The 57,671-nt window shown below is 47.3% G+C and carries 45 protein-coding genes, 2 tRNA genes and 1 pseudogene (1 of these 48 running past the window's edge); 34 read left to right on the top strand and 14 right to left on the bottom strand.

What is annotated here, in order from left to right:
• On the bottom strand, positions 1-16 hold the beginning of the coding sequence (locus tag R3289_RS13365) for a Na/Pi symporter (RefSeq protein WP_318926154.1). Its footprint begins 1,127 nt before the window's first position; 16 of the gene's 1,143 nt are visible here — the first part of the coding sequence; its start codon is at positions 14-16; its stop codon lies beyond the left edge, outside the window.
• Between the two features lie 480 nt (positions 17-496).
• On the opposite strand from R3289_RS13365, the gene nhaA reads away from it, so the two are divergent.
• The 4 genes from nhaA to R3289_RS13345 all read left to right on the top strand — a co-directional run bounded on the left by nhaA (position 497) and on the right by R3289_RS13345 (position 3,340).
• On the top strand, positions 497-1,657 hold the full coding sequence (gene nhaA, locus R3289_RS13360) for a Na+/H+ antiporter NhaA (protein ID WP_318926153.1): 1,161 nt from the start codon (positions 497-499) through the stop codon (positions 1,655-1,657).
• 22 nt (positions 1,658-1,679) lie between these two features.
• Complete coding sequence (locus R3289_RS13355; protein ID WP_318926151.1) at positions 1,680-1,946, top strand: hypothetical protein; 267 nt, start codon at positions 1,680-1,682, stop codon at positions 1,944-1,946.
• Between the two features lie 101 nt (positions 1,947-2,047).
• Positions 2,048-2,935, top strand: a complete 888-nt coding sequence (gene nhaR / locus R3289_RS13350; RefSeq protein WP_318926149.1) for a transcriptional activator NhaR — start codon at positions 2,048-2,050, stop codon at positions 2,933-2,935.
• Positions 2,936-3,040: 105 nt separating this feature from the next.
• Positions 3,041-3,340: a metalloregulator ArsR/SmtB family transcription factor gene (locus tag R3289_RS13345; protein ID WP_318926148.1), complete on the top strand. Its 300-nt coding sequence runs from the start codon at positions 3,041-3,043 to the stop codon at positions 3,338-3,340.
• A 104-nt stretch (positions 3,341-3,444) separates the two neighbouring features.
• Here the strand turns inward: R3289_RS13345 and rpsT are convergent, their stop codons facing one another.
• Positions 3,445-3,705 carry a 30S ribosomal protein S20 gene (rpsT, locus tag R3289_RS13340; RefSeq protein WP_318926146.1) on the bottom strand — a complete coding sequence of 87 codons (261 nt, stop codon included), beginning with the start codon at positions 3,703-3,705 and terminating at the stop codon, positions 3,445-3,447.
• Positions 3,706-3,914: 209 nt separating this feature from the next.
• Between rpsT and murJ the strand changes: the two genes are divergently transcribed.
• The 10 genes and pseudogenes from murJ to R3289_RS13290 all read left to right on the top strand — a co-directional run.
• Complete coding sequence (gene murJ / locus R3289_RS13335) at positions 3,915-5,474, top strand: murein biosynthesis integral membrane protein MurJ (RefSeq protein ID WP_413466704.1); 1,560 nt, start codon at positions 3,915-3,917, stop codon at positions 5,472-5,474.
• Positions 5,475-5,666: 192 nt separating this feature from the next.
• Positions 5,667-6,638, top strand: coding sequence for a bifunctional riboflavin kinase/FAD synthetase (ribF, locus tag R3289_RS13330; protein ID WP_318926144.1), 972 nt, complete (start codon positions 5,667-5,669; stop codon positions 6,636-6,638).
• Entirely contained in the window at positions 6,635-9,484 is a 2,850-nt protein-coding gene (ileS, locus tag R3289_RS13325) for an isoleucine--tRNA ligase (protein WP_318926143.1), read from the top strand. The genes ribF and ileS overlap by 4 nt, the downstream gene beginning before the upstream one ends.
• Positions 9,484-10,002, top strand: a complete 519-nt coding sequence (gene lspA / locus R3289_RS13320; protein WP_318926141.1) for a signal peptidase II — start codon at positions 9,484-9,486, stop codon at positions 10,000-10,002. The genes ileS and lspA overlap by 1 nt, the downstream gene beginning before the upstream one ends.
• Positions 10,003-10,193: 191 nt before the next feature.
• The gene (fkpB, locus tag R3289_RS13315) at positions 10,194-10,628 is read left to right on the top strand and encodes an FKBP-type peptidyl-prolyl cis-trans isomerase (protein WP_318926140.1); all 435 of its coding nucleotides are present in this window, start codon (positions 10,194-10,196) and stop codon (positions 10,626-10,628) included.
• Between the two features lie 12 nt (positions 10,629-10,640).
• Positions 10,641-11,582, top strand: a complete 942-nt coding sequence (gene ispH, locus R3289_RS13310) for a 4-hydroxy-3-methylbut-2-enyl diphosphate reductase (RefSeq protein WP_318926139.1) — start codon at positions 10,641-10,643, stop codon at positions 11,580-11,582.
• A 114-nt stretch (positions 11,583-11,696) separates the two neighbouring features.
• Positions 11,697-12,506 (top strand): 4-hydroxy-tetrahydrodipicolinate reductase, encoded by an 810-nt coding sequence (gene dapB / locus R3289_RS13305; RefSeq protein WP_318926138.1) that lies wholly within the window; start codon positions 11,697-11,699, stop codon positions 12,504-12,506.
• A gap of 528 nt (positions 12,507-13,034) precedes the next feature.
• Positions 13,035-14,174, top strand: coding sequence for a glutamine-hydrolyzing carbamoyl-phosphate synthase small subunit (carA, locus tag R3289_RS13300; RefSeq protein ID WP_318926136.1), 1,140 nt, complete (start codon positions 13,035-13,037; stop codon positions 14,172-14,174).
• Positions 14,175-14,190: 16 nt separating this feature from the next.
• On the top strand, positions 14,191-17,415 hold the full coding sequence (carB, locus tag R3289_RS13295; protein ID WP_318926134.1) for a carbamoyl-phosphate synthase large subunit: 3,225 nt from the start codon (positions 14,191-14,193) through the stop codon (positions 17,413-17,415).
• Between the two features lie 614 nt (positions 17,416-18,029).
• Positions 18,030-18,487 (top strand): annotated as a pseudogene (locus R3289_RS13290) (magnesium transporter); the annotation flags it as partial.
• Between the two features lie 111 nt (positions 18,488-18,598).
• Here R3289_RS13290 and dacB read toward each other — a convergent pair.
• Together dacB and R3289_RS13280 are read right to left on the bottom strand one after the other, a co-directional pair.
• On the bottom strand, positions 18,599-20,038 hold the full coding sequence (gene dacB, locus R3289_RS13285; RefSeq protein WP_318926133.1) for a serine-type D-Ala-D-Ala carboxypeptidase: 1,440 nt from the start codon (positions 20,036-20,038) through the stop codon (positions 18,599-18,601).
• A gap of 90 nt (positions 20,039-20,128) precedes the next feature.
• Complete coding sequence (locus tag R3289_RS13280; RefSeq protein ID WP_318926131.1) at positions 20,129-21,133, bottom strand: porin; 1,005 nt, start codon at positions 21,131-21,133, stop codon at positions 20,129-20,131.
• A 484-nt stretch (positions 21,134-21,617) separates the two neighbouring features.
• On the opposite strand from R3289_RS13280, the gene greA reads away from it, so the two are divergent.
• Positions 21,618-22,091: a transcription elongation factor GreA gene (greA, locus tag R3289_RS13275; protein WP_318926130.1), complete on the top strand. Its 474-nt coding sequence runs from the start codon at positions 21,618-21,620 to the stop codon at positions 22,089-22,091.
• 132 nt (positions 22,092-22,223) lie between these two features.
• On the opposite strand, the gene yhbY is transcribed toward greA, so the two are convergent.
• Positions 22,224-22,520 carry a ribosome assembly RNA-binding protein YhbY gene (gene yhbY, locus R3289_RS13270; RefSeq protein ID WP_318926128.1) on the bottom strand — a complete coding sequence of 99 codons (297 nt, stop codon included), beginning with the start codon at positions 22,518-22,520 and terminating at the stop codon, positions 22,224-22,226.
• A gap of 140 nt (positions 22,521-22,660) precedes the next feature.
• Between yhbY and rlmE the strand changes: the two genes are divergently transcribed.
• From rlmE to nlpI, 15 genes are all read left to right on the top strand, one after another.
• Positions 22,661-23,290, top strand: coding sequence for a 23S rRNA (uridine(2552)-2'-O)-methyltransferase RlmE (gene rlmE / locus R3289_RS13265; protein WP_318926126.1), 630 nt, complete (start codon positions 22,661-22,663; stop codon positions 23,288-23,290).
• Positions 23,291-23,330: 40 nt separating this feature from the next.
• Complete coding sequence (gene ftsH, locus R3289_RS13260) at positions 23,331-25,280, top strand: ATP-dependent zinc metalloprotease FtsH (protein ID WP_318926125.1); 1,950 nt, start codon at positions 23,331-23,333, stop codon at positions 25,278-25,280.
• Between the two features lie 74 nt (positions 25,281-25,354).
• Positions 25,355-26,191: a dihydropteroate synthase gene (gene folP / locus R3289_RS13255; protein ID WP_318926123.1), complete on the top strand. Its 837-nt coding sequence runs from the start codon at positions 25,355-25,357 to the stop codon at positions 26,189-26,191.
• A gap of 78 nt (positions 26,192-26,269) precedes the next feature.
• Positions 26,270-27,607: a phosphoglucosamine mutase gene (glmM, locus tag R3289_RS13250; protein ID WP_413466703.1), complete on the top strand. Its 1,338-nt coding sequence runs from the start codon at positions 26,270-26,272 to the stop codon at positions 27,605-27,607.
• A 204-nt stretch (positions 27,608-27,811) separates the two neighbouring features.
• A complete protein-coding gene (secG, locus tag R3289_RS13245) occupies positions 27,812-28,144 on the top strand; it encodes a preprotein translocase subunit SecG (RefSeq protein WP_318926122.1) in 333 nt (110 codons plus the stop codon).
• A gap of 11 nt (positions 28,145-28,155) precedes the next feature.
• A tRNA-Leu gene (locus R3289_RS13240) sits at positions 28,156-28,240 on the top strand.
• 57 nt (positions 28,241-28,297) lie between these two features.
• Positions 28,298-28,374, top strand: a tRNA-Met gene (locus R3289_RS13235).
• A gap of 176 nt (positions 28,375-28,550) precedes the next feature.
• Positions 28,551-29,006 (top strand): ribosome maturation factor RimP, encoded by a 456-nt coding sequence (rimP, locus tag R3289_RS13230; protein WP_107284030.1) that lies wholly within the window; start codon positions 28,551-28,553, stop codon positions 29,004-29,006.
• Between the two features lie 22 nt (positions 29,007-29,028).
• A complete protein-coding gene (gene nusA, locus R3289_RS13225) occupies positions 29,029-30,516 on the top strand; it encodes a transcription termination factor NusA (RefSeq protein WP_318926120.1) in 1,488 nt (495 codons plus the stop codon).
• Positions 30,517-30,541: 25 nt separating this feature from the next.
• Positions 30,542-33,280 carry a translation initiation factor IF-2 gene (gene infB / locus R3289_RS13220; protein ID WP_318926118.1) on the top strand — a complete coding sequence of 913 codons (2,739 nt, stop codon included), beginning with the start codon at positions 30,542-30,544 and terminating at the stop codon, positions 33,278-33,280.
• A gap of 123 nt (positions 33,281-33,403) precedes the next feature.
• Positions 33,404-33,808, top strand: coding sequence for a 30S ribosome-binding factor RbfA (gene rbfA, locus R3289_RS13215; protein ID WP_107284027.1), 405 nt, complete (start codon positions 33,404-33,406; stop codon positions 33,806-33,808).
• Positions 33,808-34,752, top strand: coding sequence for a tRNA pseudouridine(55) synthase TruB (truB, locus tag R3289_RS13210; protein ID WP_318926116.1), 945 nt, complete (start codon positions 33,808-33,810; stop codon positions 34,750-34,752). The genes rbfA and truB overlap by 1 nt, the downstream gene beginning before the upstream one ends.
• A 246-nt stretch (positions 34,753-34,998) precedes the next feature.
• A complete protein-coding gene (gene rpsO, locus R3289_RS13205; protein ID WP_107284024.1) occupies positions 34,999-35,268 on the top strand; it encodes a 30S ribosomal protein S15 in 270 nt (89 codons plus the stop codon).
• Between the two features lie 404 nt (positions 35,269-35,672).
• Positions 35,673-37,796, top strand: a complete 2,124-nt coding sequence (gene pnp, locus R3289_RS13200) for a polyribonucleotide nucleotidyltransferase (protein WP_413466702.1) — start codon at positions 35,673-35,675, stop codon at positions 37,794-37,796.
• An 81-nt stretch (positions 37,797-37,877) separates the two neighbouring features.
• Positions 37,878-38,792: a lipoprotein NlpI gene (gene nlpI / locus R3289_RS13195; RefSeq protein ID WP_413466701.1), complete on the top strand. Its 915-nt coding sequence runs from the start codon at positions 37,878-37,880 to the stop codon at positions 38,790-38,792.
• A gap of 75 nt (positions 38,793-38,867) precedes the next feature.
• On the opposite strand, the gene R3289_RS13190 is transcribed toward nlpI, so the two are convergent.
• From R3289_RS13190 to R3289_RS13180, 3 genes are all read right to left on the bottom strand, one after another.
• Positions 38,868-39,752, bottom strand: coding sequence for a U32 family peptidase (locus R3289_RS13190; protein ID WP_318926113.1), 885 nt, complete (start codon positions 39,750-39,752; stop codon positions 38,868-38,870).
• Positions 39,753-39,764: 12 nt separating this feature from the next.
• Positions 39,765-40,772, bottom strand: coding sequence for a ubiquinone anaerobic biosynthesis protein UbiU (gene ubiU / locus R3289_RS13185; protein ID WP_318926111.1), 1,008 nt, complete (start codon positions 40,770-40,772; stop codon positions 39,765-39,767).
• 124 nt (positions 40,773-40,896) lie between these two features.
• On the bottom strand, positions 40,897-42,936 hold the full coding sequence (locus tag R3289_RS13180) for an EAL domain-containing protein (RefSeq protein WP_318926255.1): 2,040 nt from the start codon (positions 42,934-42,936) through the stop codon (positions 40,897-40,899).
• Positions 42,937-43,276: 340 nt separating this feature from the next.
• On the opposite strand from R3289_RS13180, the gene ubiT reads away from it, so the two are divergent.
• The 4 genes from ubiT to rimI are packed head-to-tail and all read left to right on the top strand — an operon-like array spanning position 43,277 to position 45,180.
• Complete coding sequence (gene ubiT / locus R3289_RS13175) at positions 43,277-43,798, top strand: ubiquinone anaerobic biosynthesis accessory factor UbiT (protein ID WP_318926110.1); 522 nt, start codon at positions 43,277-43,279, stop codon at positions 43,796-43,798.
• Positions 43,788-44,291, top strand: a complete 504-nt coding sequence (locus R3289_RS13170) for an N-acetyltransferase (RefSeq protein WP_318926109.1) — start codon at positions 43,788-43,790, stop codon at positions 44,289-44,291. The genes ubiT and R3289_RS13170 overlap by 11 nt, the downstream gene beginning before the upstream one ends.
• Positions 44,292-44,342: 51 nt before the next feature.
• Positions 44,343-44,744, top strand: coding sequence for a DNA polymerase III subunit psi (locus R3289_RS13165; protein WP_318926108.1), 402 nt, complete (start codon positions 44,343-44,345; stop codon positions 44,742-44,744).
• Complete coding sequence (gene rimI, locus R3289_RS13160) at positions 44,734-45,180, top strand: ribosomal protein S18-alanine N-acetyltransferase (protein WP_318926107.1); 447 nt, start codon at positions 44,734-44,736, stop codon at positions 45,178-45,180. Before R3289_RS13165 ends, rimI begins: the two co-directional genes overlap by 11 nt.
• Before the next feature lie 98 nt (positions 45,181-45,278).
• Here the strand turns inward: rimI and R3289_RS13155 are convergent, their stop codons facing one another.
• The 6 genes from R3289_RS13155 to R3289_RS13130 form a co-directional block, all read right to left on the bottom strand.
• The gene (locus R3289_RS13155) at positions 45,279-47,219 is read right to left on the bottom strand and encodes an EAL domain-containing protein (protein ID WP_318926106.1); all 1,941 of its coding nucleotides are present in this window, start codon (positions 47,217-47,219) and stop codon (positions 45,279-45,281) included.
• 179 nt (positions 47,220-47,398) lie between these two features.
• Positions 47,399-48,025, bottom strand: coding sequence for an OmpA family protein (locus R3289_RS13150; RefSeq protein ID WP_318926105.1), 627 nt, complete (start codon positions 48,023-48,025; stop codon positions 47,399-47,401).
• Complete coding sequence (locus R3289_RS13145; protein ID WP_413466700.1) at positions 48,022-49,425, bottom strand: TolC family outer membrane protein; 1,404 nt, start codon at positions 49,423-49,425, stop codon at positions 48,022-48,024. The genes R3289_RS13150 and R3289_RS13145 overlap by 4 nt, the downstream gene beginning before the upstream one ends.
• A gap of 26 nt (positions 49,426-49,451) precedes the next feature.
• Positions 49,452-50,834 (bottom strand): HlyD family type I secretion periplasmic adaptor subunit, encoded by a 1,383-nt coding sequence (locus R3289_RS13140; RefSeq protein ID WP_318926102.1) that lies wholly within the window; start codon positions 50,832-50,834, stop codon positions 49,452-49,454.
• Positions 50,827-53,010 (bottom strand): type I secretion system permease/ATPase, encoded by a 2,184-nt coding sequence (locus tag R3289_RS13135; protein WP_318926101.1) that lies wholly within the window; start codon positions 53,008-53,010, stop codon positions 50,827-50,829. Before R3289_RS13135 ends, R3289_RS13140 begins: the two co-directional genes overlap by 8 nt.
• An 80-nt stretch (positions 53,011-53,090) precedes the next feature.
• The coding region (locus tag R3289_RS13130; RefSeq protein ID WP_318926100.1) for a tandem-95 repeat protein at positions 53,091-57,671 on the bottom strand (4,581 nt) is incomplete at its 5' end.

Here is a 57,671-nt window from a genome sequence, read left to right as displayed (position 1 = left end):
TGGCTTGGGTAGTCATAATCATTTCTCCATGACAATAGTATGTCGTTTGGGTGTCATTTTATTGAAATCTGAGGCGATGGTAGATGGCGAATATTTCAGAAATATGACACTGACTGTCATAAAAGGGGGGTGTGGTTGTTTTATAATTTGAGGAGGAGTGGTTTAGTACCGGCTTGAATTATATTTTTTAAGGGTAATTGATTGTTTTAAAAACCTCTTTTTTGTGATTTTTTGAATGGATTCCTCAACAATGCACTCTTCGGCTTGCAATAAAAAAGAGTAAAAAATTTCAGTGATTATAAAAATTCCAGTGAAACAACCGGTAATTATTTTGCTCTATAAATTTATTGTGCGGATATTACTTTGTTAAATTCGCAATTACTCGGTTTTACCGAGGTGTTTACACTAAACAAACGATTATCGGTCATACCTGCGTGCGATTAGACTAGTTTCATTAGTATTTAGTCATGTTTGTTATGTTAAGGAGTGGCGGTTAATGACCGATACTATTCGTAAGTTTCTTAAATTAGAGTCAGCAGGCGGCATTATTTTGATTATTGCTGCCATGCTTGCAATGCTGATTGCTAACTCTCCGTTACAAGATCTTTATAGCAGTACACTGCATTCTTATATCGCGGGCCTGTCCGTTGAGCATTGGATTAATGACGGTTTGATGGCGATCTTCTTCATGCTGATTGGGCTGGAAGTAAAACGTGAGCTGATTGAAGGGGCATTGAACACCAAAGAGAAAGCGATCTTCCCTGCTATTGCAGCCGTGGGCGGGATGCTTGCTCCGGCGTTAGTGTATGTTGCATTTAACTTTGCCGACCCGGTTGCGATACAGGGCTGGGCGATACCCGCAGCGACTGATATTGCATTTGCGCTTGGGGTTATGGCGCTGCTAGGTAACCGCGTGCCGGTTAGCCTGAAAGTCTTTTTACTGGCTCTGGCAATTATCGATGACTTAGGCGTTATCGTGATCATTGCACTGTTTTATAGCTCTGATCTGTCAACCATAGCGCTAGCGGTTGCTTTTGCTGCAACCACAACCTTGTTTGTAATGAATGCGAAGAACGTTACGAAAGTCTCTTTGTACCTCATTGTAGGCGCCGTATTGTGGTTCAGCGTAATGCAGTCTGGCGTACATGCCACATTAGCGGGTGTGGTACTGGGCTTTGCCATTCCATTAAATGGTAAGGAGGGGCACTCGGACAAGAATTCGCCGCTCAAGCACCTGGAACACGTGTTGCACCCTTATGTCGCTTACTTCATTCTGCCGTTATTTGCTTTTGCCAATGCAGGGATCTCGTTACAAGGCGTCTCACTGGAAAGCATGACATCGATGTTGCCGGTTGGTATCGCGATGGGCTTATTTATCGGTAAGCCGTTAGGTATTTTCACCGCAAGCTATATTGCAGTGAAAACCGGCTTAGCAAAACTACCGGATGGTATTGGTTTAAATCATATCTTTGCAGTATCAGTGCTGTGCGGTATCGGTTTTACAATGTCTATCTTTATCTCGTCGTTAGCTTTTGTCGGCGCACCCGCTGATTTTAATACCTATTCACGTTTGGGAATTTTGTTGGGATCTACGGTGGCAGCTGTCGTGGGTTACTTCTTACTGAGTCGCGTTCTGCCAAAAGCAGAAACGAATTAACCAGGAACGAACGGAGGCATAAATGAAGCGTTACCTTCTAAGTATTGTAATTCTGGCATCGTCATCGGCCTACGGAGGCTCCGATTATGACGCCTGCATCGACAATAGTAAGACAGAACTTTGCCAAGCTTACTTAACGGGTTTAAGCCACGGAAAGGCTGCGGTTGACAGCACAGCAATGGTTGAACAGGATGATTCATATCGCTCTCGTGCTTTAGAGCAGCGGGTAGGCGAGCGTTACCGTAAGACGGTGCAGATGGAGAAAAAGTCGGTTCAAATGGAAAATTAATCCGCACTGGATCTTGTTCTGAATGTGAAAAATATTGAAGGCCCCGGATGCTCAGCGTAAGCTGCGTTCTGGGGTTTTTTTATTTATAAGAATGAGACTGAATGTCCCACCTGAATTATAACCACCTTTACTACTTCTGGATGGTCTGCAAGCAAGGCTCAGTGACCAAAGCTGCAGATGCTCTGTTCTTGGCTCCTCAAACTGTCACGGGCCAGATCCGCACCCTGGAAGAGCGACTTAAAGGTAAGCTGACCAAGCGAGTTGGCCGCAATATCGAGCCGACAGAGCTCGGACAGCTGGTATTTAAGTATGCCGATAAGATGTTCGATTTGAGTTATGAGATGCTCGATATTGTTAACTATACCCAGCGCGAGAATCAACTGTTGGAAGTTGGGGTGGCCGATGCACTTTCCAAACGGCTGGTGAGTAAAGTCTTGCTGGAGGGGATCCCTGACGATGCGCGTATTCAGTTACGTTGCTATGAGTCGACCCACGAGATGCTGCTAGAGCAGCTGTCACAGCACAAGCTGGATATGATCCTTTCTGATTGCCCGGTAGATTCAGCACAAAGCCCCGGCTTGTATAGTAAAAAGCTGGGAGAGTCGAGCATGAGCTTTTTTTGTTCAGTGTCCGCGAAGCCACTGAATTTTCCGGCCTGCATCGAAGATTATAAATTACTGGTTCCTGGCAGGCGTACTGCAATGGGACGAAAGTTGCATCAATGGTTTGATCAGCAAGGGATCACGCCAAATATTCTTGGTGAGTTTGATGACGCCGCCTTAATGAAAGCATTCGGCTCTTACCATCACTCGATGTTTGTGGCGCCCTCTATTTATGCGGAAGAGATTGAAGAGTCTAATACCATTTGTGAGCTGAAACGCGTTGAAGATATTAAAGAAGAATATTATGTCATTTTTGCAGAGCGGATGATTATGCATCCGGCAGTGAAAAAAATCTGCGAGGCTGACTTCCAGTACCTGTTTAAATAATGTTGCAAAAAAGTTACCCGAAATATATTTTATTCTTTCATCGCTAGTAAACCCTATTAAAAACAAGTATATTAGCATTGACTTAAATTAATTGGCAGAGAGAATATGGATCTGCAACAGATGGAGCAAAATGCGCCCGAAGCTGTAGTGTTACTAAAAGCGATGGCCAATGAGCGACGTTTATTCATTCTTTGCTATTTGCTGGAAGGGGAAATGTCGGTGGGGATGATGAGTGAGAAACTAGGCTTAAGCCAGTCTGCATTATCTCAGCATTTGGCGTGGTTAAGGCGAGATGGGTTAGTGGAAACCCGGAAGGAAGCACAAACGGTCTTTTATCGCCTCAAGAGTGATGAAGTCAGGGCGATGATCCAGCTGCTTCATAATATGTACTGTGGTAAAGACTAGGGCCGTCAGGCGGCTCAGGATTTGTTGAAAAGTTATCGATATATTTCAGAGATAAAAAAACCGGCTAATGCCGGTTTTTTTTTGCTTAATCGTAACTCTTAAAATTAAAGAGCTTTGATTTTAGCAGCTAGACGAGCTTTATTACGTGCAGCTTTGTTTTTGTGGATTAGGCCTTTAGTAGCCATACGATCCAAAACAGGTTGCATGTCAGCGAATGCTTTAGTTGCATTCTCTTTTTCGCCAGCTTCAATAGCAGTAATAACTTTTTTGAAGAAAGTGCGCATCATAGAACGGCGGCTAGCGTTGTGCTGGCGGCGTTTTTCTGAAGTGATAGCACGTTTCTTAGCAGATTTGATATTTGCCAAGGGTGTAACTCCCAAATCTTGGTACGGTGACAATTTAAGGCCGAGGACTATGCCTGCTTAACCGAATATTGTCAAATGATTTGTGCAAATATCCGCCTAACCAATCTAGTTGGCACTTGCGGATTAACACAGTTAATATGGCGACAGATTTTACCAGCATTTGGGTCGGGAAGACACCTTTCTAGACCATCTTTATGAGGTTTTTTTTTGTGAGTAAGCGTCTTTTACGCTCTGGACTGATAGTTAGCACCATGACATTGGTCTCTCGAGTGCTCGGTTTAGTACGAGATGTCGTCGTGGCGAATCTAATGGGGGCAGGGGCTACGGCCGATGTTTTCATTTTTGCCAACAAGATCCCGAACTTTTTACGCCGATTGTTTGCCGAAGGTGCTTTCTCTCAAGCGTTTGTTCCTGTTTTGACAGAATATCATGCTGCAGAAGACCGAGACAAGATCCGCCAGTTGATTGCACGTGCGTCCGGTACCCTCGGAGTGATCGTTACGGTAGTGACTCTGCTGGGTATTTTGGGCTCGGGGATTGTGACGGCTATGTTTGGCGCAGGATGGTTTATCGACTGGTTAAATGGTGGTCCTGCGGCACCAAAATTTGAACTGGCGAGCTTGTTGCTGAAAATCACCTTTCCTTATCTGTGGTTCATCACTTTTGTTGCTCTGTCGGGGGCGATCCTAAACACTCTGGGGAAATTTGCGGTTTCTTCTTTTACGCCAGTGTTCTTGAATGTGGCTATCATTGGCTGTGCCTGGTTTGTTTCCCCGAACCTGGCGCAACCCGAAATTGGTCTGGCCATCGGGGTGTTTTTAGGCGGTTTTATCCAATTTTTGTTTCAGCTCCCTTTTCTCGCCAAGGCCGGGATGCTGGTAAAACCCCAATGGGGCTGGAATGATCCTGGCGTGGTGAAAATCCGTACCTTGATGATACCCGCGCTGTTTGGGGTATCAGTCAGTCAAATCAACCTGCTGTTTGATACCTTTATTGCTAGCTTTCTGGCTACGGGGTCGATTAGCTGGCTGTACTATTCTGATCGGTTGCTGGAATTTCCTCTTGGCCTGTTTGGTATTGCGATTGCCACGGTGATCCTACCGGCCTTGTCACGCAAACATGTCGAACAAACCAGCGAGCACTTTGCCCATACGATGGATTGGGGCGTACGTATGGTGTTGTTGCTCGGTATTCCGGCGATGCTGGGCCTGATGGTATTAGCGAAACCGATGCTGATGGTATTATTTATGCGTGGCGAGTTTATGCCGACGGATGTCGAACAAGCGTCGTTGTCATTGTTGGCTTATGCTTCTGGTCTGCTGAATTTTATGCTGATCAAGGTGCTGGCTCCGGGATATTACGCCCGGCAGGATACCAGAACGCCCGTTCGTTACGGTATTATCGCCATGCTCACGAATATGGTGTTTAACGCCATCTTTGCTTCTTTCTATGGCTATATCGGGTTGGCGATGGCCACTGCGCTGTCAGCGTTAGTCAATGCCGCTTTGCTTTATCGCGGGTTGCATCGCGCAAATGTCTATCAGGTATCGAAAACGACCCTGATGTTTGTACTGCGCTTAGCGGTGGCCGGTGTGATGATGGTTGCTGCCTTGCTCTGGATGCTCCCGGCGATAGAACAGTGGCTGGCTTGGCCATTGAGTTCCCGGGTTCTGTGGCTGACAGGGCTGATTGCGCTGGGCGCGGCAGTTTATCTAGCGACGGTGGTACTGCTGGGTATTCGCCCGCATCATCTTAAAGCTGAAAGTTAGCCAGCCCGGAGCCTTGAGCTAGCATCGCGCCAGATCTTTGCTTGAATTGAATTCTCAGATGAGCGCTGAATCACGCATCTTGATAGCGTTTAGATATAGACGGATGGCCCGAGAATGATTCATATTGGAATCATGGGCTCAGAGTAGTATATAATCCGTCAGTTTTTCACTCTGCGAAAATTTAAGCGGCGCATGGAATTAATCCGAGGCATACATAATATCAAACCAGAGCATCACGGCAGCGTGCTGACGATTGGGAATTTTGATGGTGTTCACTTAGGTCATCAGGCGGTATTGCGTCAGGTGTTGGCAAAAGCCCGTGCACTGGGCTGGCCTGCAACGGTGATGAGCTTTGAGCCCCAGCCGCTGGAATTATTTGCAGGTGACAAGGCTCCGGCAAGGCTGACGAGCTTTCGCGATAAATACATGCAGTTGAAGCAAGTCGGCGTCGAACGTTTGCTTTGTATCAATTTTAATGCCCATTTTGCCAATATGTCGGCACAAGATTTTGTTCGCCGCTTGTTGGTGGAGCAATTGGGTGTTAAGTTTCTGGTTGTTGGTGATGATTTCCGCTTCGGCAAAGGCCGCTGCGGGGATTTTGCTATGCTGGTAGCAGCCGGAAAAGAATTTGGCTTTACGGTTGTCAGTACGCAGAGTTTTTGCGTATCAGAGCAACGAGTCAGTAGTACGGCAATACGTCAGGCATTAGTCAGTGATGACTTGCTCCTGGCTGAATCCATGTTAGGCCGTCCGTACAGTATTAGCGGACGCGTGTCTCATGGACGTAAACTCGGCCGCACAATTGGTTTTCCAACCGCAAACGTACCATTGAAACGACGCGTATCTCCGGTGTCTGGAGTCTATGCTGTCGAGGTGTTTGGTGTTGAAGGTGCTCCCATACCGGGAGTTGCCAATGTTGGTCACCGGCCAACAGTGAATGGGGTACGCCGGCAACTGGAGGTGTACCTTTTTGATTTCCAATCTGACCTATACGGTCGTCAGATTGAAGTTGTGCTGCGACATAAGCTGCGCGACGAGATAAAATTCGAATCATTCGATGCGCTAAAAGCACAAATCGAGCGTGATGCTCAAACAGCACGGGTGTGGCTGTCTGAGCGTAATAATGTCCAACTTCGCCCAAGTAACGGAATCGAGAATCAATGAGCGACTATAAAGATACCCTGAACCTGCCTGAAACAGGGTTTCCGATGCGAGGCAATCTAGCTCAACGCGAGCCTGCAATGCTTAAGCGTTGGAATGATGAAGATCTCTACGGTGAAATCCGTAAAGCTAAGAAGGGTAAGAAATCCTTCATATTGCACGATGGCCCTCCATACGCCAACGGTGATATTCACATTGGTCACGCGCTGAATAAGATCCTTAAAGACATTATTATCAAGTCAAAGACTCTGTCTGGCTTTGATGCACCGTATATCCCCGGTTGGGATTGCCATGGTCTGCCTATCGAATTGATGGTAGAAAAAAAGTGGGGCAAGCCCGGTCGTAAATTGACGGCAGCAGAGTTCCGTGAAAAATGCCGTGCCTATGCGGCAGGTCAGGTCGACGGTCAGAAAGAAAGCTTTATCCGTCTGGGCGTACTGGGTCAGTGGGATAAACCATACCGTACGATGGACTTTTCAACAGAAGCGAACATCATTCGCTCCCTGGGTAAAATTGCTGATAACGACCACCTGTTGAAAGGTTTTAAACCTGTTCATTGGTGTACGGATTGTGGTTCAGCACTGGCTGAAGCCGAAGTGGAATACCAGGACAAAGTCTCGCCATCTATCGACGTTAAATTTAAAGCCGTTGATGAAGCCGCTGTTGTGGCTAAATTTAACTGTGCACAAGGCCATGCAGGTCAAGGTGACGTGTCTATTGTTATCTGGACGACAACACCATGGACACTGCCAGCAAACCGCGCAGTCGCCGTACGTGACGATCTGGAATATGTACTTGTCCAAGTTGAAGGTGATGAGCCTCAACGTCTGATCGTTGCCGCAGAGCTGGCAAAAGAGGTGATGGATCGTGCCGGTATCGAGCATTTCCATAACCTTGGCTTCTGTAGCGGTGCGGATCTGGAGCTGATGCGCTTCAATCACCCGTTCTACAGTTTTGATGTGCCAGTCGTTCTTGGTGATCACGTTACGACTGAATCGGGTACGGGCTGTGTGCACACCGCGCCTGGACACGGTCAGGAAGATTTCGTGGTTGGCCAGAAATACGGCCTTGAAATAGCAAACCCGGTTGGTAGTAACGGGGTTTACCTGCCCGATACTGAATTGTTTGCCGGTCAGCACGTATTCAAAGCCAACGACGCCGTGGTTGAAACATTAAAAGAGCACGGTGCGTTATTACACCACCATGCTTACGAGCACAGCTACCCACACTGCTGGCGCCACAAGACACCTATCATCTTCCGCGCTACCCCGCAGTGGTTCATTTCCATGGATAAAGCGGGTCTGCGCACGAAAGCGCTGAGTGAAATCAAAAACGTTCAGTGGTTACCAGAGTGGGGCCAAAGCCGCATCGAAGGTATGGTTGAAGGTCGTCCTGAGTGGTGCATCTCGCGTCAGCGTACCTGGGGCGTGCCAATTGCCCTGTTTGTTCACAAAGAAACCCAGGAACTGCACCCGGATACTCGCGAACTGATTGAAAAAGTTGCACAGCTTGTTGAGCAGCAAGGTATTCAGGCATGGTGGGATCTTGATCCTGCAGAACTAATGGGTGAAGCCGACGCGGAAAACTACGAAAAAGTGCTTGATACGCTTGATGTGTGGTTTGATTCCGGTGTGACTCACTTCTCTGTGGTTGACAGCCGCGAAGAATATAACGGTAACGAAGCGGATCTGTACCTGGAAGGCTCTGATCAACACCGTGGCTGGTTCCAGTCTTCATTGATCTCATCGGTGGCAATGAAAGGCAAAGCCCCGTACAAACAAGTACTGACTCATGGCTTCGTCGTTGACGGCCAGGGCCGTAAAATGTCGAAATCCATCGGTAACGTGGTCGCGCCGAAAGATGTCACCAACAAACTGGGTGCCGATATTTTGCGCCTGTGGGTGGCATCGACGGATTATACCGGTGAAGTGGCGGTTTCAGATGAAATCCTGAAGCGCTCTGCTGACGCATACCGCCGTATTCGAAACACGGCACGTTTCTTCCTGGCTAACCTGAGCGGCTTCAATCCAGAAACCGATCTGGTTCCGGCAGACGAAATGGTGGCTCTTGACCGCTGGGCTGTCGGCCGTGCGATGGCGGCGCAGGAAGAAATCATCAAAGCATACGATGAGTACAACCTGCACGGTGTGACTCAGCGCCTGATGCAATTCTGCTCTGTTGAAATGGGCTCTTTCTATTTAGATGTTATTAAAGACCGTCAGTATACGGCGAAGCAAGGTGGCCACGCCCAGCGTAGCTGTCAGACCGCGCTTTACTATATCGTAGAAGCACTGGTTCGTTGGATGGCACCCATCATGTCGTTCACGGCAGATGAAATCTGGAACGAGATGCCGGCTTCTCAAGGCAATGGCGAGCCGCGTGGCAAGTTCGTATTCACCGGTGAGTGGTTTGAAGGTCTGTTCGGTCTTGCTGAAGACGAAAAACTGAACAACGATTTCTGGGCTGAAATCCAGCAGGTTCGTGGTGCTGTTAATAAGCTGCTTGAAGGTGCGCGTAAAGACAAAGTGATCGGTGGAGCCCTGCAAGCCGAAGTCACGCTGCATGCAAACGAAGCGTTGGCGGCTAAGTTAAATAACTTAGAAGACGAACTGCGTTTTGTCTTGTTAACGTCTCAAGCGACAGTTGTTGTTGCTGACAGCAAGCCAGACGGTGCGCAGGAAACGGATGTCGAAGGTTTGTTTGTGACCGTGAAAGCCTCGGAAGCCGCGAAGTGTGACCGTTGCTGGCACCATGTTGCTGATGTGGGCACAATTGAAGGCCATGAAGAAGTGTGCGGTCGTTGTGTGACTAACATCAGCGGTGAAGGTGAAGAGCGTAAGTTTGCCTAATGACCATGTCTGCGCCTAAGCAAGTGACATCACTTAAACAGTCCGGAGTTCGCTGGCTTTGGCTGGCGGCTCTGGTATTCATCCTCGATATTGTCACTAAGCTGTTGGTGATGAATACCATGGACTATGGTTGGCCTAACCGTATCGAGCTGTTGCCATTTTTTAATCTGCTTTATGTACACAATTATGGTGCGGCATTCAGCTTTTTAAATGATGCCGGTGGTTGGCAGCGCTGGCTGTTTGCGGTGATTGCCTTGGGTGTATGCAGCTTGCTGACGTTCTGGATGCGTCGAACGCCGGTAACGAACACGCTGGCAAACAGTGCTTATGCCTTAATCATCGGTGGTGCAATGGGGAACTTGTTTGATCGCCTTTACCATGGTTTTGTGGTCGACTTTCTCGATTTTTATGCGGGCAGCTACCACTGGCCGGCATTTAATATCGCCGATATTGCCATTTGCATTGGTGCGGCACTGATCATTCTTGAAGGCTTTGTTGCTGATAAAAAACAACAGTAAGTCAACCGCTGAAAATCAGATAATTGCGATAACCCTGAGCGCTGTCCGTTGATACGGACGGCGCTTTGTTGTAAAAAGGGCGTAATAAACGCAGGTTCGAGAGGCGAGTCTCGAAGGCAAGAACGAGAAGCCTTCAGAAGTGCGACACACTCACCACTTGGCTTCTAGAAACTTGAGACTAGGATGTTTACATGTCGGTAATTAAGGAAAACAGTGAAGTGTTGATGCACTTTGCGATAAAACTGGAAGATGGTTCGGTTGCTGATTCAACTCAGGCTATGGGGAAACCGGCAAAATTCCGTATGGGTGATGGTAGCCTGACGGAAAATTTTGAGAAATGTTTGTTAGGACTAACCGAAGGCGAAAAAAGTGACTTCGCACTGGAGCCAGAAGATGCGTTCGGCCGTGCTAATCCGGACAATATTCATCACGTGGAGTTAAGTAGGTTTGGTGCCGATGCACCAGCTGAAGTCGGTACTATTATGGCTTTTTCAGGCCCTGATGGTCATGATATTCCAGGAATTATAACCAATGTCGTTGGTGACTCTGTGACCGTCGACTTTAATCATCCTCTTGCCGGGCAACGTGTCACTTTTGAAGTTGAAGTTGTCAATATTCAGGATTAAGAGCTGTTAGAAATGAAAATCTTATTAGCAAATCCGCGTGGTTTTTGTGCCGGTGTAGATCGTGCGATCAGCATTGTAGAGCGCGCGCTTGAAATGTATCAACCGCCAATTTATGTGCGTCATGAAGTGGTGCATAACCGCTTTGTGGTGGAAGGACTAAAACAGCGCGGTGCTATTTTTGTCGAAGAGCTCAGCGAAGTACCTGATGACAATATTGTGATTTTCTCCGCCCATGGCGTCTCTCAGGAGGTACGCAATGAAGCCAAAGCACGTCAGTTAACGGTGTTTGATGCAACCTGTCCACTGGTGACTAAAGTTCATATGGAAGTCGCGCGTGCCAGTCGTCGTGATATGGAGGTAGTGCTGATTGGCCATGCCGGTCATCCGGAGGTCGAAGGTACCATGGGCCAGTATGCGAGTGTTGCCGGTGGAATGTATTTGGTCGAAAAGCCGGAAGATGTTGAAACGCTGCAGGTCAAAGATCCGGGCAATCTGCACTATGTCAGCCAGACGACACTATCGGTGGATGAAACGGCGGATGTGATCGAAAAACTGCGTGACGTTTTTCCTGAGATCCAGGGACCGCGCAAAGATGATATCTGTTATGCGACCCAGAATCGCCAAGATGCGGTGCGAGAAATGGCACAAGATGTCGATGTGATGATCGTGGTGGGTTCGAAGAACTCATCAAACTCAAACCGTCTGCGTGAACTGGCCGAAAAACTGGGAACGCCTGGTTATCTGACTGATTGCCCTGAAGATGTTCAGCCGGTATGGTTTGCTGGTAAGTCAAAAGTCGGTATTACTGCCGGTGCATCAGCGCCGGAAGATTTGGTTAATCAGATCATTGAGCGTATTCAGACGTTGATTGGTGCTGAAGTGGAAGAGCTGCCCGGCCGAGAGGAGAATATGTTCTTTGAAGTCCCACGCGAGCTGCAAGTGAAGAATATATAATTATTCTGACAATAAGAAAGAGCCCAGACGGAAGTCGGGGCTTTTTTGTATCTGGATTTAGTAATCCCAACACGCTACATTAAAGACTAACATTACCCAGGGAGAAATTACGCAATGGTAAGAATTGCGATTGCCGGCGCGGCAGGACGCATGGGCCGTAAGCTTTTAAAAGCGACACATTTTTCAGAGCAAGCAACGGTTGGCGCAGCCACTGAACGGGCAGAATCAACCTTAGTTGGGGTTGACGCCGGTGAACTTGCAGGCATTGGCCCGCTTTCTGTCAAGATTGTTGATAATCTAGTGGCTTCAGCAGATGATTTTGATGTGCTTATCGATTTCACCGCGCCTGCGGTTACACTGGCGAACATTGAGTTTTGTCAGCAACATGGCAAAAAAATTGTGATTGGTACAACGGGTTTCACTACTGAAGAGCGAGCCCTGATTGATGCTGCCGCAAAAGATATTTCCATTGTCATGGCGCCTAACTACAGTGTCGGGGTTAACCTGGTGTTTAAGTTATTGGAAAAAGCCGCCAAGGTGATGGGAGATTACACGGATATTGAAATCATTGAAGCCCACCACCGCCATAAAGTCGATGCACCTTCCGGTACCGCCATCGGCATGGGGGAGGCGATTGCCGGCGCGATGGGCAATAAACTCAGTGATGTTGCAGTATATGCTCGCGAAGGGATCACGGGTGAGCGTAGCCGTGATGAGATTGGTTTTGCAACTATTCGTGCCGGCGATATTGTGGGTGAACATACCGCAATGTTTGCCGATATTGGTGAGCGTGTCGAGATCACGCACAAAGCGACAAATCGTATGACTTTTGCCAATGGGGCCGTTCGTGCTGCGGTTTGGCTTGCTGATAAGCAGCCGGGCTTCTATACCATGGAAGATGTGCTCGGACTTAATGATCTTTAACCGCTCCTAAGAAATACAGGTTATTTCGTGTAGGTATTGTCCTGTTTGTTTTATGCATTACGTTTGGCGTAGTGCATAAACCTGTTTTTCATTTTCCAATTTTCTCTCATCTTCCCCTTAGCTTAAATATCGCTTACCTTTCTGCCTTTATCTATCCATTGGTTGTATTTCTCCCGTCAGATGTCTATAAATGTAGCTAAACCCGTATCGTTTAATCGTTTGCCTGGTTTTTTGTCTGTGGTGTGTTTGTTCTTGCTTGAAGAGGGCGCTAAAGTGGTATGTTACAGGTCGTGAAGCCCCGTTTTCGCTGTGATATCTTGTGGTTTTCATGGTTTGAAGCGGTTTTTCATCTAAGATTGATATATTTTAAGCTTATTTTGGGTTGAATGTTGACAGTTTGGTTAGCGATCTCTAGACTGCGCGGAATTTGTCAAAATTCAGCTTGACTCGCTTTTTGACTTTGTATGGAATGGGTAGTTGCAAGTTTATCTGTTTTAACTGCATTTTTATTTTTTTTTGGAGGTTGTCTTGAGCAAATCTGCGCTGTTAGTCCTTGAAGATGGGACAGTGTTCCGCGGCGTGTCCATTGGGGCAGATGGTTCGGCCGTTGGTGAAGTTGTTTTTAATACCTCGATGACGGGATATCAGGAAATTCTCACTGACCCCTCTTATTCCCAACAGATTGTAACGCTTACCTATCCCCACATTGGCAATACCGGAACCAATTCCGAAGACGAAGAATCCTCCTCAATCCATGCGCAAGGCCTGGTCATTCGAGATTTACCCCTACTCGCTTCTAACTTCCGTAATGAACTCTCCCTTTCTGATTATCTTAAATCGCAAAATATTGTCGGTATTGCTGATATTGATACGCGTAAGCTAACGCGTATTCTGCGAGAGAAAGGTGCGCAGAACGGTTGCATTATGGCTGGCGACAATCTTGATGAAGCGTTAGCGCTGGCGAAGGCTAAAGCGTTTCCTGGCCTGAAAGGTATGGATTTGGCAAAAGAAGTGACAACAGCTGAAACCTACCAGTGGAAGCAAGGTTCTTGGACATTGCTAAACGGTTTACCGGAAGCAAAAGATGACAGCGAGCTGCCATACCATGTTGTCGCTTATGATTTCGGTGCGAAGCGTAACATCTTACGTATGTTAGTTGACCGCGGCTGCCGCCTGACGGTTGTACCTGCGCAAACCCCGGCAGATGAAGTACTGGCGATGAATCCGGACGGTGTATTCCTGTCAAATGGTCCTGGTGACCCCGAGCCATGTACGTATGCGATTGACGCAACAAAAATATTCTTAGATAAAGGCTTGCCTATCTTCGGTATCTGCCTTGGTCACCAAATCCTTGCTCTGGCAAGTGGTGCAAACACGGTGAAAATGAAGTTTGGTCACCACGGTGCCAACCACCCGGTTAAAGATATCGACCGTGATGTTGTGATGATCACCAGCCAGAATCACGGTTTTGCCGCTGATGAAGCGACACTGCCTGACAATCTGCGTGCAACGCACAAATCATTGTTTGATGGCTCCCTTCAGGGGATCCACCGTATCGATAAGCCAGCCTTCAGCTTTCAGGGGCACCCTGAAGCAAGCCCTGGCCCACACGATGCAGCACCACTGTTTGACCACTTTATTGAGTTAATTAAGAAGCACAGCGCCTAAGCCGGAGTAGTAAGAAATGCCAAAACGTACTGACATTAAAAGTGTTCTGATCCTGGGTGCTGGCCCGATTGTTATCGGTCAGGCATGTGAGTTTGACTACTCGGGTGCCCAAGCCTGTAAAGCGCTGCGTGAAGAAGGTTACCGCGTTATTCTGGTTAACTCGAATCCGGCAACCATTATGACTGATCCGGATATGGCGGATGCGACATACATCGAGCCAATTCACTGGGAAGTTGTACGCAAAATTATTGAAAAAGAGCGTCCGGATGCGGTATTGCCAACCATGGGCGGTCAGACAGCACTGAATTGTGCATTGGATCTTGAAAAGCACGGCGTGCTGAAAGAGTTCAATGTTGAAATGATTGGCGCAACGGCTGATGCGATAGACAAGGCAGAAGACCGTTCACGTTTCGACAAAGCAATGAAATCTATCGGTCTTGAGTGTCCGAATGCCGATACGGCAAAAACCATGGAAGAAGCTTACAAAGTTCTGGAGATGGTTGGCTTCCCATGCATCATTCGTCCTTCTTTCACAATGGGCGGAACCGGTGGTGGTATCGCGTATAACAAAGAAGAGTTCGAAGAAATCTGTTCGCGCGGCCTTGATCTGTCGCCAACCAATGAGCTGCTGATTGATGAGTCACTCATCGGTTGGAAAGAGTACGAGATGGAGGTCGTTCGTGATAAGAACGACAACTGCATCATCGTCTGTGCGATTGAAAACTTCGATGCCATGGGGATTCACACCGGTGACTCAATCACCGTCGCGCCGGCACAAACACTCACAGATAAAGAATACCAGTTGATGCGTAATGCGTCGCTGGCGGTTCTGCGTGAAATTGGTGTTGAAACTGGCGGTTCAAACGTCCAGTTTGGTATCAACCCGAAAGATGGCCGTATGGTTATCATCGAGATGAACCCGCGTGTATCGCGCTCTTCGGCACTGGCATCAAACGCGACAGGGTTCCCGATTGCAAAAATCGCCGCAAAACTCGCTATTGGTTACACCCTCGACGAGCTGATGAATGATATCACTGGCGGTGCAACACCAGCATCATTCGAACCAACCATTGACTACGTTGTTACTAAGATCCCTCGCTTTAACTTTGAAAAGTTTGCCGGTGCTAACGACCGTCTGACGACTCAGATGAAATCGGTCGGCGAAGTAATGGCGATTGGTCGTAACCAGCAGGAATCGTTACACAAAGCATTGCGTGGCCTGGAAGTCGGCGCAACAGGCTTTGACGAAATGGTTGATCTCGACGAACCAGACGCAATGAGTAAGATCCGCCATGAATTGAAAGAGCCAGGCGCAGAGCGTATCTGGTATATCGCGGATGCATTCCGTTCGGGCATGTCGGTCGACGGTGTTTTCAACTTAACCAATGTTGATCGCTGGTTCCTGGTACAAATTGAAGATATCGTTAAAGACGAGCAAAAAGTTAAAGATAACGGTTTTGCTGGCCTGCATGCTGCTGAACTGCGCCAATTGAAGCGCAAGGGTTTCTCTGATGAACGTTTAGCGAAATTGCTCGGTGTGGCGCAAAGCGAAATTCGCAAATTACGTGACCAGCATGATATTCATCCGGTATATAAGCGTGTGGATACCTGCGCGGCAGAGTTTTCCTCTGATACGGCTTATATGTACTCATCGTATGATGAAGAGTGTGAGGCGCAGCCAACCGATAAAGATAAGATCATGATCCTTGGCGGTGGCCCTAACCGTATCGGTCAGGGCATCGAATTCGATTACTGTTGTGTTCATGCATCATTAGCACTTCGTGAAGACGGCTACGAAACCATCATGGTTAACTGTAACCCTGAAACGGTTTCAACCGATTACGACACATCAGATCGTTTGTACTTCGAACCTGTAACGCTGGAAGATGTACTGGCGATTGTTCGAGTTGAAAAGCCAAAAGGCGTTATTGTGCAATATGGGGGGCAGACACCTCTTAAACTCGCTCGTGAACTTGAAGCCGCAGGCGTGCCGATTATTGGCACCAGCCCTGATGCTATCGACCGTGCAGAAGACCGTGAACGCTTCCAGCAAGCTGTTGACCGTTTAGGTTTGTTGCAGCCAGAGAATGCCACTGTCACGACGATGGAACAAGCGATTGAGAAATCAAAAGAAATAGGTTTCCCACTGGTTGTTCGCCCATCATATGTACTCGGTGGCCGTGCGATGGAAATCGTATATGATGAAAGCGACCTGCGCCGTTACTTCAACGAAGCGGTCAGTGTTTCTAACGAGTCACCAGTTCTGCTTGACCGTTTCCTGGATGATGCGGTTGAAGTGGACGTTGATGCGATTTGCGACGGTGAGCGTGTCGTTATCGGCGGGATCATGGAGCACATTGAACAAGCGGGGGTTCACTCTGGTGATTCGGCATGTTCCCTTCCTGCTTATACCTTGAGCCAGGAAATCCAGGATGTGATGCGTCAACAAGTCGAGAAGTTGGCGTTTGAGCTCGGTGTTCGCGGCTTGATGAATACCCAGTTTGCCGTTAAAGATAACGAAGTTTACCTTATTGAAGTCAACCCCCGTGCAGCACGTACTGTTCCGTTTGTATCGAAAGCAACGGGTGCGCCACTGGCTAAAATTGCGGCAAGAGTTATGGCCGGCCAGTCTCTTGAGTCGCAAGGCTTTACCAAAGAGATCATTCCTCCTTACTACTCGGTGAAAGAGGTCGTCCTGCCATTCAACAAGTTCCCGGGCGTTGACCCGCTGCTAGGCCCGGAAATGCGCTCTACCGGTGAAGTGATGGGAGTCGGTGACACCTTCGCAGAAGCATTTGCTAAAGCTGAACTGGGCTGTGGTAAAGAATACGAAGATGGCGGCCGTGCGCTTCTGTCGGTACGTAACAACGACAAGCAACGCGTTGTTGACCTGGCTTCCAAGCTAGTGAAACTGGGTTACCAGCTAGATGCGACTCACGGTACTGCGGTGATCTTAGGCGAAGCGGGGATTAACCCGCGTCTGGTCAACAAGGTACACGAAGGCCGCCCTCATATTCTTGACCGTATCAAGAATAATGAATATAGCTACATTATTAATACGGCCGAAGGCCGTCAGGCGATTGAAGACTCTAAAGTACTGCGTCGTGGCGCATTGGCTGAAAAAGTGAACTACACCACAACGTTGAATGCTGCATTTGCCACGTGCATGGCTCACACCGCTGATGACCGTAACAAAGTCACTTCTTTGCAGGAGCTTCACGCTCGGATCAACAACGCGTAATGATGCTTCATAACAGACAGTCTTAATGACAAGTAGTTAGAACACTAGAGCCCACCGCAAGGTGGGCTTTTTTTGTTTGATGTTAGGTTGAGGGTGAATGCCAAATCTATTAATTACCTGAATGATTGATAATTAATGGGTTTGATATGATTCGTGATGGATGGCCATTTGTATCAACTTTTATCGAGATATACCTTGAAGTGGTAACTGAATTGCGTACAATTATGCCGTCGCAAAAGGCGGCAAATTTTTGGAGACTTTAATGAATGATACCGACCATCCTCCGAGTATGAAGGTGGAAAATCAAACCCATTAACGGTGTCGGTCTCCTATAGTTCCGATCCTGTCCGGGTTCGGAATAACTTGTCCTTATTTGTATACTTTTGTTTATACCCAATCTGACAAATCATTCCTCGATTTTCTTCCAAATTTCTCAATATAGAATTATGTCAATTAGCTGTAAATGACAGGCTTTTTGCTGTTGTTACTACTCATCTTTGTTTGAGTGATAACTGAAAGTGATCAGCACGTTTACTCTGATATGTGGCTTAATTCTGATGGTCGTTACCCATGCTGCGTCCTCAGGACGTGCATTGCCAATCGGGAGATTCGCCATGGCGGTAATGAACTATGCAGCAGAGGCTGCAACTGAACACTATGGTCAGAGTGATATTCTGGCTGCACGAAATGCGTTTTTGAAATACACGTTTGATGAGCAAGCTAAATTGTTGGCTGTTATGCCAATTTCCGAAGCGATTGCTGTCCTGCATGAATGTCCGCTTCGTCATATACAGAACCTGCTTGACAGGTTAGATGACATGGATGAACAGGTGCGTATGCGTCATCTGGCGAGTGGCCTCGGCCTTATGTGCTCTGAGGCAGAGCCCGCAGGGCACTACTTGCAAAATAGCGTGAAGAGCCATGTGCAAGAGCGCATTGGCTGGATAGTCGGTTTAGCATTGCTAGGCATTGTTTCCGGCTTAATTATCTCTCACTATGAAGATACGTTAAGCCAGTTAGTGCTATTCGCGAGCTATATGCCGGTGATCGCTGCCGCGGGGGGAATACTGGCTAGCAAGCCGCAACTCGGGTAGTCAGGAGCTTGCGATGGAAGAGGTACGCTGTCGGGATCCGGAGACGCTGCTGGCTGGATCCCAGGCTCCCATTAACGCGTCACTCGCCCCTAGAAATTCTCGTATAATGCCCGATATAACTCCCGCTCAAACGCCTCAATTGGCGGCGCGGTTTTCGGCGCATCTTCCGTTTTGTCTTCAGGGTGGTAATTGGTCACCATCTGGACAAATAACAGCTTTTTTCCTGACTTGGCCGTCATAATGCCGGCCAGGTTATGGGTGCCGTACAGTGAACCGCTTTTGGCGGCAATATTCTCTGTCAGTGGCTGGTGGCGAATGCTCTGGCGGTAGCGCAGCGTACCACTTTGGCCGCTGACTGGCAGGGTGGTAAGTAGCCCCAGTTGGGTGTCATGCTGGAAAAGGTAAGTAACCACTTTCATCATTTGAGCCGCCGTCAGGCGGTTGTTGCGCGAGAGCCCTGAGCCGTCAACCAGTACCGTCTGGCTTAAATCAATTCCCGCCTTGTCATTCAAGATGGCTTTTATTGCTGCAATACCGTTATTGAAGGTGCCCGGTCGGCTGAAATAACGGTAGCCAAGGGTTTTGGTCAGGTTATCGGCGATCAGGTTATCTGACTCTCTGACCATGGTATCGAGCAATTCGCTTAGTGGCGCGGAAGTATGACGGGCGATGCGTTTACCGCTCGCCTGATCATCACGCAGTATTTTACCGTTAAAACGGATCCCGGCTCGTTTCAATTCACGGCGAATAACCGCTGCCGTGTAGTCAACGGTGTTCTGTATCGCGAAGTTAAGCGGCAGGGGCTTGTCACGCTTAGCTAAGCACCCACTTAGCTGGTAACCGTTGCCGTTATCGGCTGTTAGCGTTAAGTCGCAGTAGCGCGCTTTTTGCTGATCTTTGCTGACAATCAGTGCATCGCTGCTGACGGTGATTGGCTGGTGGACAGGGACATTCACTCGGGTAAGCTGACCCAGAGCTTTATTACTGTAAAGTGCGCCCTGTACGCAGTTGTGCTCAAGTGAAATGCTGCTTGATGGCGCACTGTAGCAAACTCCGAGAATATCCCAAGGCCAGCCTGGGGCACGTTCGTAGCCGCTAAATACCGATCCGTTCAGGATAATATTGCCCTTGAGAGTAGATTGTTTGTGTTTTTTCAGCTGTGTAAGCAGCACGGCCAGTTGCTGGCGGGAAAATGTCGGATCGCCACTAAAACGTATGACGATATCCTTACCTTGCTGTTCTAAATCTGTGTTAAAGCGGAAATCAGTCTCGAGATAGAGCTTGGCTGCCAGCGCTATAATCAGTTTCTGGGTGCTGGCTGGTGACTGAAGCTGGTTTTCCCGTTGGGCATAGACGATATGACCCGTTAGCGGATCGGTAACTAACAGGGCGGCATCATGACCTGCGGGTAACTGGTTAATTGCTTGCTGAGGGGAAAAGTTTGCCAGTACCGACTGGCTGAGCAGCAAGCTAAAAAGTAAAGGGACAAGACATAAGGGGAATAAGCGCAGCATCAGGTTAACGGCCATCGATAAATAATCAAACTATCTTATAGCAAAAAGGCGCCGACCCGAAGATCTGCGCCTTTTTAGCAAGTAGTGCTTTTAATCCAGAGGGGATTAGAAGTCGTAACGTGCACCAAGAACTAACTCGTCAGAAGTTGCAGCACGAGTGATGCCAACTGATGAATCTGTGTCTAGGTTGTTGAACTTGTAAGATGCATAAGCGCGGAAGTTATTGTTGAAGTAATGAGTCGCATCAACTGCGATAGAGTCACGTAGATCCGCATCTCTGTCTGTGTCTTCTAGGTAGTTGTAAGTCGCGATGAATACAGTCTTGCCCATTGTGTAGGCAGCCGCGAATTCGTAACCGCGAGACTCGTCTACATTCTGGCCGTGTACTTCAGTATTGCGTGAGTCCTGGTACAGACCCGCAAGATAGAAGTCACCAAAGGTGTAAGATACGGTGCCGAATGCCTGCTTACCCGTTTCAGTATTTGCAGCAGCTTGACCTTCTTGCTCGCCGTAGCCAGCACCGAAGCCCAGTCCCATGTCCATGACGTACATTGCTGCAACAGAGTAGCCGTCAACGTCATAAGTTTCTTTAGCCGTGTTTTCATTTTCGCCGTTGAATACATAGTTCGCTTTAACCGTCAGGTTGTCGAAAGAACCTGTGTAAGCAAGGTTGTTGCCGGTACGGTCTGCAGCCGCAAGCTTATTACCCGCTTCGTTGCCGTGGTAAGCCATGATATCAGTGAAGTCCGTTAGCATAGCCAGAGAGCCGTCAGTTTTACCGTATACTAGCTCACCGTATTGGCTACCAACTCCAGCGTAAGCGTAACGTGTTTCGTCGTTGGCGCTGTCATCACTTTGGAATTCTTTTTCGAAGAAGCCTAGACCGTAGAAATCTTCAGAGATATCTGTTTTACCTGCGATGTTGACACGTACACGAGACGCATCAGTTACTTTGCTATCGCCAGCTGCGTCGTCAGCCATAACTGCACGAGCTTCAAAACGACCGCCGATGGCTAGGCTAGATGTTTCATCTGAGTAAACTTCTGCCGCTGTTGCTGCGCCAGAAAGAGTTGCTGCTGCTACTGCTAAAGCAATAAGGTTCTTGTTCATTGCCGAATCCTTTTTTGAATTTTTATTGGATGCATTTCAAATTTAAATGCATGCTGTTCTTTTTACTGAACTAAATTGAAAACAGTTAGTAAAAAAAACTGAAAAATACTTTAGGCGAATAAGATGTTCTAAGTGGCGATATAATTTCTACTTTAAATCATATGGTTACGATTGCCGGTTAAAGTTCCGCATCGGCGATTTGCTTTAGCTGTATTTATATTTTGTTGATATTTTCGCAATGAGAGAAAATTGTAACATTCAATCTATTTGTGACTTGATACACATCTTTATATGGCATTATTATGCTAATGAACGTTGTTGGCGGTCTTTAGTAAGAATTCGTTTCTAGGGTGATCTCTTGGTCATCTTTGTTTAAAATGATCTGTAATCCTATTTCACTGTGTTGGTTCAGCTGAGGCTGGGCTGGCTTTTTTTACTCAAAAAGTGGCGAGCGCTTTTTTGGGGTACTGAGGTAATAATATTTATGGAAAAGGTTCCAATGACGGTACGTGGCGAACAAAAGCTGCGTGAAGAGCTCGAGGTATTGATGAAGCGTCGCCCTATTATTTCAAAGGCGATTGGTGAAGCACGTGAGTTGGGTGATTTAAAAGAGAATGCCGAATACCATGCTGCACGTGAAGAACAGGGTATTTGTGAAGCTCAGATCCGTGATATTGAATATAAACTGTCTGTCGCACAGGTCATTGATGTGACGAAAATGAAAAATACGGGCAAAGTCATTTTTGGTGTCACCGTCAATTTGATCGATATCGATACCGAAGAAGAAATCACTTATCGCATTGTCGGTGATGATGAAGCGAATATTAAGCAAAATCGCATCTCGGTTAATTCACCGATTGCACGTGGTTTGATTGGCAAGCTTGAAGGCGATGAAGTATCGATTGTCACGCCGGGCGGGACAAAAGAGTTTGAGATTGAACAGGTTCAATACATCTAGGATGTGTACTGTTAATGGAATTGTTAGTAAATGTAACAGTTCGGCAGTGATTTAGAACGATAAAAGTGAACAAGATCACAAACTTTAGCGAGCAAAAGAGAAAGGTAAAAAAGGCCGCATCGGCGGCCTTTTTTATTTGCGAGGTAGCTCGATTTTGCGCTCTTCGCTTGGACGGTACAGCACCAGTGTTTTACCGATGACCTGTACTTTTTCCGCTTTGGTTTCACGAATAATTGCGTCTACGATCAATACCTTGGTTTCGCGCTCTTCCGCTGCAACCTTGACCTTGATAAGCTCGTGATGATTGAGTGCAATTTCGATCTCGGCCAGAACTGCTTCAGTTAAGCCGTTTGCACCCATCAGGACTACAGGTTTCAGGTTGTGAGCAAGGCCTTTCAGGTATTGCTTCTGTTTGGTGCTTAGATTCATTGTGGCTCTATTTTTTATAACAAGGGTTGAAAACGTGTCATTCTAACGCCATCTAGGCTAGAAGACTAATTTGTTTAGTATGTGTAGCGATTCCGCTATCCAAGTATACTTAATAAATACGACAACTCATTAGGTAAAGCATGAGTAGAAAAAAACAATCAGCCAGCTCTGGTCGCTGGTTGAAAGAACATTTTGATGATAAATATGTTCTGGAGGCGCAAAAAAAGGGCTATCGTTCTCGTGCTATCTTCAAAATTGAAGAAATTCAGAATAAAGATAAATTGCTTAAACCCGGCATGACTGTGGTCGATCTTGGTGCTGCACCTGGTGGTTGGTCACAGTATGCAGCAGAAGTTGTTGGGGATAGTGGTCAGGTTATTGCCTGTGATATTCTGGCGATGGATTCACTGCCAGGTGTGAGCTTCCTGCAAGGTGATTTCCGAGAAGAAGCTGTGTTAGATGCACTGTTAGAACGTATTCAACCGGATATGGTGGATGTGGTACTTTCGGATATGGCGCCTAATATGAGTGGCAATCTTGCATCAGACCAACCTAGAGCAATGTATCTTGTTGAACTAGCATTAGATATGTGTCGACAAGTACTTGCGCCGAATGGCAGCTTTGCGGTAAAAGTTTTCCAGGGGGAAGGCTTTGACCAGTATTTAGCTGAAATTCGAAGCATGTTCAAAGTGGTTAAAATCCGTAAACCAGACTCATCCCGAGATCGCTCTCGTGAGGTCTACATTGTGGCTACAGGTTACAAACTGTAGTACTCTACATCCATCTTTAAGTGATTGCGAGGCTAACACCTTGAGTGACATGGCAAAAAACTTGATTTTGTGGTTGGTTATCGCTGTGGTTCTGATGTCTGTATTTCAGAGCTTCGGTCCCAGTGATAGTGCTGGCCGTCAAGTCGATTATACGACCTTCGTCCGTGAAATCGGTCAGGATCAGATAAGGGAAGCTCGGTTCAATGAGCGTGAAATCACCGTAGTTAAGCGTGACAACACGCGATACGTCACTTATCTACCTGTTTATAACGATCAGAAACTATTAGACGACTTGATCAACGCAAATGTGAAAGTGTTGGGGACACCGCCGGAAGAGCCAAGCGTACTCGCTTCTATCTTCATCTCTTGGTTCCCGATGCTGCTTCTCATTGGTGTTTGGATATTCTTTATGCGCCAAATGCAGGGCGGTGGTGGCAAAGGTGCCATGTCGTTCGGTAAATCGAAAGCGCGTATGATGAGTGAAGACCAGATCAAAACAACCTTCAACGATGTTGCCGGTTGTGATGAAGCCAAAGAAGACGTTAAAGAGCTGGTTGATTATTTACGAGATCCAAGCCGTTTTCAGAAGCTGGGTGGTAAAATACCTACTGGTATCTTGCTGGTTGGTCCTCCTGGTACGGGTAAAACGTTATTGGCAAAAGCAATTGCCGGTGAAGCAAAAGTTCCGTTCTTTACTATCTCTGGTTCTGACTTTGTTGAAATGTTCGTTGGTGTGGGCGCGTCCCGTGTCCGTGACATGTTTGAACAAGCGAAGAAATCTGCGCCTTGTATTATCTTTATCGATGAGATCGATGCCGTAGGTCGTCAGCGTGGTGCTGGTGTCGGTGGTGGTCATGATGAACGTGAGCAGACGCTGAACCAGCTGTTGGTTGAAATGGATGGTTTTGAAGGTAACGAAGGTATTATTGTTATCGCCGCAACGAACCGTCCAGACGTATTGGACCCAGCCTTACTTCGTCCTGGCCGTTTCGACCGTCAAGTTGTGGTTGGTTTGCCTGATGTTCGTGGTCGTGAGCAGATCCTGAAAGTTCACATGCGTAAAGTTCCATTAGAAAATGATGTTGAACCGTCTCTTATTGCGCGTGGTACTCCGGGTTTCTCTGGGGCTGATTTAGCTAACTTAGTTAACGAAGCCGCATTGTTTGCAGCACGTGGTAACAAGCGTGTTGTTTCAATGGTGGAATTTGAACTGGCAAAAGACAAAATCATGATGGGCGCAGAGCGCAAATCGATGGTTATGTCTGAAGAGCAGAAAGAATCGACGGCATATCACGAAGCGGGTCACGCGATTATTGGTCGTTTGGTTCCGGATCATGATCCTGTCTACAAAGTCTCAATTATTCCGCGTGGTCGTGCGCTGGGTGTCACGATGTACTTGCCAGAGCAAGATCGTATTAGCCACTCACGCGAATTCCTGGAATCGATGCTTTCAAGCCTTTACGGTGGTCGTTTGGCTGAAGAGTTGATCTACGGTCCGAATAAAGTATCAACCGGTGCTTCAAATGACATCGAGCGAGCAACGGATATTGCCCGTAAAATGGTTACTCAGTGGGGCTTTTCCGAGAAAATGGGGCCGGTACTTTATGCTGAAGATGAAGGTGAAGTCTTCTTGGGTCGCTCGGTAACACAGACTAAACATATGTCTGATGATACTGCTCGTGCGATTGACAATGAAGTGCGTGCTCTGATTGACCGCAACTATGAGCGTGCACGTGAAATCCTGTCTCAGAACATGGATATCATGCATGCAATGAAAGATGCGTTGATGAAGTACGAAACAATTGATGCTGGTCAGATTGATGATCTGATGGCGCGTAAGACAGAAATCCGTGCGCCGAAAGGCTGGAGTGCTGACGATACGTTAAAAGCATCCGTTGATTCAGACAACAGCAAAGCTGACGATACGGCAGCGGCTGGCGAGGCCTCTGAGTCAGAACAGCCAAAAGAAGACGATAAGCCACAAGCTTAATTGCCTTTTTAATTATTAAAACCCCGAACTTGTGTCGGGGTTTTTTTATGCAAATTCTCATGGAGTCGTGAGTCGTGATTTTGACTAGCAAAGAAAAAACACTCGATCTTTCTTATCCTCATACCATGGGGATTTTAAATGTTACCCCTGATTCATTTTCAGATGGTGGCAAATTCAACCAATTGGATCATGCATTGCGGCATGTCGATGCGATGCTTACCGCGGGAACCAGTATTATTGATATCGGCGGTGAATCGACCCGGCCAGGGGCATCCAATGTCATTCTGGCACAAGAACTCGAGCGTGTTGTACCGGTAATTGAAGCCATTCGGCAGCGGTTTGATTGCTGGATTTCAATTGATACCAGTAAAACCCAAGTTATGACAGAAGCTGTTATGGCGGGCGCTGATTTGATCAATGATGTGCGGGCGTTGCAAGATCCTGGGGCATTAGAGGCTGCAGCGAAGGCTAATGTGCCTATTTGCTTGATGCATATGCAAGGTCAGCCGCGTACAATGCAGACGCAGCCACATTATGATGATCTGATCACAGATGTCAGTGAATTTCTTGCAGAGCGGGTACAAGCGTGTGAAAACGCAGGCATTCTGCGCGAGCAGTTGCTACTTGACCCAGGGTACGGTTTTGGTAAAACCGTTGAACAGAATTATCAGTTGTTGGCACATCTCGATAAGTTCCATCAATTTGGCTTACCGCTATTAGTCGGTATGTCTCGGAAGTCGATGATTTTTAAACTGCTAAACAAGCAGCCAGCTGAATGCCTAGCCGGGAGTTTAGCGTGCGCCACGATTGCAGCAATGAAAGGCGCTCAGATTATCCGTGTTCACGATGCCCAAGAAACGGTTGATGTATTGAAAGTGTGCAAAATGACATTGGAACAAGAAAAAATATAATTGTGGCCTGAATGTGATAACGACAATTATCGCTGAAAGGCGGCATAGAAAATTACAATAAATTGCTAGGAGCTAATAATGGCTGAACGTAAGTATTTTGGTACCGATGGGATTCGCGGTTTGGTTGGTGAAGGGCCGATTACGCCTGAATTTGTGCTGAAACTAGGCTGGGCTGCGGGTCGCGTTTTATCGCAGACGGGCACAAAAAAAGTATTGATTGGCAAAGACACCCGTATATCGGGTTATATGCTGGAGTCAGCACTTGAAGCCGGGCTTGCTGCTGCAGGCTTGCAGGCTGCCTTTACCGGCCCTATGCCGACCCCGGCGGTTGCCTATCTGACGCGTACATTCCGCGCCGAAGCGGGGATCGTGATTTCGGCCTCCCACAATCCTTACTACGATAACGGTATTAAATTTTTCTCCTCAGAAGGTACTAAGCTACCTGATGACGTGGAACTGGCCATTGAAGCTGAGCTCGAAAAGCCGCTGACTTGTGTCGATTCAGCCCAACTCGGCAAAGCGATGCGAATTGTTGATGCGGCAGGCCGTTATATTGAATTTTGTAAAAGCACCTTCCCTCATGATATGAGCCTGTCAGGGCTTAATATTGTGGTCGACTGTGCCCATGGCGCGACTTATCACATTGCCCCTAAAGTGTTGCGTGAGCTTGGTGCGAATGTGGTTGAAATTGGCTGTGAGCCAAATGGTACCAATATAAACCATCAGGTCGGCGCGACAGATGTCGGTTCACTGCAGGCAAAAGTACTGGAAGAAAAAGCAGATTTCGGTATTGCATTAGATGGCGATGGCGACCGCGTGATCATGGTTGATGGCGAAGGGAATAAGGTCGATGGTGATCAAATTGCCTATATTATTGCCCGTGATGCCTTGCGCCGTGGTGAATTGAAAGGCGGTGTGGTTGGTACCCTGATGACTAATCTGGGTATGGAAATTGCGCTTAAGAACCTCGGGATTCCGTTTGTTCGCTCTAAAGTGGGTGATCGCTATGTGATGGAAGAGCTGCAAAAGCAAAACTGGTTGATCGGTGCTGAAAATTCAGGTCATGTTATTTTACTGGATAAAATCACGACCGGTGACGGCATCGTTGCAGGCTTGCAGGTGATGGCATCGATAGTTGGCAGTAAGATGACGCTTAAAGAGCTCTGCGACGGCATGAAAATGTTCCCTCAGGTGCTGGAAAATGTACGTTTCAAAGGGAATGGCAATCCATTGAAATCTGAGGCGGTTATCGCCGCTAAAAAAGCGGTTGAAGAGAAACTGGGTACTAGCGGACGAGTCTTGTTACGTAAGTCGGGCACTGAACCATTAATTCGCGTTATGGTTGAAGGCGAAGACAGCGATTCTGTTAAAGAATATGCATTGGAAATCGCTCAGGCCGTTAAAGATAACTGTTAGTCTGTAATGATTAGAGCAAATGGTTACCTTTTTGCCGGTTTTGCTTAAAACTTGTTCAAGCGATTCGCCTTATTAACTATTTGGTGAGATTTTACTTGTCACTGCAGCAAGCATTCGCTAATATTCTCCCGCTCCTAAATTGCGGGAGAACGCTGGCGCTGCTTTGGCAAGCCCGGCGCAATAATATCGACATAGGTGGAACCCATGTACGAAATTCTACTTGTGATTTATCTGTTGGCTGCGATTGGTGTTATTGGCCTCGTTCTAGTACAGCAAGGTAAAGGCGCAGATATGGGAGCTTCATTTGGGGCTGGCGCTTCTGGAACATTGTTCGGTGCTAGCGGCTCTGGAAATTTTTTAACCCGAATGACATCAGTTTGTGCAGCTGCATTCTTCGTTATCAGTCTGGTTCTTGGCAACATAAGTGCTAAGCAAGCAGCAGAGAAGAGTGGATGGGAAGAGTTAACTGCCCCAGCAACAGAGCAAATTGTAGATAAAACTGAGAGCGTTTCTGTAAACAGCGACATTCCTCAGTAATTAAAGATTTAGCCGAGATGGTGAAATTGGTAGACACGCTAGCATGAGGTGCTAGTGCCGCAAGGTGTAGGGGTTCAAGTCCCCTTCTCGGCACCATTATACTGATTACTTGAAAGAGTAACGTCTGCGCGATATAATGCGTTCAGATTCGGACGCGGGGTGGAGCAGTTTGGTAGCTCGTCGGGCTCATAACCCGAAGGTCGTCGGTTCAAATCCGGCCCCCGCAACCACTTTTCCGAAAACAGACTATTCTAAATAGAGGTGTTTGTTTTCTATCACAGCGTGCTGTGATAATCAGGGTCCAGTAATAAAAAACCCCGTAAATCGGGGTTTTTTATTATCTGAAACATGACCATTCAGGTATTTACTGGGCTTTAGGCCCTTTTTTTGTTTCCGGGGGGTTGTCTTGACAGCTTTAGAGACACAATTAACCGAACTGCTTGACGGACCTGTCAATGCTTTAGGCTATGAACTGGTAGGTTTGGAATTCATCCGAGCGGGTGAACATTCCACATTACGTGTATTCATTGATCATGAAAATGGCATCAATGTTGATGACTGCGCCGAAGTAAGTCGCCAAATTAGTGCCGTTATGGATGTAGAAGATCCAATCACCGTGGCTTATCACCTGGAGGTGTCTTCCCCTGGTCTTGAGCGGCCACTATTTAAAGCAGCACATTACCAACAATTTATTGGTCACGAGGTCAGCCTGGTGCTAAAAATGGCGATGAATAATCGTCGCAAGTGGAAAGGTGACATTATTGCCGTTGAAGGTGAATTGGTCACACTTAAAGTAGATGGCAATGACGAAACGTTTGCACTGAGCAATATTTCCAAGGCCAACCTGATTCCAAAATTCTAACCGCTATATTGGGGCATTAGAAATGAACAAAGAAATCTTGGCTGTCGTTGAAGCGGTATCTAATGAGAAAGCTGTTCCTCGTGAGCGTATCTTTGAAGCTCTTGAGATCGCACTGGCAACAGCGACAAAGAAAAAAAGCGAAGCAGAAATTGACGTTCGCGTTGCGATTGACCGCAAAACCGGTAGTTTTGAAACTTTCCGTCGTTGGAAAGCTGTTGAAGAAGTGACTCAGCCTACACTTGAGATCACTTTAGAAGCGGCACAGTTTGATGACGAAACGGTTGAGCTGGGTGACTACGTTGAAGATGAGATTGAATCTGTAACGTTTGACCGTATTACGACCCAAACGGCTAAGCAAGTCATTGTGCAGAAAGTACGTGAAGCTGAGCGAGCTCAAGTTGTTGAACAGTTTATGGATAATGAAGGTGAGCTAATCACCGGTATTGTCAAGAAAGTGAATCGTGACGCGATTATTATCGATTTGGGCAATAATGCTGAAGCTGTTATTCAGCGTGACGATCAGCTACCACGTGAAAACTTCCGTCCGGGCGACAGAATACGTGGTTTGCTGTATTCTGTACGTCCTGAAGCGCGCGGTTTCCAGCTCTTCATGACGCGTTCAAAAGCAGAAATGCTAACTGAGCTGTTCCGCATTGAAGTGCCAGAAATTGGCGAAGAGCTGATTGAACTGATGGGCGCGGCGCGTGACCCTGGCTCTCGTGCGAAAATCGCAGTGAAAACTAACGATAAACGTATCGACCCAGTTGGTGCATGTGTGGGTATGCGTGGTGCGCGTGTTCAGGCCGTGTCTAGTGAACTAGGCGGTGAGCGTATTGATATCGTACTTTGGGATGAGAACTCAGCTCAATACGTTATTAATGCCATGGCACCGGCAGAAGTCAGTTCAATCATCGTTGATGAAGACAACCACACGATGGACATTGCTGTTGAGAAAGATAACCTTGCTCAGGCAATTGGTCGTAATGGTCAGAACATCCGTTTGGCCTCTCAGCTAACTGGCTGGGAACTCAATGTGATGACAGTAGAAGATCTGCAGAAAAAGCACCAGGAAGAAGCCCAGGGATCAATTGAAGTGTTTACTAAACACTTGGATATTGATGAAGACTTCGCGGCTGTTCTGGTTGAAGAAGGTTTCACTACGCTAGAAGAAATCGCCTACGTACCGGTAAGCGAGCTAAAGGCTGTTGAGGGCCTTGATGAAGAGGCTATCAACGAACTTCGTAATCGAGCTAAAGAAGCTCTGACTACTCTTGCCCTTGCACAGGAAGAGATGTTTGAAGGTGTTGAACCTGCTGACGATCTTTTAGGCTTGGACGGTCTTGAACGTGATATGGCGTTTAAGTTAGCCGCGAAAAGTATTTGCACGCTTGAAGATCTTGCAGATCAGGGTACTGATGACTTGCTCGATATCGAAGGCATGAATGAAGCAAGAGCGGGTGAGTTGATTATGGCTGCTCGTAACATCTGCTGGTTCAGCGACGAAGCGTAATAAAATTAAGCAAGGGAGAAGCAGTATGTCAGAAGTTACAGTTAAAGCATTGGCCGAGGAAGTGGGTACGCCTATTGATCGGTTGCTTCAACAATTTTCAGACGCTGGTATTAGCAAGAAAGCTGAAGATAGTGTAAGCCAGAGCGAGAAGCAGTCACTGTTATCCCATCTCAAAAAAGAGCATGGTGGTGACAGTGCTGGCGAAGCTCCATCTCGTCTTACTTTGCAACGTAAAACGCGCAGTACACTGAGTGTTTCTGGTACGGGTGGCAAAAGTAAAAACGTACAAGTTGAGGTGCGCAAAAAGCGTACCTATGTGAAACGCTCGGCTCTTGATGAAGAGCAGCGTGCTGCGGAAGAAGCGACGCGCCAGGCAGAAGAAGCTGCTCAGCGTGAAGCTCAGGCTCAGCAAGAGGCAGAAATGAAAGCTAAGCGTGATGCAGAAGAAGCAACGCGTAAAGCGGAAGAGGCACGTTTGGCTGAAGAACAAGCTAAGCGTGACGCAGAAGACAAGGCTAATCGCAAAGTCGAGGATACGACTAAGCGAGAGGTTACAGATAAGCGTAAAGCCCCCGATAAGGCTAAACGCACCGCCGCTGATCAACAGGCTAAGATAGAAGCCGAGGCGCTACAACGTCGCCAGGAAGAGGAAGCCAAGCGTAAAGCCGAAGAAGAGAGTCAGCGTCAGCTAGAAGAGGCACGCAAAATGGCAGAAGTAAACGAAAAACGTTGGACGGAAACCGACCAGCAGACTAAAACAAAGATGGAAGAAGCCGATTACCACGTTACGACGTCTACTCATGCCCGTGCTGCGGAAGATGAGCAAGACCGTAAAGAAGAAGTGACTGGTACTCGTCGTAAGAAGAAAAAGCCAGCAGCTAACGTCGATGAACGTGGTCCTAAAGGCCGTGGTGGTCGTAACCAACGCGGTCGCGGTGGCAAGAAGAAAGCCCAGGTAAATGCACCGACATCAATGCAACACGGTTTTGATAAAACAGCAACCGTTGCTAAGTCTGATGTTGTCATTGGCGAAACCATCGTTGTTTCTGAACTGGCAAGTAAAATGTCAGTAAAAGCGACTGAAATCATCAAAGCAATGATGAAGATGGGCGCTATGGTTACCATTAACCAGGTTATCGACCAAGAAACGGCAGCACTTGTCGCTGAAGAACTGGGTCACAAAGTTATTCTCCGTAAAGAGAATGAACTAGAAGAAGCAATAATGTCTGACCGTGATGACACGGCTGTTGCTGAACCTCGTGCGCCTGTTGTCACTATCATGGGTCACGTCGACCACGGTAAAACGTCAACGCTTGATTATATTCGTAAAGCACACGTTGCATCAGGTGAAGCCGGCGGCATTACCCAGCACATCGGTGCCTACCATGTTGAAATCGGTAACGGCATGATCACCTTCCTTGATACACCAGGACACGCAGCGTTTACCGCTATGCGTGCTCGTGGTGCTCAAGCGACAGATATCGTTGTCCTTGTTGTTGCAGCTGATGATGGCGTGATGCCACAGACAATTGAAGCAATCCAGCACGCGAAAGCGGCAGGTGTACCTCTGATTGTTGCTGTGAACAAAATCGATAAAGAAGATGCAAACCCAGACAACGTTAAGAACGAGCTGGCTCAGTACGATGTTATCCCTGAAGAGTGGGGCGGTGAGAACATGTTCGTTCACATCTCTGCTAAGCAAGGTACCAACATTGACGGTTTACTAGAAGCTATCTTGCTACAAGCTGAAGTTCTTGAACTGAAAGCAGTTAAAGAAGGCATGGCAAGCGGTGTTGTTATTGAGTCTCGCCTTGATAAAGGTCGTGGTCCTGTTGCAACCGTTCTGGTTCAGTCTGGTACTTTGCGTAAGGGCGATATCGTTCTTTGTGGTCTGGAGCATGGCCGTGTTCGTGCAATGCGCGACGAAAATGGTCAAGATATTGAGTCTGCAGGTCCGTCGATCCCCGTTGAGATTCTAGGTCTTTCTGGCGTACCGGCATCTGGTGACGAAGCGACAGTTGTACGTGATGAGCGTAAAGCACGTGAAGTTGCACTTTACCGTCAAGGTAAATTCCGCGATGTTAAACTAGCACGCCAGCAGAAAGCGAAACTTGAAAACATGTTCTCTAACATGACCGCAGGTGACGTTGCTGAGTTAAACGTAGTACTGAAAGCGGATGTACAGGGTTCTATCGAAGCGATTACCGATTCACTACTGAAGCTGTCTACAGATGAAGTTAAAGTGAACGTTGTTGGTTCTGGTGTTGGCGGTATTACAGAAACTGATGCCGTACTGGCAGCAGCATCTAACGCTATCATTCTTGGTTTCAACGTTCGTGCTGATGTACCTGCACGTCGTATGATTGATAATGAAAACCTTGACCTGCGTTACTACTCAATCATTTATCAATTGATTGATGAAGTAAAAGCAGCAATGGGTGGCATGTTGTCTCCTGAATTCCGTCAGGAAATCATCGGTCTTGCGTCTGTTCGTGACGTATTTAAGTCACCTAAGATCGGCGCAATCGCGGGTTGTATGGTAACTGAAGGTCTGATTAAGCGTAATAACCCTATCCGTGTTCTACGTGATAACGTTGTTATTTATGAAGGTGAGCTAGAATCACTACGTCGCTTTAAAGATGATGTCAACGAAGTTAAGAACGGCTACGAATGTGGTATCGGCGTTAAGAACTACAATGATGTTCGTGTCGGTGACCAGATCGAAGTTTATGAAATCGTTGAAATTCAACGTACCCTTGATTAATAGTTAAGGTTGTTACTTCTTTAAGTAAGTAAACAAACAACCCAATGGGGAGCTTCGGCTCCCCATTCTTGCAAGAGAGCCTTTTTCTTTAAAAGAGCCTCTTCTTTAAGAGAGATAGATAAAATGGCCAAAGAATTCAGTCGTACCCAGCGTGTCGCACAACAGTTACAAAAAGAACTAGCAGTTATCCTTCAACGTGAGATTAAAGATCCACGTATTGGCATGACAACTATCTCCAGTGTTGAAGTGTCCCGTGACATGGGTTATGCCAAAGTGTACGTTACCTTCTTTACTGTTGGCGAGCAGACACCAGAAGGCAGCCTTGAAGTATTACGGGAAATGGCTCCTTACATTCGTTCACTCTTGGGCAAGCAAATTCGCCTGCGCGTGACACCTGAACTAACCTTTATTTACGATCAGTCGTTGACGGAAGGTATGCGTATTTCCAACCTGGTTACCAATGCGGTTCGTGATGACAACGAGCGTCGCGTTGATGAAGGTGACGCACAAGAAGGTGAGGATAAGTAATGGCACGTCGTCGTAAGGGTCGTCCGGTCGATGGGGTCATCCTGCTCGACAAACCAACCGGACTCAGCTCGAATGATGCGCTGCAGAAAGTAAAGCGTATCTTTTTTGCGCAAAAGGCGGGCCATACCGGTGCGCTGGATCCACTGGCAACCGGTATGCTGCCTATCTGCTTTGGTGAAGCGACGAAGTTTTCTCAGTTTCTTCTCGATTCAGATAAGCGCTACCGTGTGATCGCGAAACTGGGTGAGCGTACCGATACCTCAGATTCCGACGGTGAAGTGGTCGAAACCCGTGAAGTGAAAGTCGACCGTGGTCAGCTGGAGCGTTGCATTGCCAAGTTCCGCGGAACAACGGATCAAATTCCGTCTATGTATTCGGCATTGAAATACCAGGGTCGTAAACTCTATGAGTATGCCCGCGAAGGAATCGAAGTTCCACGTGAGTCACGCAAAATCACGGTATTCTCTGTTGAGCTGATCCGGTTTGAAAACAATGAAGTCGAGATGGAACTGCATGTATCGAAAGGTACTTACATCCGCACGATTGTTGATGATCTGGGGGAAATGCTAGGTTGTGGCGCACACGTGACCTACCTTCGCCGTACCGGTGTTTCTAACTATCCAATGGAACGTGTGGTGACATTGGAGCAGTTACAGGCACTGCTTGATCAAGCGAATGAGCAGGGAATGTCACCAGGTGAACTTCTGGACCCGTTATTGTTACCGACAGATAGTGCCGTCCAGGATTTACCTGAAGTGAATATCTTACCGGCGAGTGCGGTTTACGTCCTTAACGGTAATCCGGTCAATGCCGGTCGTGTGCCTGAAACGGGAACGTTAGTCCGTATTACCGTCGGTGAGCAGCGTGAGTTCATCGGGGTGGGCGTGATTGATCAAGATGACATGCTGGCACCAAAGCGCGTGATGGCGAACCAGCAAGACTAAGGAACGAGAAGCGAGATCCTAATGTCAAGGGGAGAGCAAAAGTGTAAAAACTCACTCGGCGAGTGAGTTTTTGAAATCTGCTCGCAGAGTCTGGAAATCGACCTCGCCTCTCGAACCCCGCGACGAGTATCTTCTGCGATTATTTTCTTGTAGTCGAGGAAAGCTACCAGTATAATTCGCGGCTTGGGTGTCGGCTGAATCAGAGATTGGCGGCACAAATTAAAACATCTAGTATTAGGAAGAGTTATGTCTCTGAATGCAGAAACTAAAGCAGCAATCGTTGCTGAATACGCACAATGTGAAAACGACACTGGTTCACCTGAAGTTCAGGTTGCGCTTTTAACAGCACAAATTAACCACCTTCAAGGTCACTTTGCTGCTCACAAACACGACCACCACAGCCGTCGCGGTCTGCTACGTATGGTTTCTCGCCGTCGTAAGCTTCTAGACTACCTAAAAGGTAAGAATCTTGATCGTTACCAAGATCTTATCAAGCGTCAAGGCCTACGTCGCTAAGATTGCTTTCGAGAAAGGAGCCTTATGGCTCCTTTCTTTTTAATCAGTAATTCCCCTTACTCATTATTTATTCCAATATCTGCATCGAAAGTGCCCATTTATAGCAATAAACTCCGCGCTTTCTCTTGAATTTGAAAAAATAGTAGCAAGCTGAATTACTAATCAAGATATAAATATACTTACTTACTTACTTTACCTGATTGATCAGTCGTTCTCCCGACCTAAAGGTCGCGGCTAATGACAGTTATTTACGATTAAGCCGATCCGGCTATTCAGTCGATAATTATCATTAGTCGCGATGTGTGAAATCATCGTAAAGTGGGTTTCATCACATGACGCTTTTCCTTGTGTCAGATATACTTAACGACGCAAATAGAAAGCGGATAATATTTAAGGAAATTCACGTGAATCCTATCGTAAAGACTTTCCAGTACGGTAACCACACAGTTACCCTTGAAACTGGTGTTATGGCGCGTCAAGCGACAGCCGCTGTTATGGCTAGCATGGACGATACGTCTGTGTTCGTATCTGTAGTTGGCAAGAAAAAAGCGGTTGAAGGCCAAGACTTCTTCCCGCTAACAGTTAACTACCAAGAGCGTACTTACGCTGCTGGTAAAATCCCTGGTGGTTTCTTCAAGCGTGAAGGTCGTCCTTCTGAAGGCGAAACACTGACTGCCCGTTTGATTGACCGTCCAATTCGTCCGCTATTTCCTGATGCATTCAAAAACGAAGTTCAGGTTATCGCGACTGTAGTTTCTGTAAACCCAGATGTAAACCCAGACATGATCACGATGATCGCAACGTCTGCGGCACTGGCGATTTCTGGCCTGCCATTCAATGGTCCTATCGGTGCGGCACGTGTTGGTTACATCAATGATCAGCTTGTTCTTAACCCAAGCAACACTGAGCTGGAAGAAAGCCGTCTAGACCTTGTTGTTTCCGGTACTAAAGACGCTGTTCTGATGGTTGAATCAGAAGCAGATCGCCTGTCTGAAGAACAAATGCTACAGGCCGTAGTTTACGGTCACGACCAACAGCAAGTTGTCATTGATGCAATCAATGAGTTTGCGGCGGAAGTTGCTACTCCTGCTTGGGATTGGGCAGCACCGGTTGTTAACACTGAACTGAAAGCGCGTGTTGCGGATAAAGCTGAAACTCGTCTGGCTGACGCATACCAGATCACTGAAAAAATGGCGCGTTACGACGAAGTTGGTGCCATTAAGAACGACGTTGTTGAAGCACTTCTTGGTGAAAGCGAAGAACTGGATGAGCGCGAAATCCGCGGCATGCTAAGTTCTCTAGAGAAGAACGTTGTGCGTAGCCGTATCATCGCGGGCAACCCACGTATCGATGGTCGTGAAAAAGACATGGTTCGTGCGCTAGACGTACGTACTGGTGTTCTTCCCCGTACTCACGGTTCTTCTTTGTTCACACGTGGTGAAACTCAGGCACTAGTAACTGCTACGCTTGGTACACAACGTGACGCACAAATTATTGACAGCATCATGGGTGAGAAGAAAGATCACTTCCTTCTACACTACAACTTCCCTCCATACTGTGTAGGTGAAACGGGTTTTGTTGGTTCACCTAAGCGTCGTGAAATTGGCCACGGTAAACTGGCTAAGCGCGGTATTGCTGCAGTAATGCCTTCGGTTGAAGAATTCCCATACACAGTACGTGTTGTATCGGAAATCACAGAATCTAACGGTTCATCTTCAATGGCTTCTGTCTGTGGTACGTCTCTGGCACTGATGGATGCTGGTGTGCCAATCAAAGCGTCTGTTGCGGGTATCGCAATGGGTCTGGTTAAAGAAGGCGATGACTTTGTTGTTCTTTCTGACATTCTTGGTGACGAAGATCATCTGGGTGACATGGACTTTAAAGTGGCGGGTACTGACGACGGTATCACTGCATTGCAGATGGATATCAAAATCGAAGGTATCACGAAAGAGATCATGCAGATCGCTCTGAACCAGGCCAAAGGTGCGCGTAAGCACATCCTTAGCGTGATGGACGATGCAATCGGCACTCACCGTGACGAGATTTCTGAGTTTGCTCCTCGTATCTATACGATGAAGATCAACTCTGACAAGATCAAAGATGTTATCGGTAAAGGTGGTGCAGTTATTCGTCAGCTGACTGAAGAAACTGGCACAACTATCGAAATCGAAGATGACGGTACAATCAAGATTGCCGCAACTGAAGGCAAGGCGGCTAAAGAAGCAATTCGCCGTATCGAAGAAATCACAGCTGACGTTGAAGTTGGTCGCATCTATACTGGTAAAGTAATGCGTGTAGTTGACTTTGGTGCCTTTGTTTCTGTTATCGGTGCCAAAGAAGGTCTGGTACATATTTCTCAAATCTCTCAGGAGCGTGTAGAGAAAGTGGCAGACCACCTAGAGCTAGGCCAGGAAGTTAAGGTTAAAGTTCTGGAGATCGACCGTCAGGGCCGTATTCGCCTAAGCATGAAAGAAGCACAAGCTGAGCAGAATCCTGCGCCAGCTCAAGACGAGCAGCCACAAGGCTAAGTCTTTCTTCTTAAAGCATGTTATAAAGGGGCTAATAAGCCCCTTTTTTTATAGCTGTGGAAAGAGATGAATGGTTTTTGTATGTCAGGGAGAACGGCATTGATAGCAAACAGATTAAAGCTCGCATGTCTTGCGGCGCTGATGATGTTAACGGGCTGCACCGCATCATCTCAATCGAATTGGACTCACCCACCGATGGCGGTGCCACTTCAGCCGACGATACAGCAACAAATTCAGTTAGCGCGCATTGATCAGCTGTTAAAGCGTAATGATCTGGATAAAGCGACAGTTGCGCAAATGTATTATGAACGTGGTTTGCTGAATGACAGTCTGGGCCTGCGTGATTTAGCCCGCCTGGATTTTAATCAGTCGTTATCACTGAAAGCGAACCAGCCAGATGTGTTCAATATTCTGGGTGTGTATTTTACTCAAAGTGCCCACTTCGATGCAGCGTACGAAGCCTTTGATTCGACCCTTGAGCTCAATGTTCAGCACCCGTTTGCTCAGCGTAACCGTGGTATTGCCCTGTATTATGGCGGTCGACTGGATCTGGCGCATGAAGATCTTCTTGCCCATTACCATCAGGATCTGAATGATCCTTACCGGGTGATCTGGCTATATATTCTGGACTGGGAACGGACACCAGAAGCGGCGTTGGACAAGCTAAAACGGCGCTTTGATGCGAGTGATAAAGAAAATTGGGGGTGGCAGATTGTACGTTTGTACCTGGGTGAAATTACCGAGTCCCAATTCTTAACTCAAATTGCCGTAGAAAGCGAAGATAATGATCAGCTGGCAGAGCGCTTAACGGAAGGTTATTTCTACCTTGCCAAGGCTTATCAGCTGCAAGGTGATTACCCTGCCGCTATCATGCTGTATAAATTAACGCTGGCAGGCAATGTGTACGAATTTGTCGAGCACCGTTTTGCCTTGCTTGAGCTTAGCCGGGTGAAGTCACTGTATGAAGTGCAAAACAGATCGCCAGAAGCAGAATAATTACGGACCGAAACAGACTGAAAAGCCGCGATGTTCGCGGCTTTTTTCTCTTTATACTATGTTGGATTAACTTGTTCAGTTCAGCTGTTCGATGTTCATGCCTGCCAGGTTATGCCAGTAACCATTACAATGGTGGCCATCCTCCAGCGGATGACGAATAGTACTTTCTTCATTGCTGCGGAAGGTATCGATTAACCCTAAGGTATCAATACTGAGCGGGCTCAAACGCACGACATCAACTAACCCTTGCATCCCTTTCAGATCATTGATCAGGTTATAGCAGTATCCTGACTGGGTCTGAATACCATTGAGGGTGAATACTTTTTGTGTTTCCTGGCTGTTGACAGTAATACCGTTGGGGTATTTAACACAGCACGTTTCACATTCATCTTTTGCTTTGTCTTCAGCACGGGCTGTAAAGCAGCGGGCGGAATAGGCTAATGGCAGGTAGCCATGGCTGAACACTTCGGTTTCAAACTGGCCGTAGATCCCCAATTTTTCGCAATCAGTCATGACGTTCTGCAGCCATTCGCGAGACAGCTCTACCGGCATGCACCAGCGCACCATCCCTTTTTTCAAGAACAGGTTCAGGGTCTGGGCGTTGTAACAGTTAACTGCCGGGCCAACGACAAAAGGAACTCCTTTTTCATGGGCGAGCTGAATACCCGAAACATCGTTGGCTTCAACAATGAAGTCACCATTATCAATGTACTTTTTCATCACATTGACTTCGCTCGGGGCCTCCAGCAATGCCATGGTCGACAACACGGCTTGTTTACCGGTTGCTGAAATATCTTTAGCAATTTCAAACCAGTCAGCCGGTTTCATTTCACGGCGCTTGGAGCACACAGTTTCACCTAAATAGATGATATCGCTATTGGCATCTTTGGCTTGCTGATAAAACGCCTCGACATCTGTTTTTGGCCAGAAGTAGAGCAGAGGACCCAGTGAATATTGCATTATTTGCTCCTTTTATTGCCATTTACGGTGATAAGCACCAAGAGTCGTTTGTTTGCCTTCAGAGACATTACCCAGACAGGCGTTCCAGGCGGGAGCGACTTGATAGCCTTCAGGGTCTGCCAGGTAATGGTCAATGGCGGCACGCCACGTTTTTGTCACCTGCTCGACATAAGCCGGACTACGTTGGCGACCTTCTATTTTGACTGATGCTATATTGGCTGCAAACAGTTCAGGCAATATTTCCAAGGTGTTCAAACTGGTTGGCTCTTCCAACGCATGATAGCGTTTATTCTCACCTTCTATGCTGACATCAAAACGGCCTTTGCAGAGGGTTGGATAACCGGCATTTTCGCCTTCTTTATAGCGATCAATTAGCACATTATTAAGGCGAGATTCCAGCCCCTGAGACGTCTCTTGCCAGCGGACATATTTAGCCGGTGAGCAGGCACCCACCGTGTTTGGTGATTCACCCGTCATGTACGATGACAGGTAGCAGCGTCCTTCCGACATAATGCACAGGCTGCCAAAGGCAAACACTTCGAGCTGCATATCGGTATTACGGGCTAACTGCTTAACCTGGTGAATGGATAATACGCGCGGCAGAACCACTCGTTTCACATTAAAATTTTGCTGGTAAAAATCAATGGCGGCCGTATTAGTTGCGGAAGCCTGTACGGATAAATGCAGTTCCAGATCCGGATATTTTGTCGCGGCGTACTCCAGCACGGCGATATCGGCCACAATTAACGCATCAACTCCCATGTCTGCGGCATTGTCGACAGCCTGGCTCCAGCGGTTGAAACCGTCAGGGTGAGCAAAAGTGTTCAGAGCAACATGCAATTTGCGATTGTGATCTTTAACATACTGTACGGCTTTTTCGAGTTTACGACCCGTGAAGTTAAGGCCTGCAAAATGGCGGGCATTGGTGTCATCTTTAAAGCCGATGTACACCGCATCTGCACCGTTATCAATCGCAGTCTTTAACGCTGGAAGGTTACCTGCGGGGCAAAGTAGCTCCATATATTTTTCTACCGGTGTGGAATGGAAAGTAGTGGAACAAATAGTAGGGGGCTTGTTGCCCCCTTGTTTTGACTTTGGGCAGGTTTGGTAGATTTAGGACGAATTTTTTATGAACTATATCTCACTAATCCTTTCGGCGGCTGTTCTTCACCAAAATCGCTTCCAGTTCGTTTTTCGGTAACGGGCGGTAGAAGTGGAAACCCTGGATATAGTCACAGTTCAGGTTCGATAATAGCGTTGCCTGCTGATGGGTTTCGACCCCTTCTGCAACAATACTCATGTTTAGAGCCTTACCCAGGCTGATGATGTTTTCTATCAGGGTGATCTGTTTTGGCACAGTATCGATATCATTGATAAAAGCCCGGTCGATTTTGAGTTCATCCAATGGGAATCGAGCCAGATAAGAAAGTGAGGAGTATCCGGTACCGAAATCATCAATAGAGAGGGCGAACCCGAGCTTCTTTATTCCATTGAGCATCTGGATGGTGTGCTCACCGTCACTCATTACCGCGCTTTCTGTTAGCTCGAAGGTAATATCATTGGGATTGACGCCAATACTTTTTTGCAGCTTCTCGACAAAGGTAATTAAGTTAGGATTACCAAACTGCTGCGGAGATAAGTTGATGGCGACCCGGCCCGGTAAGATCCCTTGCTGTTTCCAGCGGCGTACCGTTGTAAAGACTTCTCGCATCACCACCCGGCCTACCTGTTCGATCAAACCGGAGCGTTCAGCGACCGGAATGAACTGGGCTGGGCTGATATAGCCTTCAACCGGGTGCTTCCAGCGCACAAGCGCTTCCGCGCCGTCGATAGCAAAATCCCGGGCATTGACTTTAGGTTGATACCAGACTTCTAGTTTGTTGTTTTGTAATGCTTTTTGTAGTTCAATTTCCAGCCATAAACGCATTCTGGCTTCTTTATTCATGGCTTCGCTGAACTTGACTAAGCGGTTTCGACCCCGGTTCTTTGCTTCATACATCGCCGTATCAGCATTTTGCAGCAGGAGTCGGGCATCGCTGCCGTTGCCGGGAGAGGTGACCATGCCGATAGAGCAGGCAAGGTGTTTACTGAAATGATGAAGGTCAAACGGCTGGTTGACCAACGCGATGATCTGATCAGAAATCAAATCGCCGGTACGGTCATGTTCAGGATCCGGAATTAACACACCGAACTCATCACCGCCCAAGTGGCCGAGAATAGCATTTTCCGGTAATAAACGGCGCAGGCGCTGGGAGATTTCCTGCAGCACCCGGTCACCAATATGGTGGCCTAGAGAATCATTGATATTCTTGAAGTTATCAATGTCCAAATACAGCATCACCAACGGCGTTTCATGGGCAATCAGCTGTTCTAACCGGCGGCTGAAACCATGGCGATTATAGAGACCGGTCAGTGGATCGGTATGAACCAGGTGTTCGATCTGACCTTGCTGAACGATGTGTTCAGAAGCATCTTTCAGCATGACAATAGTGGCGGGTGAGCCAAGCAAAGTGATGTCGGAGGTCGACACCAGTAGTGGGCGTTCGCTGCAGCAGCGCGGGCTGGTATGGCATTTTCGCGGTCCATTTTTTGGCTGCTGGTGTAACTGTTCACCTAAAATACGCTGGCTATGGCTGTCAATCAGCAGGCGGCCGAGATCTTCACCTAATAATTCTTTTGATGACTCAAACCCCAACAGGGTTGCAGCGGCTGCGTTAGCGGTAATAATCGTACTGCTTTCGATAATGCAGATACCATCAGCGATCAGCTCGTTAAGCTGGTACAGCTGATTTTCGAGTTCTTCTAGGGTATTGACCAGTATCTGTCGCTCAGAGGTGTCGGCAGAGTGCAGAACAATATGCTGAATATCGTCTGAGCGATTACGCAGAGGAGAAATGCTGAAATGCATGCTGGTGTCGTGACGGTTGTCATCTAACACCACTTCGCCTTCTACGGACTCGCCACTGAATGCGCGCTCATAATAGGGGCGTAACGAGTTATAGTAGGCCTGACCAAGGATTTCTTTGTCGTTGCGCCCGACCAGCTCGTCACGTCGAAGACCGCTGACTTCACAATAGCGATTATTTACCACCAGGTAGTTATGATCTTGGTCTAGCACTGCAAACAGAAACGGACTGTTGTCTGTGAGCAGAGGGAACCAGTAATTGAGTTGCTCTGTCGGCATTAAAGCACCGTATTCCGTATGCGGGTTAAGTGTAACCATTTATCTTATTGCTGTTTCGTCCAATCTTCACAGAGAAAAAGCACATTGATATCGATAGACTTTGCGCTTTCTCTTTGTTGTTGGGCAAACTAGCCGTCAGTTGAACAGCGATAGAATTGTGGCGATAGAATTCGATTGTGGTAATTCCTCCGCCGCGCTCTTTAATATAACCCGTGAGCAAGGCATAATTCCAAACTTTGCGTCGAGAGAAACGTTTTTTTTGACTCAAGGCATAAAACCGCTTGCCTCGGTTGCCATACAATCAGGTATTAAATGCGATAATGATAGGAAAAGACCAACAGTGATAGCCCAACTTCGAAAGCACATGGTTCAACACGGCCCGGCGTTACTGCGTATTCCGGCGAAACTGACGCCATTTACGATTCAGAAGAAAATGATGTTAGAAGGCTTAACGCTGGTTTTCAAAGAAGCCCTCGAAGATGGTGATTTTGAATTTCTCGATGAGCGCTGGCTAAAAGTCGAAGTCAGAGATCTGGGGCTGCACTGGTATATTAGTTATCAGGATGACAAACTGGTTGTATCTGATCAGGTTGAGCAGGAAGATGTAAGCTTCAGTGGTGAGTGTAATGACTTAGTGCTGATAGTTGCACGCAAAGAAGATCCGGATACGTTGTTTTTCCAACGTCGTCTTCGTATCGAAGGAGATACCGAACTGGGACTGGAAGTGAAAAACCTGATGGATAGTATTGATCTGGATTCATTGCCGGCACCCCTTAAATATTTATTACAGCAATCAGCCGATTTCATCCAGAAAGGGATGCAGGACGCAGATGTTGATAAAGAGGTCATTAATGCTCATTAGAACCGAAGCGCCAGCAGATATTCTTCCTATAGACCGATTGCTCAAAGAGGTGTTCGAGACTGAAGCCGAAGCAAATCTGGTGATGAAGCTACGGGAAAACAGCTGTCGGACATTATCGCTGGTGGCCTGCAGTGATGAAGGGGAAGTGATTGGTCACCTGTTCTTCAGCCCGGTAACGGTTGAAGGACAAGATGACCGCTGGCAAGGTTTGGCACCACTGGCAGTAAAATCGCAGTATCAGCGTCAGGGGATAGGTAAGGCCCTGATTGAAGAAGCGAAAAACATCCTGATTGAGTTTGATTATCCGGTTATAGTGGTACTCGGCCACAGTGATTACTACCCGCAAGTCGGGTTTGAAAAAGCGGCGGATCACGGATTGCGGTGTAGTTGGCCGGCACCGGAAGACGCGTTCATGGTGTTGGAGTTGATACCGGATACCTTAGCCGGTAAATCAGGCGTCGTTGAGTATTGCCCCGAGTTCTCTGAACTGTAATATCCGGATGGTAATACCAATTGATATAACACAATTTACGACGGGAATTGAATGAAGCAGCGTGATATTCAGGTCTTGCAGGAAATGGGGCTAACCTACTGGCAGGTGCGAAAACCTGAACTTTTTCCTGAGATGCAAATACCGGTCATTGATCTGCCCGAAAGTTGCAAATTGCTGTTCATTACGCCCGACGAACTGGATGAACACGATAGCTGGCTGTTTGGCCGCATTCTGAGCAGCATGAAGCTGACACCAGCGCAGGCTCTGGCTTTACCACTTGAAGCCTTGGAGCAAGTGGGAGAGCACCATTTAGTCTGGTGTTGGTTTGCAGGCTGTCAGGGTGTACACCCGGCAGGTTGCCAGGTACTGACATCTTGTTCGTTAAAAGCAATGCACTCTAACCCGGCGACTAAAAAAGCCTTATGGCAGCAGATTTGTTCATATGACACATAAAATTGTACCTCTCGAACCACAGCACCATGATGATGTCTGGCGCATTGAACAGGCGGCTCACGCCTTTCCATGGGCTGAATCGTTAATTCGTACCCCCCCCAACAAAATTGCCGCTAACTTTGTCTTACTGGCCGATACGAAGGTGATTGGCTATTGCTTTGGCCAGAATGTGGCAGGTGAAGCGACTTTATTGAATATTGCCATTGATCCGGCCTGTCAGGGCAAAGGTTATGGCAAGGTATTGCTAGAAGGTTTTATTGAGGCGTTACAAGCGCGTAATGCCGAAGAGATCTGGCTGGAGGTGCGTGCCAGTAATACCCGTGCCTACCAATTGTATGAAGCCATCGGCTTTAATGAAATTAATCGCCGTGTTGGTTATTATCCAGCGGACAACGGGCGTGAAGATGCGCTGATCATGACGTACATGATTTTCTAAAAGATGATCTTCTGATATCCAGTCTTCTAAAAAAGCGCCGAAAGGCGCTTTTTTGTTTATGGGCAAGAAATAAGAAACGAGGTACTCGAATCGAGAAACTAGCGATATTCCTGTTCTAGCTCAGTAATATCGACGGGTGGGGCGATGAAACCCTGATATGCACAAGTATTGAGTGTAGTGGCATAATCAACTTGCTCACTGGTCTGAATACCTGTCAGGATGACATTAATCTCCATGCCTCTCGCGATATTGATCAGGGCCCGGCATAACTCGCCTTTATGATGGTTATCCTTGGTTTCGGCAAAAGACTGATCAAGCTTCACATAGCTTGGGTGCAGCGACTGCAGATAGTCCATCGAACTTAGCTGGCGACCAAAGTGGTCGATCCCCCATTGAGCAGCGGTAGTCTTGAATATTTCACTCAGGTGCTCACAAGCCTGCTGATTGGCATAAATTGCCGACTCAGGCAGTTCAAACAGAAGTTTGCCTGTATACGGTGAACGAGCCAAATAACTGGCCAGCCAATCCCGGAAGTCAGGATCGGTAATACTGTGCGCCGTAAGGTTAATCGCTACCGGGGTCTGGCTTTGTTTTAGAATGTCGTTTTTATGCAGAGACTCAATTAAACACCGATCTAAGGCTGCCCCTAGTGCCAGCATTTCAATATGGGGCATAAAGTGTCTGGCAGCGATATGTTGTTGGTCATGTTTTAACTGGCAGAAAATTTCCTGGTGAAGAATGGTGCCGTCATGGTGGTAATGCACAGGCTGCCAGCGAAAGCTGAATTGCTGGTGGGTAAGCGCGTTATTTAATATGTCACGCCACTGCGCTTTGGAGAAAAGCCGTTGTTGATGATTTTCGAACCAGTGATAAACCGTGTTGCCCTGAATGGCTTGCTGTAGTGCATTATCGGCCTGGGCCAATAGCTCGGAGGCTGAATTTTGATTGCTGCGCTCACTGATACCAATGGCAAAACCGTGGTTTGGCTGATAACCCGCTTTACTGGTTTCCTGGTTGATCGTTTGGATCAGGACATGCAGCTGTTTTTGCAGTTGCTGGTGTTCTTGTTGGGTGAACAAGAAAGCAAACTCAGAGTCGGTTATCCGGGCGACGACCGTATTTGATGTCTGGTTTAGCTTCTGCTTAAGAGTCTGCGACAATAAGTGAATGGTGTCATCCCTTATCTGAAAACCAAGCTGATTATGCAGTTCTTGTAACCAATCGAATTTAGCCAGAAAAATGGCCCCCGTTCCCGGTTCGTCCATCCAGCTATTGATCCGATCAATGAAGTACTGGCGGTTTGGCAGGGCTGAAACCTTATCAATAAGGTTATTTTCCCGCAAGGTGATGACCTCTTCATTGAGGATAAGAAAGTTCTGTTGGAGTTGTTTCGACATGTCGTTGATCCCGGTAACAACAGGGCGAAGCTCTTGTATATTAGGTACCGGTAACGGTGCATCAAACTGATGCTCAGCAATTTGACGAGTATGGGATGCAATGGCAGTGAGAGGACGTAACAAACGGCTTAGGGTGAACTGGGCGAGTAGAGCAATCAAGAAAAATAGGCCGCAAAATATGATCAGGCTATTTCTGACTATTTCCCAGAGCTGAGTGTTTGCCACATCAGTTCGAGTCATCATTTTCAGTTCAGCCAGATCCATCCAACCGGAGCGGATCATGATGGTTTCTTCTGGTACGGTGAAGAGATCCAAATCCGTAAACCAAGCCGGGGCGCCAACGTTTGCATCGGTGTCTTTCCAGCTTTGTTGGTGGCCGTCAACCACCCAGGTTAAAGTGATTTCCTGGTAGTTGCCTCTTGTAAATAAAGTCTGGAGTAGTGTTTCAACGCGATCTGAATCACCGGCTTCTAAGGCTGGTTCCAGAGTAACTGCTAAGGTTTGGCTGGTATTGTTAAGCTCAGAGTCTATCTGGTGCGCTAGAAGCTCTCGGATCTCTGTAAATTGTATATAGCCGAGACCGATAACCACTAACAGAAAAAGTCCCAGAAGCAGAGAGTAAAACTGTTTAAAAATAGACATATAAAACAAGATTCCAAGTTCAGAATGTATGCCGCATGGTTCGGATACATTCGATACCAGCATGATTCGGTAATACTTATTACAAGGTATTGGCGTTAATGATAAAAAAGCATCAATGACTCATATGAATATTGTCATTGGCGGGCCGCTTTATCAGCAAGCCCGGATAAGTCGACATTTTATTCTTCTGGCTGTTGATCGACCGTATAGATATCCCATCTCATTTCCGTAGCCTTGTTGCTTCCCGTGACTTCGGCAATGACTCTGCGGTTTCGCTGGTGGGCCACTTCACTTAAGGTGGGATCGACCGGACGTGTAAAGCCGTAGCCGACCGCTTTTACCCGCTGGCGATCAATACCGAACTCTGCAACAAGCGCTTCGGCAATGGCATCAGCCCGTTGCTGAGAAAGAATCATGTTTTTCTCATGAGATCCAATCTTACTGCAGTGCCCTTCAATGGTAACCTGAGTATCCGGGTAGCTACGCATGAACGTTGCCAGTATATCGATTTGTCCGTAGTAACGAGGTGAAACATAAGACGAGTTATTGGCAAACAGAATATTTAGTTCACGTCGCTCTGCAATAGCTTTGACTTTACTGCAGCCATCATTGTTTACCTGGGCACCATTTAAGGTTTCTGCACACATTTCTCTGGCTTTGATCACCCCGTCACGATCGATATCTTGCAAGTCATGAACCTGTTCGGTCGGGGTATCCATCGCGATAATGTCATTATTGGCACATCCGGCAAGCAGCAGTGCGGCGATAACGGCAAGACACATGTTTATTGGCTTAGACCCATTCATTGGCGTACCCCTCCTTCATATTGATTTTCGCCAAGCCAGCTTTCAGGCGTGGTGACCCGAAGTGCACCGAGTAGCTGACCCGTCGCATTGAGGATCCGGTACTGGGCCGTGATTTCATCGAATTCGGCGCTAAGGTAGTCTTTACGGGCTTCAAATAGCTCATTTTCTGAATCAAGTAAGTCAAGTAATGTTCGTTGGCCAATCTTAAATTGTTGCGTATAAGATTGTTGCGTTTCTTTTGCTGCAACGACATGTTCGCGGAGATATAGCTTTTGTTCATTAACAAAGGTGCGGGCATTCCAGGCCAGGGTAGTGCCTTCAACAATATCGCGATAGGCACGCTGACGCAGTTCAGTGGCTTCTCCGAGTTTATAGGAGGCTTCTCTGTCTCTGGCCTGATCTTTTCCGCCAGAAAACAGGTTATATCTCAGCCTTACCATGGCCTGTAGTTCATTGCTTTCACCACCGACATCTGAGGTTATGCCGCTGCCATCGACGCCATCTACGTTTTCATCCCAGTTTCCGGAGAGTTCAAGACTGACCTGCGGGTAATAGTTCGATTTCGCCGACTTGCGCTCATATTTTGCGGCTTGAATATCACGATTAGCGGCTTTAAGGGTTGGATGACTTTCTTGCGCCCATTTGAGCGCTTCATCCAGGCTGGCAGGGATCATCACTGCGTCCGGAATGGGCAAAATCACATCATCGGGCGTACGGTTGACGACTTTCTGATACTGACTTCTGCTATCAAACAGGTTGTTTTTCGCTGAGACGAGGTTCGATTTCGCCCGAGCTAAGCGGCCTTTTATTTGTGAAAGATCCGCGATTGACCCCAATCCTGATTCGGTTTTTTCTTTGATCTGTTCGTAAATTTCCTGGTGATTAGCCAAGTTTTTTTCCGACAGCTTAACGACTTCCTGAGCCTGCATGTAGTTGAGATAGACTTTGGTGACTTCTAGCGCGGTGTCTTCAGCTGTGCTGAATAACCGCCACTGCTCAGAGCTGGCTTCATTACTAAAACGGCCGACTTCACTACTGGTAAAGAAGCCATCAAACAGAATTTGTTTCAGGCTGATCCCCAGTTCACGACGGTCAAGATCAATCTTGTCATCATCATCAGAAGTTTGTGCCTGACGACGGGTTGAAGGGCTGTCGGTCTGCTCCCAGCCATAACCTGCCGTGAGATCTACCGTTGGTAAGTAACCGGTAAAGGCCTGGTTAACTTGCTCTTCACTGCCTTTGAAACGGTTGAAAGCCTGCCGAATTTCCGGGTGGGTATCTAACGTATACGCGACGGCCTGCTCGAGAGTCTGAGCGAGGGCTGAGGCCGGTAATAGTACAGATGCCACGACCAGAGCTGTCATGCTTTTCCTTAGCGCCTGGCGAACATGGTGTCTCATTGATTTTTCTCCATTATCATTATTATTTAGCGCTCTCTCAGCGCGGTGTCCCTAGCTCTTAATAGCGGATTGAGAATATATTCAAGAACCGTGCGTTTACCTGTGATGATGTCGACCGAAGTCAACATGCCCGGAATAATTGGCATGGTCGTGCCATCTTTTTTGACTAAATTTGAAACCTCAGTGCGAATACGGACCAGATAAAAGCTGTTGCCTTCTTTATCTTGAGTGGTATCGGCACTAATGTGTTCGACGGTACCGTCAAGGCCGCCATAGCGGGTGAAGTCATAAGCGGTGACTTTAACCACGGCGGGTAAGCCGGGGTGAAGAAAAGCGATATCTTTCGGCGCAATCTTTGCCTCGATAAGCAGTTGATCTTCAGTTGGCACTATCTCGATAATGTCTACGCCAGGTTGAACAACGCCGCCTAACGTATTGAGGTGTATTGTTTTTATCGTGCCGTTAACCGGTGAGCTTATCACCGCCTTATCGACTTTATCCTGAGCGCCGACCTGGGCTTCTGTCAGGCGAGCCAGACGGCTATCAAGCTCATTCATCTCGGCCCGTACTTCCTTGTTATAGGTTAATACCGCTTCTCGGCGTTTCAGAATACTTTCATCAGATGCTGCTTTGACTTTTGGCTTCATCAGGTAAAGTGATGACAACTCGCCTTTTATGTCGTTGACCTCACGCTCAAGCTTGAGCATGTCGACTGCTGAAACGATGCCTTTTTTAGCAAGCGGGCGAGTCATCTCCAATTCGCGGGTGATAAGTTGCAGGCTGCTTTTCAAGGTTTTTATCTTGGAGGTCAGATCCTGGCTTTCTTGTTGTTTTTGCAGAATTTGTCTGGACAGAATCTCTAACTGGTTGATCAGGCCATCAAGACGGCCGCTATATTCGGCTTTCTGACGCGCCAGTATTTTTGGGTCGCCTCTGGTGAGATCGGCCGGAAAGATCAGCGGCTGGGGGATCACCCTTACCTGCTGGCGCCACTCTGTTGCCCGTGATGAGATCTCGATGCTGGCGAGTTCATGCTGAAGCCGTATGATATTGGCTCGCAAGCTGTCTTCTTCTTCTTCCTGCTGGGCAAGATCGGAGCGAAAGCGGGTATCATCGATACGTGCCAGTGGTTGCCCCTGGTTGACCATCATGCCTTCTTTGACATACATGGCTTGCAATATTCCGCCATCTAGGCTTTGGATAACCTGGATCTGTGAGGAGGGGATCACTTTGCCGCTACCGCGGGTGACCAGATCAAGCTGGGCAAAGAATGACCAGACCAGAAATGAAACGACCATCACCGCAATCACTCGGATTAACAAGCGGTGGCCCAATGGTGAATCGATCATCATGGCGCCGTAGACGTCATCCGTCATATCCAGCTCTGCTGGAACTGATGACTTATTCATTGCTACCTCCGGTATTCACTCCGGCACTGAGCTTTTTCAGTACATCATCCCTTTTTCCATTCAGTAAGATCTGTCCCCGTTCAATCACTACGATACGATCAACCAATTGCAGCAGAGACATTTTATGGGTAATTAAGATGAGAGTGCGATCGCGACCAGCCCTGTCCATGGCATGGATGAACTGTTTCTCGGCATAGGCATCCATGCTGGCGGTCGGTTCATCCATCAGCAGGATCGGGGGGTCGTTTAAAATAGCGCGAGCGAGTGCTACTGACTGGCGTTGGCCACGAGAGAGTGCTTCCCCTCTTTCGCCAACCTGTTTATCAAGCCCTTCAGAATCTTGCGCGGTAAACAGCGCCACGCCGGATAATTGAACCGCACGGATCAGCTGGTGCTCGGTGACCTGACGGGTGCCAAACATGATGTTGTCGCGAATGGTGCCGTGAAACAGGGTGATATCTTGCGGCAGGTAACCAATATTTCGGCGTAAATCGGCAGGGTGGATCTGCTTGCTGTCGATACCATCGAAACGCAGGCTGCCCTGGCCGGGCTGATATAAGCCTGCCATGAGCTTGGCGATTGAGGTTTTACCGGATCCGTTTTTGCCGATAATCGCGACTTTTTCACCGGCCTTAAACGTCAGTGACATCGGATACAAAGCGGGTTTTTCTGTGTTGGGGTAGGCAAAGTTAATATTGTCTGCCTGAATGTGGCCGGTCAGTCGTTTGCGGCTGATCAGGTGGCCCTTGTCGGCAAACTCATCCTCTTCATTCATGATGGTGTCGAGCTGACGCAACGCACTCATGGTCTGGTTGCCACGGGTTAGCAGGCCGGCCAGCTGGGCCATGGGGGAAACGACCCTGCTTGATAGCATAACGGCGGCGATGATCCCACCCATTGAAATGGCATTGTCGGCAACCCGGTAAACCCCGAGGATCACTACCGCAATGGCGGTGAGCTGGGTAATAAAGGTTGCCAGGTAAGAGACTGAATTTGAAATCTTCTTTACCTTTAATTGCCAGTTAGCCGTGTGGGAAATCATCTGTTGCCAGGTACGCTGTACAATACCTTCTGCGACGTTAGATTTGATGGCTTCCATGGCTGCCAGGCTTTCGATCAGGTGGCCATGTTTGAGGCTGGCATATTTATTACTTTCTTCAACGGCGGCTTTTAATCGCGGTTGAATGAAGAGGGTATAACCGATAATAATCATTCCGGCAACAAGGGGAACGATAGCCAGATCGCCAGCAACGAGATAGATAATCGTAAGAAAGAGCAGGGCGAACGGCAGGTCGACAAGGGTAGTAATCGTGGCTGACGTGAGCATCTCGCGCACACTGTCAAATTCACTCAGCTGTTTTGCCATTGCACCAACGCTAGGGGATTTTTTCTCCAGCGGTAAGCCCATGGCTTTGGCAAATAGCCGGCTCGAGACAATGATATCGATTTTTTTCCCGGCGATATCGATGAGATGGCTACGCATATGGCGCATGATGAAATCAAACGTAAACGCGATTGCGGCACCGCTTGCCAGTACCCACAATGACTCGAATGCCAGGTTCGGCACAATTTTGTCATAGACATTCATCATGAACAGCGGTGAAACCAGCGCAAACAGGTTCACGAATACTGATGCCAGCAAAGCATCGCGGTAGATCGGGCTGGCATCTTTAACCATCTGCCACAACCAATGGCCTTGCTGGTTGTGCTGGTGGATATCAACGCTCTGATCACCGCGGTATTGCTGTTTGATCAAAAAGGTGTAGCCGACATAGAGCGCTTCCAGCTCTTCAAGTGCCAGCTCGCTTTCACCACCATTCTCGGGCAATTGGATCACGGCTTTATTATTGGCGAGATCCAACTCTCGCAACAGGCACGCTTTCTTGTCTTTGAGCAAAAGCACACAAGGCAGAAGGATAGGGGAGATCTGCTCCAGCGGCTTACGAATAAGCTTGGCCGTTAAACCTGCCCTTGCTGCCGCCTGTGGCAACAGATCGGTGGATAACCACGCGCCAGAAAGCGGCAAGCCTGCCGTTAAAGCATCACCAGAGCAGGGGTTGCCATAATGTTCAGTTAATAGCACCAGGCAATCGAGTAATGGGTCCTCGGTGGTCTGCACCGAAGGCGAAATACTCCACTGCGGTTTTATTTTTTCAGCGGTTGCTGTTGCTGTCACTACTACTTCTCGCTTTCATTTAAAGACGCAACAAAAGGGTGCGGCCGAAAGGCCAGCACCCGAGGTCTGTTCATTCGTTACTATTGGGTATCATCCGGAAGATCAATATGCATCGACTGGAACACCGATATATCATGTGAAGCTTCAGTAGGATGCAGCACCAGATTTTGACCATCGTGGGTAAGCAGCCCATTAGTGATGATACCAATCTTGCTTTCAAGTGTTGACGAATCAATGCCATCAAGAACGATTTTCTGATCTATTTCACCGTTATTATCGACATCAATATTGATTGTGGTTTGGGTGATTTCATCGCTTGTTGTGATGGTTATAAAATTGTCAATCGTATCATTTGTTGCATCTTTCAGCAGATCGCTAAGATTGAGCTTATCTTCATTGACATTGAAACCAAAGATAGTGTCCGTACCCGTATCACCGGCAGCCCATGCAAAGGTATCATGGCCTTGGCCACCATATAAGAGGTCGTCACCTGAGCCACCGACAAGAACGTCATTGCCGCCTTGGCCATAAAGAATATCGTTGCCAGCCCCACCGATTAATGTGTCGTCGCCACCACGCGTGTCGCCAGCAACGTTAAATATTTCATGGTGCGCTTTTATGTATTCATAAATTTCAACACTATTAGGTTCAACACCATTTTCCAGCGTTAGGAATGTTTCAAGTGCTGACATACCAGAACCATCAATTAAGCCTTCTGGACGTTCTGGGTTCCCGTCGACGCTCCACGGAAGTTCATCGGTATTGATGGAGTCACCGAATAGAATATCATTCCCTTCATTACCGGTAACGATGTCATTACCCATATCTGCGAGTTCAGATATTGATTTACTGCCTTGTAAAGCAGCATGAAGGTCTTCAGGACTATCGACAATTTCTACTTGGCCTGCCGGTGCTAGTGTCAGATTATTTTGTTGGATGTAATCAACAGAACTCCAACTAGTATGTTTTTTCACTGAATCAAATGAGAACTCTATATAATAATTTCCCTGCTGAACCATCTCTGTCGTAATTGTGCCTTTTCCGTAGCCACTATCAACAACTTTCCCAGTGTTATTATTATGCAGCGACCAAGACATTGATTCAGGGCCATTAATAGAAAATTCAAAGTTTACGCTTTCTCCTGCATCGACTGATATTGACGAAGATTGGTATTTCACCGGTATACCACTACCATAATCTTTGAGTATTAGATCACGACCTGTCGTATAAACTTCACCGTACCAAGTTGAGCTTGTCTGCGAACCAAAAATTCCGTGGTTGTATTCCGTTACCGTTTCGGATGTTATTAATCCTTCTACAATTTCCAAATTAGTAATATCTGTATTATCGAAAAATTTCAATAAGTTATCAGAGATATCGCCACCGATGCCAACAGCCATCACTTTACTATTACTACTGAGTTGACTAAATGTTGTTAAAGAATCCTCTAGTGTACTCGGATGGGGTTCGCCATCCGTCAGGAAGAAGGTAAGGTTTTCAGCATTATTATTTAACTTATCAGAATTAAACCAAGAGATTGCTTCTTCAAGTGCGGGTTTATAATCTGTCCCGCCATCTGCGTAAAGTGAGTCAATTTGAGCGATTAAATCTGGAAGATTTGTCGAATTCAAATTAATGACTTGAGGAGCCGGATCTAAATAGTTGTCAGAATGAAAATCAATCAATTTGATATTGATAGTACCGTCATGGTCCGCTAAGTCTTCTACCAGACTCGTTAACGATTCCTTGACCATATCAATACGGCGCATATACGAACCATCGTCGTTTTGAATGTACTTTCCATCAATGTCTTTGATGAAATAGTCCATACTGCCAGATGTATCAATAACGAGAGCGATATTGTAATCAAGTCCTGGTTGGACAGAAACAACAACGCCGCCGGTATCACCAAGTAATACGTCATCACCACGGCCGCCTTCCACGGTATTATCACCGTTAGGGTTCGCCGGTGTAGCAATAAAACCGACATCTGTTTCGTTGTACTTAGCATCACCAACTGACTGTCCATTTTCGTCAATTTCTTCAGAGCCAGCGGTAACGGTCAGCTTTATTCCATTGGAGCTAACAGGGGCTTCAACAGTGACAGTCAGTTTGCCATCGGTATCTAGTTGTTCTTTAGGTATTGACCACGTGCCGTCGGCCAGTACTGTACCGACGCTTAAGCTACCACCGTCAGGCAGGCCCGAAATAATAATATCGGTAAATACTTCACTACCATCGATATCAATCAGGTCAACGTCAATATTGAGTTCGAATAGGTCCGATACTTTAACTAAATCGCCATCAATGACTTGGTAGTGTCCATTATCAAAATAGACATTTTCGATACTATAAAATTCATGACGTCCATTCGATGAACTATGTGTCAACATGAAGTCAGGGGAACCATCGGTTGTAAATGTATAATCTGATATTGAACCTTGGAGATAAGCGGTATCGGTATCCGAGCCACCATAATAACTTGTTGATGCAATAGAGGCGTCTTGTGAAATTAAAATATCATTCCCCGAGTCACCATGTAAGGTAACAGATGAAGAGCCGATACCGCCAATGAGGATATCGTTACCATCTTCGCCTTTTAGATAATCAATATTGCTTGCACCGCCGATTACGATATCATCGCCACTGCCAGCGAGCACTTGTAAGACATCACCGTCTCCATGCTCAACAATATCATTGCCGCTATAACTCTCTACCCAGTTATTATTCGGAGATTTTATGTAATCTTCATTACCCGTACCATTATTTGACCCGGTAGGCGTACGGCCAGCAATTTCACTTTTGACTAGATCCAAAATACTTTGTACCGGATTGGTCGAAAGTGTTGATAGCTCAGCTGATACATGAACACCATCCGCGACCGGAGCCACTTCTAGAGTTGCTTGGACATTGCTACTATTCACACCATCAGTCACCACGTAGTTAAATACGACTTCGTCGATAGACTGATGCTCCTTAGGAGTAAAGTACGCAGAAATAACATGCCCGTTACTGTCTTTAACCACTTCAACTGTGCCAAAGGTGGCATCAACAGTTAAGTCAGAGATTTTCAGTTCATTTCCTTCAGGATCATACGAACCAGAAAGTAACTGTTCCAGATTAAGCGCAACAACGTCATCTTCACTACTTGTCCCAAGGTCGACTTTCCCTGCTGGTACTACTGGTTCTAGATCGAGTTGAGATGAATCAATACTGACCGTAGCCTCTTCACTTTCTAGCCCGTCAGGATCGACTGCTTTATATTTAAATTCATCTGATGCCGGAGTGCCTTCAACATAGCGTAGTTCCCAGTTACCTTCAGACTTAGTAGAAAAATCTAATGATACTATCTGTTTACCGTTACCGGGTATTTCAAGTTCTTGGAATACGCCAGTATCTCCAGATGAATCTGCTGGTTTTTGATATTCAATTTTTTCTGACGAACCATCGGCGTAATGAACGATAATAAGAGCCGCATTATTGTCGCCAGCTTCGAATAAACCACCTAATCCATCAAGGCCGACTTTAACATTTGCAACCGGGTTCTGGCTGAAATCAATTGTGATTAGTTCGCCAGGTTCTATACCCGAACCATCGCTATCACCGATACCATGACCAATGTGGGCAGTATTATTGCCGCCGCGATACTGAGCTAATTCTTCGCTATTAGAGGAAATAGTAATTACATCTCCATTCACTAATGTCATCTGACGAACCAGACCATCGGTTCCGACTGGCTCTCCCCAATTATAGAAATCGGTTGTTGATGGTCCGGTATCATCAGAAGGCGCGTCTTTAACACCCAGTAAGAATGGTGAACCTGAGATTTCCTCAGAAGCTTGGTAAGTAATCGAGTCTGCTTCAAATTCGGTGTTATTCAAGTCATCATCAGTTACTTCACGAACCTGAACCTTATTGTCAGAATCGGTATAGGTATAAAACAAAGTTCCATTATCTGGTAAGTCGGTGATAATAATTTTCAGCTGAGCGTCATCGCCATCATCCACATCAGAGATATGATCTTTAGCTGAATCATCCGAATTAAAGACAACCCCAACAGGCGTTCCATCCGTAGGTGAAATCGTGAAGTCTTCAGCTTCTGGCGCGTCGTTGGCCGGGGTCACTTCCATTATCGCGGTGGCGCTGTCGGTGCCGCCCTGGCCGTCGCTGATGTCGTAGCTGATGGTGGCGGTGCCGTGGAAGTTCTCGTCCGGCGTGAACACCAGCTTGCCGCCGTCGATGGCCACGGTGCCTTGCTCGGCAGGGACGGTCGCTTTCGTGATGTTCAGGGTGTCGCCATCGACGTCGGTATCGTTGTCCAGCACATCGATGGTCAGCGGCGTGTCTTCTTCGGTGCTCAGTTTGGTATCGTCATTCGCCACAGGCGCGTCGTTGACCGGAGTCACCGTGACTGTCGCGATGGCCGCGTCGGTGGCGCCCTGGCCGTCGTTGATTTCGTAGCTGATGGTTACTTCGCCGTTGAAGTTCTCCGCAGGCTCGAAGCTGATCCCGCCCTCGGCGGTCACTTTCACCACGCCGTTAGCAACCGCGATGGTCTGTGCTTCGCCAGTCAGTTCAACATTGTTGATCGACTTGACCGACAGCTTGTCGCCATCCAGGTCGGTGTCGTTTGTCAGCAGGTCGAGTGCGACCGAGCCGTC

This window comes from Photobacterium sp. (genome assembly GCF_033720175.1).
Taxonomy (GTDB): domain Bacteria; phylum Pseudomonadota; class Gammaproteobacteria; order Enterobacterales; family Vibrionaceae; genus Photobacterium.
Note: the sequence above shows the minus strand (reverse complement) of the source record. Positions and strands in the feature narration are given on the sequence as shown.

What these genes read in the sequence shown, in the direction of transcription:
- truB (WP_318926116.1), top strand. Translation starts at nt 33,808, where the DNA reads ATGGCACGTCGTCGTAAGGGTCGTCCGGTCGATGGGGTCATCCTGCTC.
- ribF (WP_318926144.1), top strand. Translation starts at nt 5,667, where the DNA reads ATGGAATTAATCCGAGGCATACATAATATCAAACCAGAGCATCACGGC.
- R3289_RS13170 (WP_318926109.1), top strand. Translation starts at nt 43,788, where the DNA reads ATGCTCATTAGAACCGAAGCGCCAGCAGATATTCTTCCTATAGACCGA.
- glmM (WP_413466703.1), top strand. Translation starts at nt 26,270, where the DNA reads ATGGCTGAACGTAAGTATTTTGGTACCGATGGGATTCGCGGTTTGGTT.
- ispH (WP_318926139.1), top strand. Translation starts at nt 10,641, where the DNA reads ATGAAAATCTTATTAGCAAATCCGCGTGGTTTTTGTGCCGGTGTAGAT.
- dacB (WP_318926133.1), bottom strand. Translation starts at nt 20,038, where the DNA reads ATGGCCGTTAACCTGATGCTGCGCTTATTCCCCTTATGTCTTGTCCCT.
- R3289_RS13355 (WP_318926151.1), top strand. Translation starts at nt 1,680, where the DNA reads ATGAAGCGTTACCTTCTAAGTATTGTAATTCTGGCATCGTCATCGGCC.
- ubiU (WP_318926111.1), bottom strand. Translation starts at nt 40,772, where the DNA reads ATGGAGCTACTTTGCCCCGCAGGTAACCTTCCAGCGTTAAAGACTGCG.
- nusA (WP_318926120.1), top strand. Translation starts at nt 29,029, where the DNA reads ATGAACAAAGAAATCTTGGCTGTCGTTGAAGCGGTATCTAATGAGAAA.
- R3289_RS13140 (WP_318926102.1), bottom strand. Translation starts at nt 50,834, where the DNA reads ATGAATAAGTCATCAGTTCCAGCAGAGCTGGATATGACGGATGACGTC.
- fkpB (WP_318926140.1), top strand. Translation starts at nt 10,194, where the DNA reads ATGTCGGTAATTAAGGAAAACAGTGAAGTGTTGATGCACTTTGCGATA.
- R3289_RS13280 (WP_318926131.1), bottom strand. Translation starts at nt 21,133, where the DNA reads ATGAACAAGAACCTTATTGCTTTAGCAGTAGCAGCAGCAACTCTTTCT.
- greA (WP_318926130.1), top strand. Translation starts at nt 21,618, where the DNA reads ATGGAAAAGGTTCCAATGACGGTACGTGGCGAACAAAAGCTGCGTGAA.
- rpsO (WP_107284024.1), top strand. Translation starts at nt 34,999, where the DNA reads ATGTCTCTGAATGCAGAAACTAAAGCAGCAATCGTTGCTGAATACGCA.
- rimI (WP_318926107.1), top strand. Translation starts at nt 44,734, where the DNA reads ATGACACATAAAATTGTACCTCTCGAACCACAGCACCATGATGATGTC.
- nhaA (WP_318926153.1), top strand. Translation starts at nt 497, where the DNA reads ATGACCGATACTATTCGTAAGTTTCTTAAATTAGAGTCAGCAGGCGGC.
- R3289_RS13155 (WP_318926106.1), bottom strand. Translation starts at nt 47,219, where the DNA reads ATGTCTATTTTTAAACAGTTTTACTCTCTGCTTCTGGGACTTTTTCTG.
- rbfA (WP_107284027.1), top strand. Translation starts at nt 33,404, where the DNA reads ATGGCCAAAGAATTCAGTCGTACCCAGCGTGTCGCACAACAGTTACAA.
- nlpI (WP_413466701.1), top strand. Translation starts at nt 37,878, where the DNA reads ATGTCAGGGAGAACGGCATTGATAGCAAACAGATTAAAGCTCGCATGT.
- R3289_RS13145 (WP_413466700.1), bottom strand. Translation starts at nt 49,425, where the DNA reads ATGAGACACCATGTTCGCCAGGCGCTAAGGAAAAGCATGACAGCTCTG.
- R3289_RS13190 (WP_318926113.1), bottom strand. Translation starts at nt 39,752, where the DNA reads ATGCAATATTCACTGGGTCCTCTGCTCTACTTCTGGCCAAAAACAGAT.
- R3289_RS13165 (WP_318926108.1), top strand. Translation starts at nt 44,343, where the DNA reads ATGAAGCAGCGTGATATTCAGGTCTTGCAGGAAATGGGGCTAACCTAC.
- infB (WP_318926118.1), top strand. Translation starts at nt 30,542, where the DNA reads ATGTCAGAAGTTACAGTTAAAGCATTGGCCGAGGAAGTGGGTACGCCT.
- R3289_RS13150 (WP_318926105.1), bottom strand. Translation starts at nt 48,025, where the DNA reads ATGAATGGGTCTAAGCCAATAAACATGTGTCTTGCCGTTATCGCCGCA.
- nhaR (WP_318926149.1), top strand. Translation starts at nt 2,048, where the DNA reads ATGTCCCACCTGAATTATAACCACCTTTACTACTTCTGGATGGTCTGC.
- rlmE (WP_318926126.1), top strand. Translation starts at nt 22,661, where the DNA reads ATGAGTAGAAAAAAACAATCAGCCAGCTCTGGTCGCTGGTTGAAAGAA.
- carB (WP_318926134.1), top strand. Translation starts at nt 14,191, where the DNA reads ATGCCAAAACGTACTGACATTAAAAGTGTTCTGATCCTGGGTGCTGGC.
- ileS (WP_318926143.1), top strand. Translation starts at nt 6,635, where the DNA reads ATGAGCGACTATAAAGATACCCTGAACCTGCCTGAAACAGGGTTTCCG.
- secG (WP_318926122.1), top strand. Translation starts at nt 27,812, where the DNA reads ATGTACGAAATTCTACTTGTGATTTATCTGTTGGCTGCGATTGGTGTT.
- dapB (WP_318926138.1), top strand. Translation starts at nt 11,697, where the DNA reads ATGGTAAGAATTGCGATTGCCGGCGCGGCAGGACGCATGGGCCGTAAG.
- R3289_RS13180 (WP_318926255.1), bottom strand. Translation starts at nt 42,936, where the DNA reads ATGCCGACAGAGCAACTCAATTACTGGTTCCCTCTGCTCACAGACAAC.
- yhbY (WP_318926128.1), bottom strand. Translation starts at nt 22,520, where the DNA reads ATGAATCTAAGCACCAAACAGAAGCAATACCTGAAAGGCCTTGCTCAC.
- lspA (WP_318926141.1), top strand. Translation starts at nt 9,484, where the DNA reads ATGACCATGTCTGCGCCTAAGCAAGTGACATCACTTAAACAGTCCGGA.
- R3289_RS13345 (WP_318926148.1), top strand. Translation starts at nt 3,041, where the DNA reads ATGGATCTGCAACAGATGGAGCAAAATGCGCCCGAAGCTGTAGTGTTA.